Source organism: Streptomyces sp. NPDC058373 (genome assembly GCF_042723275.1).
In the GTDB taxonomy this organism is placed as follows: domain Bacteria; phylum Actinomycetota; class Actinomycetes; order Streptomycetales; family Streptomycetaceae; genus Streptomyces.
In genome coordinates this window covers 57,672-114,514 of sequence record NZ_JBHXJE010000005.1, presented here as the reverse complement: position 1 = coordinate 114,514, position 56,843 = coordinate 57,672, and the positions used below count along the sequence as shown (strand labels likewise).

Below are 56,843 nucleotides of genomic sequence, written 5' to 3'. Positions count from 1 at the left end.
CTGCCCGCACGGCCCCCGGACTGTGCGGACGACCCCCGAGGACGAAGAGGTGAGGCCAGTGGCCGCCCCCGACCCCCAGCCACCCCGCGCCGCGCCCCCCGCCACCCCCACCCGCGCCGAGCTGAAGTCCGCCGTCGAGCTGTACCTCGCCCTGCACCGCGTCCCCGAACTCTCCGGCGCCGAACACGCCACCGCCACCCTGCTCGCCGACCACCTCACCGCCCTCGGCCTCACCGTCCACCGCGACCTCGCCGGCACCCCCTCCTTCCTCGCCGAACTCCGCAACGGCCCCGGCCCCACCGTCCTGCTCCGCACCGAACTCGACGCCCTCCCCGTCACCGAGACCACCGGCCTGCCCTACGCCTCCACCGTCCCCGGCGCCATGCACGCCTGCGGCCACGACCTGCACGCGGCCGCCGCCACCGGCGCCGCCGCCCGCCTCACCGCCACCCGCGCCGAGTGGCGGGGCCGCCTGCTGGTCCTCGGCCAGTCCGCCGAGGAGACCCTGACCGGCGCCCGCGCGCTGGCTGACGACGGGCTGTACGACCGGTTCGGCCGCCCCGACGCCGTCCTCGCCCAGCACGCCGCACCCCTGCCCGCCGGGACCGTCGCGCACGCCGCGGGCGGACCCCTGATGGCCGGCAGCCGCACCCTCGACGCCGTCCTGCACGGCCGCGGCGGCCACGCCGCCACCCCGCACCTCGCCGCCGACCCGCTCCTGATGGCCGCCTCCGCCGTGGTGCGGCTGCACACCCTCACCGCCCGGGAGGCCGCGCCCGCCGAGGGGGCCGTGCTGACCGTCGGCACCCTGCACGCCGGGTCCCGCGCCAACGTCATCCCCGACCGGGCCACCCTCTCGGTGGGCCTGCGCGCCTTCTCCGACGCCGCCCTCGAGCGGCTCCACGAGGCCGTCCGACGCGTCCTGCGGGCCGAGAGCGAGGCCGCCGGCGCACCCCGGCCGCCCGAGCTGACCGTCACCGCCCGCTCGCCCGTCCTCACCCCCGACGCGGCCCTCACCGCCGCCCTGCGCACCGTCCACGCGGACCACCTCGGCGCCGGACGCGTCCTGCACGCCGTACCGTCCCCGGCCACCGAGGACCTCACCCACCTCACCCGCCTTGCCGACGGCTCCCGGATCCCCCTCGCCTACTGGATGCTCGGCACCACCCCGGCCGCCACCTGGCGGGCCGCCACCGCCGAGGGCCGCACCGTCCCCGCCAACCACGCCCCCGACTACGCCCCCGACCTCCGCCAGGCCCTGCCCACCGGCATCACCGCGCTCACCACCGCCGCCCGCCACCTGCTGGCCGACGGCCCGCACCCGGTGGGAGCGGTCCCGCCCAGCCCGGAGGCCCACCCGTGACCCGCCTCCCCGCCCACCTCGACGTCACCCTGCACCGCGACGACCCCGCCGCCCCGCCCGGCCAGATCACCGTCATCCGCCTGCTGGCCCTGCTCCCCGCCGACTGGTGCTGCCACCCCGACGCCGGCACCGACCTGCTCCGCCTGCGCGTCCGCCCCGCCCCCGCCGAGCCCGGCCCCGCCCTGACCCGCGCCCTCACCGACCCGGCGCTGACCGGGTGGGGCGTGCGGGAGGGCTGACCCGCGCCCCGGCCGCGTACCGCGTCAGACCCAGCCGCGCTCGCGCGCCAGCAGCGCCGCCTGGGCGCGGCTGGCCGCCCCCAGCAGGTGCAGCAGATCGGCGACGTGCCGGCGGTACGTACGGACCGAGACACCCAGTTCGCGGGCGCCCGCCTCGTCCTTGCCGACCGTGCACATGGCGAGCAGCACCCGGCGCTCCATGTCGCTCAGCGGACTTCCGCCGCCCCGGCCGGCCTCGGTGTCCAGCGGGGCGGCCTGGGCCCAGATCTTCTCGAAGAGGGCGATGATGTTGGCGACCAGGCCGCTCTTGTGGGCCAGCAGGGCGCCCCGGGCGGTGTCGCGCGGGTCGAGGGGGACCAGTACGGTCCGGCGGTCGTAGACGAGCAGCCGCTCGCCGGCCTCACCCTCGTCGGCGACCCGGATGTGCGCGCCGGAGGCGGCCAGCTCCCGCAGGTAGGAGGCGGTGGGCGGGTCGGCGAGGGCGGAGCGCTGCACGACGTTGCGGATGGCGACGCCCCGGGCCAGGCAGCGCAGGTCCAGCGGGCGGGAGCGGGCGATGTTCTCGGGGGAGAGCCGCGTGTAGGGCTCCACCGAGAGGATCTCGTCGCGGGCGAAGAAGGCCAGGTCCTCGATACGGCTGCGGATCGCCGACAGCCCCTCGATCTGCTCGATGCCCTGCGGGGCGGCGGTCCGCGCCCCCTGCTCGGCACGCAGCCCCTCCACCACGTGCCGCGCCCGGGTGACCCGCCGCAGATCCTGGTGCAGCTCGTGCAGCCGCCGGTCCGCCAGGTGCGAGACGGCCTGCTCGGGGTCGGCAGGGACCACCCGCCCGTCCGGCCCGGCGGGCAGCAGCAGCCCCAGTTCGCGGAGCCGGGCCAGCGCCCGGGCCGCCTCCTCGTGGGCGGTGCGCAGCAGCAGGTGCACATCGTCGGCGCAGGTCCCCGGATTGCGCAGGAAATGCCGGTAGAGCTCTTCTTCGGTCGCGGAGAGCCCGAAGACGGCCATCTCGTTGTCACCCACGCTCTGCCCCCGGCTGCGTCATGGGCCGACGGCACGTCCGGATTGTGTCCGGGCGCGTGCCGCGACGATCGAGTTTTTTTCGGCACAGCGTAAGGGCTGACGGCACAGGCGGGGACGGGGCCGGTGCGGATTGTGCGCGAAGAGTGAGCCAACCGTGCCCGGTTCCCCGTGAACCCCGGACGCCCGCCGTCCGTACCCCCGCCCCCGCCGGACACCCAGGGTGAGAAGACGCGACGCACCGTGCCGGACGCGTCGGGCCGCCGCACGTCGTACGCTGGACACCCCCGGCCCGTTGGACGTGTCGGGCGCTCGCGTGTTCCCCGGCGGCGTGACCACCCCGCCCCGGCGGGCGCCCCCGGCACCAGGGAGCGCAGGGCACGCGGTGGACGACGAGGACGACGAGGACGGAATCCCTTCATGAGCCTGCACGGACTGCTGGACGCGGTGATCGAGGATCCCGCGCTGTCACAAGCCCTGAAGGCGGCCGGAGACGGCCACCTCCTCACCGCCGACCTGGTAGGCCCGCCCGCCGCCCGCCCCTTCACCGTCGCCGCCCTCGCCCGCGAGACCGGCCGCACCGTCCTCGCCGTCACCGCCACCGGCCGCGAGGCCGAGGACCTGGCCGCCGCCCTGCGCACCCTGCTGCCGCCGGACGGCGTGGTGGAGTACCCGTCCTGGGAGACGCTGCCGCACGAGCGGCTCTCCCCGCGCTCCGACACCGTCGGCCGCCGCCTCGCCGTGCTGCGCCGCCTCGCCCACCCGGACGCCGACGACCCCGAGACCGGCCCGGTCTCCGTCGTCGTCGCCTCCGTCCGCTCCGTCCTCCAGCCGCAGGTCAAGGGGCTCGGCGACCTGGAGCCGGTGGCGCTGCGAGCCGGGCAGACCACCGACCTGGAAGAGGTGGTGCGCGCCCTGGCCGCCGCCGCGTACTCCCGGGTCGAGCTGGTCGAGAAGCGCGGCGAGTTCGCCGTGCGCGGCGGCATCCTCGACGTCTTCCCGCCGACCGAGGACTACCCGGTCCGCATCGAGTTCTGGGGCGACGAGGTCGAGGAGATCCGCTACTTCAAGGTCGCCGACCAGCGCTCCCTGGAGATCGCCGAGCACGGCCTGTGGGCCCCGCCCTGCCGCGAGCTGCTCCTGACCGACCAGGTCCGCGAGCGCGCCGCCGCCCTCGCCGAGGACCACCCCGAACTCGGCGAACTCCTCGGCAAGATCGCCGAAGGCGTCGCCGTCGAAGGCATGGAGTCCCTCGCCCCCGTCCTCGTCGACGAGATGGAACTCCTCCTCGACGTGCTGCCCGAGGGCTCCATGGCCCTGGTCTGCGACCCCGAGCGGGTCCGCACCCGCGCCGCCGACCTGGTCGCCACCAGCCTCGAATTCCTCCAGGCATCCTGGGCCGCCTCCGCCGAGGGCGGCCAGGCCCCCATCGACGTCGGCGCGGCCTCCCTGTGGGGCATCGCCGACGTCCGCGACCGCGCCCGCGAACTGGGCATGATGTGGTGGTCCGTCTCGCCGTTCGCCGCCGACGAGGAGACGTACGAGGGCGACACCTGGCAGCTGGGGATGCGCGCCCCCGAGATGTACCGGGGCGACACCGCCCGCGCCCTGGCCGACACCAAGCGGTGGCTCGGCGAGGGCTGGCGCACCGTCTTCGTCACCGAGGCGCACGGCCCGGCCGCCCGCACCGTCGAGGTGCTCGGCGCCGAGGGCGTCCCGGCCCGGCTCGACGGGGACCTCGCGGAGATCAGCCCCTCCGTCGTCCACGTCGCCTGCGGCTCCATCGACCACGGCTTCACCGACGAACGCCTCAAGCTCGCCGTCCTCACCGAGACCGACCTCTCCGGCCAGAAGGCGGCGGGCAAGGACGGGCAGCGGATGCCGACCCGGCGCCGCAAGACCATCGACCCGCTCACCCTCGAATCCGGCGACTACATCGTCCACGAGCAGCACGGCGTGGGCCGCTACATCGAGATGGTCCAGCGCACCGTGCAGGGCGCCACCCGCGAGTACCTCCTCGTCGAGTACGCCCCCGCCAAGCGCGGCCAGCCCGGCGACCGCCTCTACATCCCCACCGACCAGCTCGAACAGGTCACCAAGTACGTCGGCGGCGAGGCCCCCACCCTGCACCGGCTCGGCGGCGCCGACTGGACCAAGACCAAGGCGCGCGCCAAGAAGGCCGTCAAGGAGATCGCGGCCGACCTCATCAAGCTCTACTCGGCCCGGATGGCCGCCCCCGGCCACGCCTTCGGCCAGGACACCCCCTGGCAGCGCGAACTGGAGGACGCCTTCCCGTACATGGAGACGCCCGACCAGCTCTCCACCATCGCCGAGGTCAAGGACGACATGGAGAAGACGGTCCCGATGGACCGCCTGATCTGCGGCGACGTCGGCTACGGCAAGACCGAGATCGCCGTGCGCGCCGCCTTCAAGGCCGTCCAGGACGGCAAGCAGGTCGCCGTCCTCGTCCCCACCACGCTCCTGGTCCAGCAGCACTTCGGCACCTTCTCCGAGCGGTACGCGCAGTTCCCCGTCAACGTCCGCGCCCTCTCCCGCTTCCAGTCCGACGCGGAGGCCAAGGCCACCCTGGAGGGGCTGCGGGACGGCTCGGTCGACATCGTCATCGGCACCCACCGCCTCTTCTCCTCCGAGACCAAGTTCAAGGACCTGGGCCTGGTCGTCGTCGACGAGGAGCAGCGGTTCGGCGTCGAGCACAAGGAGCAGCTCAAGAAGCTCCGCGCCAACGTCGACGTGCTGACCATGTCCGCCACCCCCATCCCGCGCACCCTGGAGATGGCCGTCACCGGCATCCGCGAGATGTCGACCATCACCACCCCGCCCGAGGAGCGCCACCCGGTCCTCACCTTCGTCGGCCCCTACGACCCGAAGCAGATCGGCGCCGCCATCCGCCGCGAACTGCTCCGCGAGGGCCAGGTCTTCTACATCCACAACCGCGTCGAGTCCATCGACAAGGCCGCCGCCCGGCTCCGCGAGATCGTCCCCGAGGCGCGGATCGCCACCGCCCACGGCAAGATGTCCGAACAGGCCCTGGAACAGGTGGTCGTGGACTTCTGGGAGAAGAAGTTCGACGTCCTGGTCTCCACCACGATCGTGGAGTCCGGCATCGACATCTCCAACGCCAACACCCTCATCGTGGAACGCGGCGACAACTTCGGCCTCTCCCAGCTCCACCAGCTCCGCGGCCGCGTGGGCCGAGGCCGCGAACGCGGTTACGCCTACTTCCTCTACCCGCCCGAGAAGCCCCTGACCGAGACCGCCCACGAGCGCCTCGCCACCATCGCCCAGCACACCGAGATGGGCGCGGGCATGTACGTCGCCATGAAGGACCTGGAGATCCGCGGCGCGGGCAACCTCCTCGGCGGCGAGCAGTCCGGGCACATCGCCGGGGTCGGCTTCGACCTGTACGTCCGCATGGTCGGCGAGGCCGTCGCCGACTACCGCGCCGCTCTCGACGGCGGCGTCGAGGAGGAGCCGGCCCCCGAGGTCAAGATCGAGCTCCCGGTCGACGCCCACGTCCCGCACGACTACGCCCCCGGCGAGCGGCTCCGCCTCCAGGCGTACCGGGCCATCGCCTCGGCCACCACCGAGGACGACATCCGCGCCGTCCGCGAGGAACTCACCGACCGCTACGGCAAGCTCCCCGAGCCCGTGGAGAACCTGCTGCTGGTGGCAGGGCTGCGCATGCTCGCCCGCTCCTGCGGGGTCGGCGAGATCGTCCTCCAGGGCAACAACGTGCGCTTCGCCCCCGTGGAACTCCGCGAATCGCAGCAGCTACGGCTCAACCGGCTCTACCCGCGCACCGTCATCAAGGCGAGCGCCCACCAAGTGCTGGTGCCGCGGCCGACCAGCGGGAAGATCGGCGGGAAGCCTGTGGTGGGACGGGAACTCCTGTCCTGGGTGGGGGAGTTCCTGACCTCGATTCTGGGGTCGTAGGCAGTGGGCGCCGTCGATGGGGCGGGCGACGCCGGCCGGCAGTCCAGCACGTCCGCCCGGTACCTCGGGGCGGCCGGTGACGCCTGGGCGGCCGAGACCCGCGCCGAGGGCCGCCGCGGTACGCAGCGGATCGTCCGGGCGGGGGAGGAACCCGCCTCCGAACTCGTCGCCGAACGACTGTCGTTGCAGCCGGGCGAGCCCGTCATCGCCCGCCGCCGCATCATGTACACCGACGGCGACCCCTGCGAACTGACGGACACCTACTACCCCGCCTCCCTCGCCCGTGGCACAGGGCTCGCCGGCACCGCCAAGATCCGTGGGGGAGCGGTACGGCTCCTGGCGGAGCTGGGGCATGTCGGTGCATGGGTCGAGGAGGACGTCACGGCCCGCCTGCCCACCCCGGAGGAGGCGACCGCCCTCGCCCTCTCCGAGGAGGAGCCCCTGCTCCAACTCGTACGCCGAACCGAGGACGCCGACCACCGGCCCATCCAGCTCGACGTGATGGCCATGGCGCCGAGAAGGCAGCGGCTGCGGTACCGGTTCAGGGCCGGCGGCGTCGGCGGAGGATGACTCCCAGGGCGCCGCACCCGCCTGCCTCTATGATCCCCGCATGATTCGCGCAGTGGTGTTCGATGTCGGCGAGTGCCTGGTGGACGAGACCAGGGAGTACGGCACGTGGGCGGACTGGCTCGGCGTGCCCCGGCACACCTTCGCGTCGATGTTCGGCGCCGTCATCGCGCAGGGGCGGGACTACCGCGAGGTCTTCGAGGAGTTCCGGCCCGGCTTTGACCTGTACGCCGAGCGGGAGCGCCGGGCCGAGGCGGGACAGCCCGAGCACTTCGGCGAGGACGACCTCTACCCGGACGTCCGGGACGCCCTGCGCACCCTTCGCGCCGACGGCCTCTGGCTCGGCATCGCCGGCAATCAGACCGTCCGCGCCGGCCGCATCCTCCGCGAGCTCTTCTCCGAGGACGTCGACCTCATCGGCACCTCCGACGACTGGGGCGCGAGCAAGCCCGACCCGGAGTTCTTCCACCGCGTAGCCGAGGCCGTACCCGCCGAGCCCGGGGAGATCCTGTACGTGGGTGACCGCGTGGACAACGACTTGCGCCCCGGGGCGGCGGCGGGGATGCACACCGCCCTCGTGCACCGGGGGCCCTGGGCGACGATCCAGTGGCGGAGTGCGGAGGCGGAGGAGCTGCCTACCTTCCGGGTGGAGAGCTTGCTCGAACTTTCGCCGCGGATCTCCGGGTTCAACGTTCGAGAGCGCTGACGGTCGTCGCCCAGCCGTACAGCCGGTCGTCCAGGTCACCCACGCACTGCTCGTGCTGGTGCGGGGCCAGGGTGCGGCGGACCTCGCGTACCCGGTCCATGCCGACCGCGTACCACGTCCGTTCGAGTTGGTCGAGGGCGCGAATCGCGTACGCGCAGGCGGCCTCGGGTCGCTGTCGAGCGGCTTCGACGGCCGCGAGGTCGCCGAGGAGTACGGACCTCTGCTTCTCCTCCTCGGCGGGGAGTGCTTCCAGGGCCGCGAGGAGCGTGTCGTGCGCCTGAGGGAGGTGGCCGGCCTTGAGCTGGGTGTTGCCCTTGAACGCGGCCAGGCGCACGGCGCTGAACCAGTCCAGCCACTCCGGTGAGTCGTGCTCCCCGCCGCGTGCGAGGACATCCTCCCCGTGGCCGATGAGGTTCAGAGCGGTACGGACGTTTCCGGAGCGGGTCTCGCACTCGGCCTCGACCGCGTCGAGCCACGCGAGCAACTCGGCCGAAGCAGGCCCGCGTCGGGCGTACGTCCGCGCCGCGACCATGCGCTCGGCGGCCGCAGTCCGCTCACCCGCCCACCCCGGGACGAACGCGGTGTGCGCCAGCACGGCCGCGCCCATCAGCGGATCGTCGGCCTCGCCTGCTGCTTGCAGGGCGCGGAGCCAGGTGGCGGCGGCCCGGTCCGGTTCGCGCAGGTCGAAGAATTCCATGCGTCCGACGAGGAGATGCGTCTCCGCGAGGCCGGTGGCGACGAGCGCCCGGGTTCGGCCCGCAGTGTCCGTGAGCAGGGCGTGGCCCAGGCCGGCGTGGGCCACTGCGGCGGGATGGAGTGTGGCAGGGGCCACCGACCAGTACAGGCGGCGGTGCGCGCGGGTCGTCGCCAGGTAGTCGTCCGCCACGGACGCGGGCTGCCGCGCACCGGGGGTCTGTCGGGGAACGGCTGCGGTGGGGGCCGGACAGGTGAGACGCGGCACCGGCCTTTGCTGCACCGTTGACCCGGGAGGGGCGAACCCGAGCGCAGCGAGGTCCACGCCGAGAAGCCGGGTGAGAGCTTGCTGGACTTCCGCCTGGGGCCACGGCGGTGCCTCGGACTCCCACCGCCGTACCTGCCGGACGCCGACTCCCAAGGCGTCGGCGAGCGCCTGCTGAGACGGGTAACCGGCTGCGATGCGGGCGGCCCGCAGTCGGTGATTCCCGGAAGAGGACATGCTTCCTCCTTCGTGACTGGCGATCAGTTTCGCAGCAGGCCCTGTGAGACGCCAGCGCCCTCCTGTACGAGTGACGGAAAGTCCTCTAAGCGGACCTTAAGAGACCTGTGAAAGCCCTCGTGCACCGCGTGCGTGCGGGCGATTCTTGACTCTCCCGAGATTGCGAGGAGCCGCCATGACAGCCATCACCGGCTTGCCCGAGGTCGTCGTCGGCCGGGCCTGGGACACCGTCCGCGCACCTGGCGATCTCGGCACCACGGCGGTCGGCATCCTGGGCCGCAGGTGCGGTGTGGCCTTGGCCGACGAGACCGGGGTGCACTTCCTGATCCCCCTGGGGTCCGGCGCCAAATGGCGTGTAGGGAGTACGTCCGCCCTGCCCTCAGGGGCCTCCCTCGCTCTTCCGCCCGACCGGCCGGACGACGGCTCCGGCAGCAGGTGGATCGTGCGTCCGAGCGGTCGCCCCTGGCGGACGACCGCTCCATCCCTTCTCGCGGCAGCCATCGAGAATGCCCGCACGCCGCAGCCCGCCACCTTGTCCGACGCGCAACTGCGAGGCGCCTCGTGCGTCTGGTGCGGCACTACGTTGAACACCACGACGGCCGTGGATCTGGGCGTCCGCCCGGACCCGACCGCCGACTGCCGCGTCTACTGGTACCCCCGGTCTTGCCCATCCTGCGCCACTTCCCGGTCATGACCAGCCGCCTCTGCTCACCCTGCCGCATCAGTGAACATGGCTTCTGCCAGGGCAACTTCGATTGGTACGTGGGCGGCTACGCCGCCCCCGCGCTCACCACCCGCTGCGCTTGCCCACGCTGCCAGGCCGAGGTGCGGAGCCTGTGCACTCGCTGTCGTCGCCCGTGCACCCCCGAGACCGCCGCCCAGCACCGCACCTGCGAGCGGTCCCGTACCGCGTTACTGCCACCCCACCCCGAGGAGAACCGATGATCTGCGCCCGCTGCGACCAGCCGATCCTGCGTGGTGAGGAGTACGACCGCACCACCCCCGACGCAATGTCCAGCGCCCGGCCGGACGTGCTCCGTCACCGCGAATGCCCAGGTCGCAGGCGCAGCCGGCGGAAGTGACGCAACGGCGACCGCACGCCCCTGGAGGAGGGCGGGCTGATGCACCGGGAGGTGTACGCCCAGGTGCCGCCCCGCGTCGAGTACTCGCTGACCGGGCACGGCCGCACCCCCAACGAGGCACTCGGGTCGCTCGGCGCCCGGGGTGAGGAGCGGCTTCGCCGGGAGGGCTGCGAGCTGGTGGGGGAGGCGGACGCGGACGCGCCCGCGTAGGGGGAAGCAAACAGGCCGGCCCCGCACGCCCCCGCCCGACCCTCAGCGCGCCCCCACCCTGCCCGACTGCCCGTCAACCGGCACGGGCAGGATGCCCCTGGGATTGGGCACGGAATCGGGTTGGGTGGAGAGAAGGGTGCGCGGTGTGCGAGGCGTGACGGTGCGGCGGTACGGGATGGTCGGGGTCGCGGTCGGGGCCCTGCTCTGGGCCGCCGGGTGCGGGCTCGGGGAGCCGTCGACGGCGCCGGAGCCGGAGGAGGCGAAAGGCGGGGCCGCCGCCGGGACGGCGCTGGCGGCGCTGGAGGCGCTGACCGTCAAGGAGGAGGGGAGCAAGGACGGGTACGGGCGGGAGCGGTTCGGGTCGGCGTGGGCCGACGTGGACGGGAACTCGTGCGGCACCCGGGACGACATCCTGAAGCGGGATCTCGCCGAGGTGGAGTACAAGGGCGGCGACGACTGCGTGGTGGCCTCCGGGACGTTGAAGGACGACCCGTACTCGGGGGAGGACGTGGAGTTCAAGCGCGGTGCCAGCAAGGTGGACATCGATCACCTGGTCGCCCTCTCCGACGCCTGGAAGAAGGGCGCGTCCGACTGGGAGCCGGACAAGCGCATAGCCTTCGCCAACGACCCGCTCAACCTCCTCGCGGTCAACGCGAGCCCCAACCGCGCCAAAGGTGACAGCGACGCGGCCAAGTGGCTGCCGCCCAACAAGGAGTACCGGTGCGCGTACGTCGCCGGGCAGGTGGCGGTGAAGAAGAAGTACGAGGTGTGGGTCACCGCCGAGGAGCGCGACGTGATGCGTACGGTCCTGGAACGCTGCCCGGAGGAGAAGCTGCCGGAAGGGGACGCGCCGACGACGGCGCCGGAGCGGTTCAGCGTGAAGTAGCCGAGCGGCGCACGCCCTCCAGGGCGTGCGGCCCGGGCCGCTGTCGTGCGCGGCCGTCGCCGCCGGAAACCGGCCCGGCGCCCGGGTGGTCCTCACCGACCACGACGTGCTGACCGGTGCCGCGCCCACCGCCGCACTCGCCCCGGGCGACCCCGACCCGGCCCCCGAGGAGCTGCTCCGCGAGGGCGACGTGGTGGTGCCCGTCCTCGGCGCGGGCGGCCCTGCCGGCGGGCCGGGTGCGGCCACCGCCGCCCGGGTCGTGGACGCGGCCGGCGCGGGCGCCGCCCTCGGCCGGAACCTGACCCTGCTGCGGCCCGACCCCGAGGCCCTCGACCCCTGGTTCCTCGCCGGGTTCCTGCGCGGCACCGCCAACCACCGGCAGGTCGGCAGCTACGCGTCGGCCGCCACCCGGCTCGACGTCCGCCGGGTCCGGCTGCCGCGGCTGCCGCTGGCCGAACAGCGCGAGTTCGGGGCCCGGTTCGCCGCGGTGGCCGCCTTCGAGGAGAGCCTGCGGCTCGCCACCCGCCTCGGCGGCCAGCTCGTACAAGGGCTCCACGACGGCCTCACCGGCCCCTCGCTCCTCCCGGCCTGAACCGCGCACGTAACCCCTCGTCACCAGGTGGACAACGGTTCCGTACAAGGGGGTCCGGCCACTTGCGGCGGGTGTATACGCTCGGACCCGCACGCGCGACCGGCGCGGCCCCACGATCTTCAGGGAGCAGGCCATGCACAGCACCTACCCGGTGGCCCCGGGGCCCCAGGGTCCGTCCAGGGAGGCCCGCGTCTGGCTCCGGGTGCTGTTCACCACGCTGGCTGTGATGAGCTGCGGGTTCTTCGCCTTCGGCGCGTTGATACGGCTGGCCTGCGTCACCCGCAGGAAGCGGGACTGGGTGCTGGTCGGCACCTCCTTCGCCTTCGCGGTCCTCGCTATCGTGATCATGCCCGGCGAGGACGTCGAGGACAGCAGTACCGTCCTGGACGACCTGGCGGTGGGGGGCCTCCTGATCAACATGACCGCCGGGGTCTGGTACTTCCTCTGGGCCGACATCCGCCACGACCGGCGGCTCTACGGCGTCGGCCGCCCCGGCCCGCACCCCGGCATGCCGTACCCCGCCCCGTACCCGCCGCACGCCGCGACCCGCCCGGCTGACTCGGTGCCCCCGATGCACCCGAACCCCGGCCCGTACCCGCAGCCCCAGCACTACACCCCGCCGACCGCGCCCACCGGTGTCGCCGACGCCTGGGCCCGCCCGCAGCAGGGGGGCCCGGCGCCCGCCCCGGCCGGCCCGCGCCCCGCGCCCGGCACCCCGGCGCCCGGCGGCCCCGCCCGTATCGACCAGGTCCGGGCCGAGCTGGACGAACTCAGCGCCTACCTGCGCGACTCCGGCAGCCAGCAGGGTGACGGCCGGGGCAACGGCCCGCAGCAGGGCTCGCGTTGAGCGGCCGGGTCATCGCCGGGCGGTACGAACTCTCCACCCTGTTCGGCCAGGGCGGCATGGGCCAGGTGTGGACCGGCTACGACCAGCGGCTCGACCGGCGCGTCGCCGTCAAGCTGCTGCGGCCCGACCGCGTCGCCGGCGCCGAGGCCGAGGAGCTGCGGCGCCGGTTCGTGCGGGAGTGCCGGGTCACCGCCCAGGTCGACCACCCCGGCCTGGTCACCGTGCACGACGCGGGGACCGAGGGCGACGAGCTGTACCTCGTCATGCAGTTCGTGGACGGCTCCGACCTCGGCGACCACCTCGCCGAGCACGCCCCCTACCCGTGGGAGTGGGCGGTCTCGGTCGCCGCCCAGCTCTGCGCCGTCCTCTCCGCCGTGCACGCCGTGCCGATCGTCCACCGCGACCTCAAGCCGCGGAACATCATGATCCGCCAGGACGGCACCGTCACCGTCCTCGACCTCGGCGTCGCCTCGGTCATGGACAGCGACACCACCCGCCTCACCCACACCGGCTCACCCATCGGCAGCCCCGCCTACATGGCCCCCGAACAGGCCATGGGCGGCGCCGTCGGCCCGTACACCGACCTGTACGCGCTCGGCATCGTGCTCTACGAACTGCTCAGCGGGACCGTGCCGTTCGACGGGGCCACCGTCCTCGGCGTCCTCCACCGCCACCTGTACGAGGCGCCGCTGCCGCTCGGCCGGCTCCGCCCCGGCCTGCCCGACGGGCTGGAACCGCTCGTCATGCGGCTCCTCGCCAAGGAGCCCCAGGACCGGCCCGCCTCCGCCCAGGAGGTCTACCAGGCCCTCGCCCCGCTGCTGCCGCCCCGCGGCGTCCCGCGCGGCGCGCCCCTCGACCCCGCCCGGCCCTTCCTGCGCCCGCACGCCCCCTGGCCCGACCACCCGCTGGCCCCCGCGCCCCGGCCCGCCCAGCCCCCGGCCGCGCCCGGCGGGGGGAGCGCCGACGTCGCCGCCGCCGTGGACGACGTCAAGCGGCTGCTCGGCGAAGGCCGCATCACCCAGGCCGTCGACATCCTCGGCGCCATCCTGCCCACCGCCGCCCAGCAGCACGGTGAGCACTCCGCCGTCGTCCGCACCCTGCGCAAGCAGTACGCGGCCACCCTGCTGGACGACGGCCAGTACCGCCGCGCCCTGCCCGAACTGCGCCGCCTCGCCGACGAGTACGCCGCCGAAGCCGGCACCGCCGACCCGCGCTCCCTCCAGTTCCGCTACGAGGCGGCCCAGTGCCTGGAGCAGCTCGGCGAACCCGGCGCCGCCCTGGCCGAATACCGCGCCCTGCTCCCGTACTTCGAGAACCAGTACGTCAGCACCGACCGCGACCTGCCGCTGGAGGTCCGCCGCCGCATCGGCCACCTGCTGCTCGCCCTCGGCGACCGCCCGGCCGCCCAGGACACCCTGTTGCGCCTGCTCCACGACGCCGAACAGCGGTACGGCCCCGGCCACCCGCTGCCCGCCGAGGTCCGCCGCACCCTGCACTGGCTCGGCCTGGTCTGACCCGCCGCCGCCTCCGCACCCGGCGCGGGGGACCGGCAGGAACCGGACACGCGGGGAATCGTTGCTCCCGACAGTGGCCCAGATCACGCCGACTGCCTACGATCGATCTTCGCAAGGACGTCCGGACCGTCAGGTCGTGCATGTCGTCAGATCGTCAGGTCGTCAACGTTCCCGCACCGCTGAACGATCCAGCCGGGAGGCTCCCTTTGCACCGCCGCCGTCGCACCCCGCTCGCCCTCATGGCCGCCACGCTCCTCGCGGCCCCGCTGCTGACCGCCTGCGGCGGCGACGCACGCCCCGGCGCCGCCGCCGTCGTCGGCGGCGAGCGCATCACCGTCGCCCAGCTGGACGCCCAGGTGGGCCAGGCCCGCGACGCCCAGGTCGCCGTCTTCGGCGAGGAGGGGTACGCCGACGCCCTCGACCAGCAGTGCTCCGCCGCCCGCCAGGCCGAGCTCCAGCAGCGTGAGGAGGCCGCCGCCCAGGGCGAGAAGGTCGTCGAGGGCCGCGAGACCTGCGCCCCCGACCGCGCCACCCTCGCCGGGATGATCAGCGAGCGCGTCGTCACCGCCGCCGCCGACGAGGCCGGGATCACCCTCACCCGCAAGGACCTCCGCGAGCGCCGCGCCCAGCTCCAGGAGCAGACCGGCGGCACCGCCGAGCAGCTGGAGGAGGCGTACCTGCGGACGTACGGCATCCCCGCCGCGCGCATCGACGACCACCTCGGCTACCAGCTGCGCCTCGACGGGCTCCGCCAGAAGTACGCGCCGGGCGTCTCGCCCGAGCAGGCCGACGTGCGGGTGCGGCAGGAGCTGGTCAAGACCGCCGAGCGGCTCGGCGTCGACATCAGCCCGCGCTACGGCTCCTGGGACGGCAAGCAGCTCCTCATGGTCGCCGGCTCCGACCCGTGGCTCAGCTCCGACCCGCGCCGCCTGGACGAGGAGAAGGCGGACGCCCGCGCCCAGGCCCAGGGCGAGGGGATGCCCGCGCTCTGACGCGCCCCCGACCAGCGGGCGCGAGCCTCACGGGGCCGGTCGGCCGGGGTACCGGGTGCGTTACGTTCGAGGCGTGAACGCACCCAGCCCCGGCCGCCTCGTCCTGCTCACCACCAGCCACCGGGTCGCCCCCGGCCAGCTCTCCTGGCCCGCCTGGCAGGCCCTGCGCCAGGCCGACCAGGTGCTCTGCGCCGATCCGGCCCACCCCCAGCTCCCCTACCTGCGGGAGGCGGGCGTCGAGGTCGAGGTCACGGCCGCCCCGGACGCGGCCGACCTGGTCGACTTCCTCGCCGGCGGGCGCACCGCCGTCCTGGTCCAGTCCGGCGAGGGCGACCGGCGCCTCACCGACGCCCTCTCCCGCCTCGCCGGGTCCGGCCGCGTCGCCATGCCCGACCTGGAACTCCTCCCCGGCGCCTACGACCTCCCCGGTGCCCGCCTCATCGACCTCGTCCAGGTCATGGACCGTATCCGCGAGGAGTGCCCCTGGTCGGCCCGGCAGACCCACGAGGGGCTCGCCAAGTACGCCATGGAGGAGGTCTTCGAACTCATCGAGGCGATCGAGGAGGGCGACCGGGACGCCCTGCGCGAGGAGCTGGGGGACGTGCTGCTCCAAGTGGTCTTCCACGCCCGTATCGCCGAGGACGGAGCCCCGGCCGGCGAGGACGAGGAGGAGGACGGCGGGCCGTTCTCCGTCGACGACGTGGCCGCCACCCTCATCGACAAGCTGGTCCGCCGCCACCCGCACGTCTTCGGGGACGCCGTCGCCGAGACGCCCGAGGAGGTCCGCGCCCAGTGGCTGCGGGTGAAGGGGGAGGAGAAGGAGCGCACCTCGGTCACCGACGGCGTGCCCGTCGCCCAGCCCGCCCTGGCCCTCGCCGCCAAGCTCGCCTCCCGCGTCCGCGCCGCCCGCCTCGACGTCCCGCTCCCCGACGGCCCGGGCCCCGGCCCCGCCCTGCTCGCCCTCGCGGTCGAGGCCGAGCGCCAGGGGACCGACCCGGAGGCCGCCCTGCGGGAGAGCGCCCGGCGTTACCGCGAGGCCGTCCGGGCCGCCGAGGGGCACTGAGCGGGGCAGGCGCCCTCGCCCCGTACCCCTGCCGGAGGTGGCCCCCGCCCCCGGATACGGTCGGACCATGAGCGATATCCAGGCAGGCGGGCGGCCCGAACTCTTCGGCTGGGAGTTCGCCGCCGACCCGTACCCCGCCTACGCCTGGCTGCGTACCCACGAGCCGGTGCACAGGACCCGGCTGCCCAGCGGGGTGGAGGCGTGGCTGGTCACGCGGTACGCGGACGCCCGGCAGACGCTGGCCGACCCCAGGCTCAGCAAGAACCCGGTGCACCACGCCGACGACGCCCCGGGACGCAGCCGTACCGGCATCCCCGGCGAACGCAGCGCCGGGCTGATGACGCACCTGCTCAACATCGACCCGCCGGACCACACCCGGTTGCGCCGCCTGGTGTCGAAGGCGTTCACCCCGCGCCGCGTCGCCCAGTTCGCACCGCGCGTGCAGGAGCTGACCGACGGGCTCATCGACGGCTTCGCCGGGCGCGGTGAGGCCGACCTCATCCACGAGTTCGCCTTCCCGCTGCCCATCTACGCCATCTGCGACCTGCTCGGCGTCCCGCGTGAGGACCAGGACGACTTCCGCGACTGGGCCGGGATGATGATCCGGCACGGCGGCGGGCCGCGCGGCGGCGTCGCCCGCTCGGTGAAGAAGATGCGGAACTACCTCGCCGAACTGATCCACCGCAAACGCGCCGACCTCGGCGACGACCTCATCTCCGGCCTGATCCGCGCCAGCGACCACGGCGAGCACCTCACCGAGGAGGAGGCCGCCGCCATGTGCTTCGTGCTCCTCTTCGCCGGTTTCGAGACGACCGTGAACCTGATCGGCAACGGCACCTACGCCCTGCTCCGCAACCCCGCCGAACGCGCCCGCCTCCAGCAGGCCCTGGCCGACGGCGACGACGCGCTGCTCGACACCGGCGTCGAGGAACTCCTGCGGTACGACGGCCCGGTGGAGATGGCCACCTGGCGGTACGCCACCGAGCCGCTGCGGATCGGCGGGGCCGACATCGCCGCGGGGGACCCCGTCCTCGTCGTGCTGGCCGCCGCCGACCGGGACCCGGCCCGCTTCGAGGACCCGGACCGGCTCGACCTGACGCGCTCCGACAACCAGCACCTCGGCTACGGCCACGGCATCCACTACTGCATCGGCGCCCCGCTGGCCCGGCTGGAGGGGAAGGCGGCCCTCGCCACGCTGCTGACACGCCTTCCGGACCTGCGGCTCGGCACCGAACCCGACGACCTGCGGTGGCGCGGCGGACTCATCATGCGGGGACTGCGCACCCTGCCCGTCCAGTTCACCCCGGAGCCGGTGGAAGGCGACGGCACCGCACTTTCCGGACACACAGGCTGACGGGACGTCAACAATGTGATGTTGACGTGATCTCCGCTGCATCGACTTGTGACGAACGTTCGACAGCCGCTACCTTCAGCGCCAACCGGAAGCCCCGCCGTCACCGAGCGGGCGCGCCGGTCAGCAGTCGTCACGCGAAAGGCAACCGCATGCTCTCCGGGAACGGACGTCACCGACGCCCCCGACAGGCTCCGGCCTTCGTCGTCGCGGCCGGGGTGACCGGTTCGGCCATCGCCATCCCCCTGCTCGGCGCCGGAACGGCCAGCGCGGCCGACACCGCCACCTGGGACCGGCTCGCCGAATGCGAGAGCGGCGGTGCCTGGAGCACCAACGCCGGCAACGGCTACTACGGCGGCCTCCAGGTCACCCAGGAACTCTGGGAGCGCCACGGCGGCCTCAGCTACGCCCCCTCCGCCGACCTCGCCAGCCGCTCCCAGCAGATCGTGGTCGCCGAGCGCATCCTCGACGCCGAGGGCACCGCCGCCTGGGCCACCTGCGCCCCGGCCATCGGCCTGAAGCAGGGCGGCGCCTCCGCCGACGTGAACCCGGGCGTCCCCAGCGACAGCGGCACGCCCTCCGCCTCCCCGTCCACGCCGTCCGACAAGGACAAGGGCAAGGACGAGGACAAGGCTGACGCCGAGGAGAAGGACGGCAAGGGCGAGAAGAAGGGGAGCGGGGAGAAGGGCGAGAAGGGCGGAAAGGGGACCGGCGAGGGCAAGGCGGACAAGGGGGAGGAGAAGGAGAAGGGTGACGGAACGTCGCGTACCCCCTCCGCCGACCCGACCTCCATCCCCGACGGCTCCCCCTCCGCGACGCCCGAGGACCGCACCCCGGACGACCGGAGCGACCTCCCCGACAGCCCGTCGGACGCCCCGTCCGCCACCCCGGGCGAGCGCGAGGGATCCGGCAGCGGCGGACGCCACCGCGGCGGCACAGCCGTCGAGTCCGGCTCCGGCGAGAGCCGCGAGGGCTCCGGGCGGCACGCCTCGCGCGGTGACCGCGGCGACGCGCCCGACAGCTCCGGCGCGTACACCGTGCGGGACGGCGACAGTCTTTCGCTCATCGCCTCGCTCCACGAGGTGGACGGCGGATGGCCCGCGCTGTACGAGGCGAACAAGGACGCCGTCGGCGCCGACCCGGACTACATCCTGCCCGGTCAGGCGCTTGATCTCGGATCGGACCTGGCGGCCGAAAAGGACCGAATCGGGCGCTAGTTCGGGCGGTAATGTCCGGATCGGGGTAAGTGAGACATGGATCTCAGACCCCCTGATCGTCTTTGGAATCTGCCGCCGGCCGTGCTTACGGTCTAGGCCGCTCGCCATTGGCGGGCCCCAGCGGTCGTTACGCCGAATCCTGTCGACGGCCGCCCGGGACAGTCGTCGCGTAAGCGCCGTAGACAGGAGCGGGGGACCCAAGGTTTGCCGCCGCACCGGCCGTTCGCCCCTCCGGGGACGGACGCCGGGAGCGGCTCGGGGTGAAGCCGCGCGTTCCGCAAGGGACGCGCGGCCGGGCACTCATCCGGCCCGAACCCGACAGCTCACCTCGTAGGCGTCGGTGAGGAGATTCCCTTCATGCTGACCAACAAGGCCAAGCACCGCCGTCCCTCCAAGATCACCCGCATCCTGTCGCTGGCGGGTGTCGCCGGCGTCGCCGTCGCCGCGCCGCTCGTCGCGACCGGCTCCGCCTCCGCCGCCTCCGCCTCCGAGTGGGACGCCGTCGCCCAGTGCGAGTCCGGCGGCGACTGGTCCATCAACACCGGCAACGGCTACTACGGCGGACTGCAGTTCTCGTCCTCCACGTGGGCCTCCTTCGGTGGCACCGCCTACGCCTCCAGCGCCGACCAGGCCACCAAGGAGCAGCAGATAGCCGTGGCCGAGAAGGTCCTGGCCGGCCAGGGCAAGGGTGCCTGGCCCAACTGCGGCACCGGTCTGAGCAACGCCTCCTACGACGGCGGCGGCGCCGAGGCCCCGGCCGAGAAGCCGGCCGAGGAGGCCGCCCCGCAGCCCGCCCCCGAGCGTGCCGAGCCGCGCGCCGACCGCAGCGAGCAGCGCACCGCCCCGGCCGAGGAGACCGTCGAGACGCCCACCGGCGAGACGGTCGCCAAGGGCGACGGCGAGTACAAGGTCGCCAAGGGTGACACGCTGAGCCAGATCGCCAAGGACGAGAACGTCGAGGGTGGCTGGGAGAAGCTCTACGAGCTGAACAAGGACATCGTCGAGGACGCTGACCTGATCTTCCCGAACCAGCAGCTGCACCTCTCCTAATCGCGAGCTTCGCTCGTCGCCGGGGCGCTGGGCGTCGTCGTCGAGACGTCCGACGTGCTCAACCGCTTCGCGGCCTGCGCGCGACGGGCGTCTCGACAGCGGCGCGCCCCTTTGGCTCGCGAGGCCGAGGGTGGCCGGCGGGGGTCCCCCAGGGGGGAGCCCCGCCGGCGCCTCGGGGTGGCGTAGTCCCTGGTGGGCGGGCGAGGTGAAGTGCTTCGGTGCGGGTTCCCCACTGGCCCGCGTCGGTCGAGGGCTTCCCGGCCGGGGGCCGTCCCCCGGTCGCTCAGGCCCACCCGGGGGACGCGCCCCCCGGCTCCCCCTCCAGGGGGTGCAGGGGTAACGGCTTTCTGCCCCTCGCCCTCACAGACAGCCCCGTCCCGATGCGTGACTCCCCCCCAACGCATCGGGGCGGGGCTTCCCCGTTCCCACCCCGCCCCTGCGGGGCGTCCCCGGGGGCCGACATTCGAAGTGGGTCGGAACTTCGTGCGGCCCGGTTCACCGCAGTGGACCGTGGCTCACTCGCTACCGGTGAGTAGAAACCGGCGTTTGCGCCCCGTTCCTCCCCTTACGGACCTCTTTTCGTCCCACCGTCCGGGCGCGACGCCGGGAAGGGGGCGACCGCCGGTTAGGCTCTGGAGCGAACGGCCGACCGAAGGCCGACCCGCGTCACATCCCAGAAGGAGATGCTCGTGCCGTCCATCGACGTCGTCGTAGCCCGGGAAATCCTGGACTCCCGAGGCAACCCCACCGTCGAGGTCGAGGTCGGCCTCGACGACGGCAGCACCGGCCGCGCCGCGGTGCCGTCCGGCGCCTCCACCGGGGCCTTCGAGGCCATCGAACTGCGTGACGGTGACCCCAACCGTTACCAGGGCAAGGGTGTCGAGAAGGCCGTCCTCGCCGTCATCGAGCAGATCGGCCCGGAGCTCGTCGGCTACGACGCCACCGAGCAGCGCCTCATCGACCAGGCCATGTTCGACCTGGACGCGACCGACAACAAGGGCTCGCTCGGCGCCAACGCCATCCTCGGCGTCTCCCTCGCCGTCGCCCACGCCGCCTCCGAGGCCAGCGACCTGCCCCTCTTCCGCTACCTCGGCGGCCCCAACGCGCACCTGCTCCCGGTGCCGATGATGAACATCCTGAACGGCGGCTCGCACGCCGACTCCAACGTGGACATCCAGGAGTTCATGATCGCCCCGATCGGCGCGGAGTCCTTCTCCGAGGCCCTGCGCTGGGGCACCGAGGTCTACCACACGCTGAAGAAGGTCCTGAAGAACAAGGGCCTCTCCACCGGCCTCGGCGACGAGGGCGGCTTCGCCCCCAACCTCGACTCCAACCGCGCCGCCCTGGACCTGATCCTGGAGGCCATCAAGGAGGCCGGTTACGTCCCCGGCAAGGAGGTCGCGCTCGCCCTGGACGTCGCCGCCTCCGAGTTCTACAAGGACGGCAGCTACGAGTTCGAGGGCAAGTCCCGCTCGGCCGCCGAGATGACCGAGTACTACGCGGAGCTCGTCGCCTCGTACCCGCTGGTCTCCATCGAGGACCCGCTGTACGAGGACGACTGGGCCGGCTGGAACGTCATCACCGAGAAGCTCGGCGACAAGGTCCAGCTCGTCGGTGACGACCTGTTCGTCACCAACCCCGAGCGCCTCGCCCGCGGCATCGAGGAGAAGTCGGCCAACGCCCTGCTCGTCAAGGTCAACCAGATCGGCTCGCTCACCGAGACCCTGGACGCCGTCGAGCTGGCCCAGCGCAACGGCTTCAAGTGCATGATGAGCCACCGCTCCGGCGAGACCGAGGACGTCACCATCGCCGACCTCGCCGTCGCCACCAACTGCGGCCAGATCAAGACCGGCGCCCCGGCCCGCTCCGAGCGCGTCGCCAAGTACAACCAGCTCCTGCGCATCGAGGAGATCCTCGACGACGCCGCGGTCTACGCCGGCCGCAGCGCCTTCCCGCGCTTCAAGGGCTGACCCGGCCGGGCCGACGACGGCCCCCGGCCTCCCCGCGTCCCCGCCCCCGGTCCCGTACCGTGGGCGGGGACGCGGGCACGTGCAGGCGAGGATCAGCAGGGCGTGCGAGCGGCGGACACCTGACGGATGGGCAGCTCGGCCGCAGGGCCGTGACGAGGAAGACGGCCGGGCGGACCGCGCGGCGCAGGGGAGGCGGGTATGGCCGGGAAGAAGAGCGGCGCGGACCGCTTCTCCACCGCGACCAGGCTCAGGCTGCTCGGCGAGCAGACCGCCGCCCGCGTCTACCGCTCGCAGAACCGCCGCCAGGCCCGCCGCTCCCGCCTCACCGGCCGCGCCGCCCTCCTCGCCCTCGTCCTCTGCTCCCTGATCGTCGCCCTCGCCTACCCGATGCGGCAGTACGTCTCCCAGCGCGCCGAGATCGCCGACCTCCAGCGCGAACGGGAGGCGCACCGCGCCAAGGTCGAGCAGTTGCGCGACGAGAAGGCACGCTGGGAGGACGACGCCTACGCCGAGCAGCGCATCCGCGAGCGCCTGCACTACGTACGCCCCGGCGAGACCGGCTACACCATGATCGATCCGGACGCGGCCGAACCGAGCCGCACCGACCGCACGGCCGCCACCCGGCCCTGGTACACCAACCTCCTGGAAGGCGTCGACCGCGCCGACCAGGCCGCCGGGCCGGGCGGCACGCGCCCCGCCACCCAGTGAACGACCGAGAGACCTGACCCCGCCATGGACACGCCCCCACCGCCCACCCCGCGCACCGAGCCGACCGACGCCGACGTCGCCGCCTTCAAGCAGCAGTTGGGCCGCCCGCCGCGCGGCCTGCGCGCCATCGCGCACCGCTGCCCCTGCGGGCAGCCCGACGTCGTCGAGACGGCCCCCCGCCTGGAGGACGGCACGCCCTTCCCCACGCTGTACTACCTGACGTGCCCCCGCGCCGCCTCGGCCATCGGCACGCTGGAGGCCAACGGCGTGATGAAGGAGATGACCGAGCGTCTGGGGACCGACCCGGAGCTGGCCGACGCCTACCGGGCCGCCCACGAGGACTACGTCGAGCGCCGCGACGAGATCGAGGAGCTGAAGAACTTCCCCTCCGCCGGCGGCATGCCCGACCGGGTCAAGTGCCTGCACGTCCTGGTCGCCCACTCGCTGGCCGCCGGCCCCGGCGTCAACCCGCTCGGTGACGAGGCGCTGGCGATGCTCCCCGAGTGGTGGCGCAAGGGCTCCTGCGTGACGCTGCCGCAGACCGCCGAACCGGCCGCCACCACGGCCGTCGGCGAGGCCGAGGGGGAGGGCCGGTGACCGCCCGTCGCGTCGCCGCGATCGACTGCGGCACCAACTCCATCCGCCTGCTGGTCGCCGACGCCGACCCGGCCACCGGCGAACTGACCGACCTCGACCGCCGGATGCGCATCGTCCGCCTCGGCCAGGGCGTCGACCGCACCGGCCGCCTCGCCCCCGAGGCGCTGGAGCGCACCTTCGAGGCCTGCCGCGAGTACGCCGCCGCCATCGCCGAACTCGGCGCCACCGAGGTCCGTTTCGCCGCCACCTCGGCCACCCGCGACGCGGAGAACCGCGCGGAGTTCACCGAAGGCGTCCGCGCCATCCTCGGCGTCACCCCGGAAGTCGTCACCGGCGACGAGGAGGCCGCGCTCTCCTTCACCGGCGCCACCAAGGAGCTGACGGGCCGCGCCGACCTGGACACCCCGTACCTGGTGGTCGACATCGGCGGTGGCTCCACCGAGTGCGTCGTCGGTACGGACGGCGTACGCGCCGCCCGCTCGGTCGACATCGGCTGCGTCCGCCTGACCGAACGCCACCTGGCCCGCCCCGACGGCACGGTGACCGACCCGCCCGCCGCCGAACAGATCGAGGCGATCCGCCGGGACATCGGCGCCGCCCTCGACGAGACCGCGCGCACCGTCCCGCTGGCCGAGGCGCGCACCCTGGTCGGCCTCGCCGGCTCCGTCACGACCGTCGCCGGGCTCGCGCTGGGGCTCACGGAGTACGACTCGGCCGCCATCCACCACGCCCGCATCCCGTACGCGCAGGTCAAGGAGGTCACCGACGGCCTCCTCACCTCCACGCACGCCGAGCGGGCGGCCAACCCGGTCATCCACCCGGGCCGGGTCGACGTCATCGCGGCCGGAGCGCTGATCCTGCTCACCCTGATGGAGCGCACCGGCGCCGCCGAGGTGGTCGTCAGCGAGCACGACATCCTGGACGGGCTCGCCTGGAAGGCCGCGGGGGCGGTCGCGGGAGCGTAGGGCTGAGGGGCGGTCCGGCGGCGAGGCGTGAGCCCTCGCCCGGGCCGCCCCTTCCGTGTACCCCGGCGGTGCGGGCGGCCCTCAGCGCCGGTCGGCCGCGTGGACGGCCAGCACCAGCAGCTCGCCGCCGCGCGCCAGGCAGGCGACGCGCTGCCCCTCCAGCCGGAGCCGGAACAGGCCCGGGACGGAGCCGAGTTCCGCGGTGCCGGGACGGGGGCCGGGCGGTCCCTCGGCCAGGGCGGTCAGCGCGGCGAGGACCCGCATCGCGGCCGGGCGGCCGAGGGTGCGCAGGCGGCTGCGGGCGCCGGGGCTGAAGCGGAGGGCGTACGTCACGCGCGGCCGTCCGCCCGGCCGGAGAAGAGGTCAGCCACCAGCTCGGCCATCGACACGGTCGGCTCGTCACGGGCCAGCACCGCCTCGGCCTCCCGGGCGAGCATCAAGTCGGCCGCCTCCTCCAGGACTTCGAAGTCGGCGAAGGGGACGAGGGCGGCGACCGGGGCGCCGTTGCGGGTGACCACGGTCGGCGTCCCGGACTCGGCCCGGTTGATGTGCTCGGCGAGATGGGCCCGCGCCTCCCGCACCGAGATGCTGTTCTCGACGGCCTCGACAGCGGCCTGCGCGACATCACCCGCGCGCTCCTGGTGCTCCGACATGCGTGCGAGGGTACGTGGCTCGGTGGCCGCCTGCGGACGCCGGGAGGGCTGCCCCCGGAGGCGGGGGCGGCGCGGTCGAAGGTGAGCCGGAACCGCGGGAAGCGTGACCTCTTCGGATCGACCAGGCCGACCGTGGGGATCGCTGCTGCCTGTAGCTGAAGAGCGCGGACGCCCGGTGCGGGCTCCGGTGCCGGGCTGCCGACGTCGGCCGGTGCGGGAGGGCGCGGACATTGGTGCGCGCTCCCCCTCAACCCCGGTGTTCCGTCGCCCGTTTGAGCGCCCCGCCGGGTGCCCTGAGCGGCCCGGGACGGCCGTCCGGGGGGTCTCTCCGACATGCCGCCGGGAAACTTCGTGAAGTTCTTCACAAGAGAAAGTGCCCTGATGGGCGAAGTCGAGGGCCCTTCGGCCTCCATATGGGGCACTCCCGGCCCCCACCGTCCGTGCACGGGGTGTTTCCCCCGCGTTGCCTGGGGATGAAAGGCCGTCCGGCCTTCTGCCCCCGCAAGAGGCGAGCCAGCAGCTCACAGGGGGTGGGGAACGTCCGGAGAGGGTCGGTGGTTCCGCTGCGGGAGCATGACCTGGGTCACGCGAGCCGCGCAGTATAGCAGAGGGGGTGGGGAACCTTGTGAAGGGGCGCACGAACCACCCCCCGGGGGCGGGTGGATACTCGATGCCATGAGCACCACGGAGCGTCCCAGGATCCTCGTTGTAGGCGGTGGGTACGTTGGCTTGTACGCAGCACGACGCATTCTGAAGAAGATGCGCTACGGCGAGGCGACCGTCACGGTCGTCGACCCGCGCTCGTACATGACGTACCAGCCCTTCCTCCCCGAAGCCGCAGCCGGCAACATCTCGCCGCGCCACGTCGTCGTCCCGCTGCGACGTGTACTGCCGAAGGCCGAGGTGCTGACCGGCCGGGTCACCACCATCGACCAGGACCGCAAGGTCGCCACCGTCGCGCCGCTGGTCGGCGAGGCGTACGAGCTGCCTTTCGACTACCTCGTCATCGCGATGGGCGCGGTCTCCCGTACCTTCCCGATCCCCGGCCTCGCCGAGCAGGGCATCGGCATGAAGGGCATCGAGGAGGCCATCGGCCTGCGCAACCACGTCCTCGAGCAGCTCGACAAGGCTGACTCCACGACCGACGAGGAGGTCCGCCGAAAGGCGTTGACCTTCGTCTTCGTCGGCGGTGGCTTCGCCGGTGCCGAGACGATCGGTGAGGTCGAGGACCTCGCCCGGGACGCCGCCAAGTACTACAACAACGTCACCCGCGAGGACATGCGGTTCATCCTCGTGGACGCGGCCGACAAGATCCTTCCCGAGGTCGGCCCGAAGCTCGGCGAGTACGGCAAGAAGCACCTGGAGAGCCGGGGTGTCGAGGTCTACCTCTCGACCTCCATGGACTCCTGCGTCGACGGCCGCGTGGTGCTCAAGAACGGACTGGAGGTCGACGCCTCCACCATCGTGTGGACCGCCGGTGTGAAGCCGAACCCGGTGCTCACCCGCTTCGGTCTGCCGCTCGGCCCGCGCGGCCACGTCGACACCGCCGCCGACCTCCAGGTGCAGGGCACGGACTACATCTGGGCGGCCGGCGACAACGCGCAGGTGCCGGACGTCATCGGCCGCAAGAACGGCAACCCGAACGCCTGGTGCCCGCCCAACGCGCAGCACGCGCTGCGGCAGGCCAAGGTCCTCGGCGACAACGTGATCTCCGGCATGCGGGGCTTCCCGCAGAAGGAGTACAGCCACGCCAACAAGGGTGCGGTCGCCGGTCTGGGCCTGCACAAGGGCGTCGCGATGATCGTCATGGGCAAGATGAAGATCAAGCTCAAGGGCCGTCTCGCCTGGTACATGCACCGCGCGTACCACGGCATGGCGATGCCGACGTTCAACCGCAAGATCCGCGTCTTCGCCGACTGGACCCTCGGCATGTTCCTCAAGCGCGAGGTGGTCTCCCTCGGCGCGATGGAGACGCCGCGCGAGGAGTTCTACGAGGCGGCCAAGCCCGCTCCGGCCCCCGCCGCCAAGGCGGAGGAGTCCGAGGCGGCCAAGGCCAAGGCCAAGGCGTCCTGACCGCGCGCTGAAACCTCCCCTGGGGGCGCTCGCCATCCGTGGTGCGAGCGCCCCTTCGGCATGCCCGGGGCCGGCCCGTGCCCGGCGCGGACTCGCGCCCGCATGGATGGCCTCTACATGTATTTTGCGGATTCCTTACCCGGAACCGGGACTGCGAGCGCCCCCCATCGGTGTTCACATGTGTACGTACAGCAGCGGCCGTGTCCGCACGCACGGCCGATCACCGACACAGGAGCTCCGGCACACCGAACCCGGAAGGTGACGCGTCATGCACGGTGCCGCCCAGCGGCTGGCCACACACGCCGAACAGATACTGGGAGCCCCTCTCCCGGTCCGTCTGCGCGCCTGGGACGGCACCGAACACGGTCCGCCCGGAACACCCGTGATCGTCGTGCGCAACCGCCGCGCCCTGCGCCGCATCCTCTACAAGCCCGGCGAACTGGGCCTGGTGCGCGCCTGGGTAGCCGGTGACCTCGCCGTCGAGGGCGACCTCTACGAGGCGCTCGAACTCCTCGCCGGAGTGGTCTGGGAGAGCTCGCGTCCCCCACTCGGCCCCCTCGCCGCCGCCCGGGATCCGCAGGTACGCGCCGCCGCCCTCGGCCTCGCCCGCCTCGCCGGGCCGCTGCCCCCGCCACCGCCCCCGCCGGAGGAGGCGCCCCTCCGGCGCCGCCTCGGCAGCCGCCACAGCAAGGGCCGCGACCGCCAGGCCATCAGCCACCACTACGACGTGGGCAACGACTTCTACGAGCGGGTCCTCGGCCCCTCCATGGTCTACTCCTGCGCCTACTGGCAGGACGGCGCGAGCCTGGAGTCCGCCCAGCGCGACAAGCTCGACCTGATCTGCCGCAAGCTCGGCCTCGGCCCCGGCATGCGGCTGCTCGACGTCGGCTGCGGCTGGGGCTCGATGGCGCTGCACGCCGCCCGCGAGTACGGCGTCCAGGTCGTCGGCGTCACCCTCTCCCGCGAACAGGCCGCCTACGCCCGAAGGCGCGCCGCCGAACAGGGCCTCGCCGACCGCGTCGAGATCCGCGTCCAGGACTACCGCGACGTCCGCGACGGGCCCTACGACGCGATCTCCTCCATCGGCATGGCCGAACACGTCGGTACCGTGCGGTACCTGGAGTACGCCGAGGACCTGTACGCCCTGCTCAAGCCCGGTGGCCGGCTCCTCAACCACCAGATCGCACGCCGCCCCCAGGACGACGAGTCGGCCTACCACGTGGACGCCTTCATCGACGCCTACGTCTTCCCCGACGGCGAGCTGGCCCCCGTCGGCTCCACCGTCACCCAGCTGGAGCGCGCCGGCTTCGAGGTCCGCGACCTGGAGGCGCTGCGCGAGCACTACGCGCTGACGCTGCGCGCCTGGGTGCGGAACCTCCAGACCCACTGGGAGGAGTGCGTCCGCCTGGCCGGAGCCGGGCGGGCCCGGGTGTGGCTGCTCTACATGGCAGCCTCCGCGCTCTCCTTCGAACGCAACCGGATCGGCGTCAACCAGGTCCTCGCCGTCCGCACCCCCGCCGAGGGCCGCCCCGGACTGCCGCTGCGCACCCGGAAGTGGACCGCCCTCTCCGCCCGCGGCGACACCGGCCGGGGCGGCACGTCACCCGACCGGCCCGACGGCGCCTCGCGGGACGGACGGCAGGACGAGGCCCGCCGCCGCGACGAACCGTACGGCCGGGCCACGGGCCCCGGGGACGACGGGGCGACCCCGGCACCCCGGTCACCCGAGTCGGTCTGAGCCGGCCCCCACCAGCCCTTCGCACACGGCGCCGGGCCCCACCCCCCGTGGTCAGGGGTGGGGCCCGGCGCCTTCGCGTACCGGCCGCCCGCCCGGAGACGGGCGGCCGTGTCCGCCGCTACTCGGTCTTGATCGCCGTCAGCATGTTCAGCCGGGCGGCGCTGCGGGCGGGCCAGAGGGCCGCCAGCACACCGACCAGTCCGGCCAGCCCCAGGAAGACCGCGATCCGGTCCCACGGCAGCACCAGCTCGTACCCGGGGACGGACTCGGCGACCGTCTCGCCGATCGCCCAGCCCAGGAAGACCCCGAGGCCGACGCCGAGCACCGCGCCGAAGAGCGAGATCACCACGGCCTCCAGCCGGATCATCCGCTTCACCCGGCGCCGGTCCAGGCCGATCGCCCGCAGCATGCCGATCTCCTGCTGCCGCTCGAAGACGGACATCGCCAGGGTGTTGACCACGCCCAGCACCGCGATGATCAGGGCCATCGCCAGCAGGCCGTACATGATGTAGAGCATCGTGTTGATCATGCCGCCGAAGGCGTTGCGGATGTCCTGCTGGTCCATCACGTCGATCGCCGGGTTGTTGCCGAGCGCGTCCACCAGGGCCTGGCGGGATGCCTCACTGGCGCCGCCGTCGGCGTTGACCCAGATCTCCAGGATCATCGGGGCCGCCTCGTGCGCGTCGACCAGGGCGCGGTCGACCAGGACGCTGTCGAGGAACTCGTTGCCCTCGAAGGTCGCGCCGACCTTCAGCTTGTCCTTCTTCTCGTCGTCGAAGGTGACCGGCAGCGTGTCGCCGACCTTCCAGCCCTGCTTCTCGGCGATGGCGGTGTCGACCGCCACGGCACCGTCGTCCAGCGCGCCGAGCGAACCGTCGACCACGTCGATGCGGAAGACCTTCTCCACCGCGCCCGGCGTGATCGAGGAGGCGCCCACGTACTCGCCGTCCATCTCCATACCGGCCGCCTGCTTGGGCGAGACCGCGCTCACGCCGTCGGCCTTCTCCAGCGCCTCCAGCGCCGAGGTGTCCAGCGGGCCGCCGGAGGCCATCGCCACCATGTAGTCGGCCTTGATGTGGTCGGTGGTCATCCGGTCGATGGCCTGGCCGATCGTCAGCCCCAGCACCGACAGGCCGGTGACCAGGGTCAGGCCGATGGCCAGCGCGGAGGCCGTGGTGCCGGTGCGGCGCGGGTTGCGTACCGCGTTCTGCGCGGCCAGCTTGCCGGAGACGCCGAAGAGCTTGGTCAGCAGCGGCCGCACCGTCGCGATCACCGGCCGGGACAGCAGAGGGATCAGCACCATCACCCCGAGCAGCGCGAAGAACGCGCCGGCGGCGATCATGTACCGCCCGTCCTCGCCGCCCTTCGAGGCGCCACCGACGATCGCCACCGCGCCCGCCGCCGTGATGATCGAACCGATGGTGTTCCGCACCACCAGGGATTTGACCGTCGCCACCGCGTGCACGCTGTTCATCGCGGCCACCGGCGGGATCTTGGCCGCCCGGCGGGCCGGGAGCCAGGCCGCCAGCACCGTGATCACGATGCCCACGCCGAACGCGGCTCCCACCGCCACCGGCGAGACCACCAGGGGACCGGCGGGCATCTGCGCGCCGAAGGCGTCCATCGCCGAGCGCAGCGCCACCGCGAGCCCGAGCCCGAGGCCGAAGCCGACCACCGAGGCGACCAGACCCACCAGCGCCGCCTCGGCCAGCACCGAGCGCTTCACCTGGCGGCGGGAGGCGCCGACGGCGCGCATCAGCGCCAGCTCACGGGTGCGCTGGGCGATCAGCATGGTGAAGGTGTTGGCGATCAGGAAGACACCGACGAAGAGGGCGATCCCGGCGAAGGCGAGCAGCATGGTGTTGAGGCCGGTCAGCCCCGCCTCGATGTCCTTGGCCTGCTCCTCGGCGAGGGCCTGTCCGGTCTGCGCCGTGGCGTCCTCGGGGAGCAGCGCCTCGACCTTCTTCAGCAGCGCGGCGTCCGAGGCGCCGGCGTCCGCGGTGACCGCGACGTCCTGGAAGTAGCCCGGGCGCAGGTACTGCTCCTGGGCGGTGCGCTGGTCGAAGAGGACCAGGCTGCCGCCGGCGTTGACCGCGCCGTCCTCGGTGGTGAAGACGCCGGAGAGGGTCAGCTCCTGGACGGGCCCGTTGGTGGCGACGCGGACCTTGTCGCCTACCTGGTACTCACCCTTGTCGGCCGTGGTCCGGTCGAGCGCGACCTGGCCGGCCTTCGGGCCCGTGCCGTCGGTGAAGGTGTACTGCGGGTCCTTGCCGTCCGTGCCCGGGGCGAAGTTGGCGCCGGTGTTGGACCAGCCGCTGCCGATCAGCTTGCCGTCCGGGTCGGCGACGCCCGCGAAGCCGGAGACCCGGCCGTGGGCCGCGGCCACGCCGTCGATCCCCTGGATCTTCTCCAGCGTCGCGGCGTCGATGCCGGTCTTCTCCTGGTCGCGCTGGTCCGCGTAGGTCTGCACGGAGACGGCGACGTCGTCGAAGCTCTTGGCGGACTGGTTGCGCAGGGCGTTGCCGAGGGTGTCGGTGAAGACCAGGGTGCCGGAGACGAAGGCCACGCCGAGCATCACGGCGAGCACGGTCATCAGCAGCCTGGCCTTGTGCGCAAGGACATTGCGCAGGGCGGTACGGAACATGAGGAGTCCTGGGAAGGAAGGGGCGGGCCCGGCGGGCCGCGCGGGACGGAGGGAGCCTGCGAGTGGTTCCGGTTAGCTGGTGCGGCCCTTCGCGTCGAACTCCTTCATGCGGTCCAGCACCCCGTCGGCCGTCGGCTGGTGCATCTCGTCGACGATGCGGCCGTCGGCCAGGAAGACCACCCGGTCCGCGTACGAGGCGGCCACCGCGTCGTGCGTCACCATCACGACCGTCTGCCCCAGCGTGCGCACGGAGTTGCGCAGGAAGCCCAGCACCTCGGCGCCGGAGCGGGAGTCCAGGTTGCCGGTGGGCTCGTCGCCGAAGATGATCTCCGGCTGCGAGGCGAGGGCCCGGGCCACCGCGACGCGCTGCTGCTGGCCGCCGGAGAGCTGGGCCGGACGGTGCTTCAGGCGGTCGCGGAGGCCGACCATGTCGATGACCTGGTCCAGCCACGCCTGGTCGGGCTTGCGCCCGGCGATGTCCATCGGAAGGGTGATGTTCTCCAGGGCGGTGAGCGTCGGCAGCAGGTTGAACGCCTGGAAGATGAAGCCGATCTTGTCCCGCCGCAACTGCGTGAGCTGCTTGTCCTTCAGCGACCCCAGCTCCGTGGCGCCGATCCGGACCGAGCCGCCGTCGAAGGAATCCAGCCCCGCCACGCAGTGCATCAGCGTGGACTTGCCGGAGCCGGACGGGCCCATGATCGCGGTCAGCTCGCCCTGCCGGAAGTCGATGGAGACCTGGTCCAGCGCGACCACCCGGGTCTCACCCGTGCCGTACACCTTGCTGAGTTCGGTGGCGCGGGCGGCCACCTCGGTGGACCTGGAGGCCAGAGGGGTGGTGGTCACGGGAAAGCTCCTGTCGGTGGGGCGGCGGACGCGGGGGCTCCGGCCGTCTGCCCGGCGGGCAGGCACGGCAAGCCACCCCTGTCCGGCGGCCGGGGTGAGTCGTCTGTACGGTCTGCGTCCATCCTTCCCGCCCGGACCGCGCGGGCCATCACTCCCCAGTTCCCTTTCGCGTGCCACTCCATGGGGTGACCGGGACCCCTCCCGTCATACCTGGGTATGAGGGGCCGCCCGTACCCGACCCTGACCACCACCCCTGAGCCGGGCGCCCCGCGGGGCGCCGGGAGGCGTGCCCCCGCGAGACCCTGATCACGCTTTCCGGTGGTGTTCGTGGCCCTTCCCGTACCCCGGTACCGGTGCCCGTCGGTTGGGCCCAGCGACGCCCGTCGGCCCAACCCGCCACGGAGGCAATGATCTTCGCCGGTCCCTGGGTTGCATTCCGGTCATTCTCGGCGAGACCGCTCTGCGGCCGGGTTCGGGGAGCGTCAGCCGTAGGGCGGTGTGGGGGGAGTGCGCGATGTTCTGATGCACCCTCAGGCGCCAATAAAATAAGACAACATCGGCTTGAGGGCCCGCTGTCCGAGTGACTTGTCCGGATAGGCTCACACCGCGTATGCGGCCCCCCAGCTTGCCCGGATGGTGGAATGCAGACACGGCGAGCTTAAACCTCGCTGCCCTTCACGGGCGTACCGGTTCGAGTCCGGTTCCGGGCACTTCCGCTACACCGCGTTGAGCTGGGCGGATGGCGTAGATACCCACCCTGTCACACGGCGCGTGCGCGCACGGTCCGCGCACGCCCCTTGTGCTCCCGCGCCATGGCATACGTGAAGGCGCGCAAGAACCGCTGCGGGGACATCACCGGCTGCACGGTGCGGTGGCGCGAGGGCGCCAGCCGGACGGGGGCCTCACTGTCCTCGGCGGGCTGGTCGCGGTGGTCTGGCGCGTGTGCGCGGGGCCCTGCGGCTGGCCGGCCGGGTCGAGGACTTCATGGACGACTGGGCCGGCCAGGAGGAGCGCCCCCGGGGTACCGGCGAGGCCCGGGACATGGAGCGGGTGGGGGCGATCGTGGCGCGGCTCCCGGATGCGAGCGGTGTGTCGACCGACTGCGAGCCAAGGCCGCCGCTACCACGCCGCGCGGGACGAGGCGCGGGCGACGTAGACGGCCCCGAGAACTCCCGCTTCCTCTCGCCGACGAGGAAGCGGGCCGCAAGGTCCGTACGGCGGACGACGACAGGAGGGCGCCACCATGACCCTCACGTTCGACAACTCAGTGACCACCCGCACCAGAGACCCGCGCGAACTCCTCAACGCCGTGCAGCCCGCTGTCCGCCACCTCACCGTCAACGTGCTCGACAGCGGGAATGACGCTCTGGGACCGGGAGATCGCCCTCCTGCTCCGAGACCACACGATGGTGCGCGACGGCGGACTTCCTGCGCAGTAACGGCTTCCAGGTCGATGATGAGCTCTGGGCGATCGACGGTGCCGAGTGTTCGCCGTTCGACAACAAGGTCCCCGACAGCCACTGACCGCCCGTGTCCTGCCGCCGCCCTCGCGCTGAGGGCGGCGGCCCACGTCCCCCTCTTCCCCGTCGACCGACAGAGAGCCGCCCTCACCGTGCCTGTGCCTCACGACATCATCGCCGAGACCGAGTTGTGGAACGCCTACGCCGAGAGCGCCTTCAAGGAGGACGCCGAACCGGTCTTCCACTGGACTCAGTACGCCGGCCACGGGCCGGGGCCCGAGCTCCTCGGCGCCCCTGCGTCGGTCCTGGAGATCGGTTGCGGCACCGGCCGTGCCCTCGCCCATCTCGCCGCGTCGGGCGTCGACGCGCACGGGCTCGACCTCTCGCCCGTCATGGTCGAGAAGACCTCCGAGCGCTGGGCCGAGACCGGCGCGACGTTCCGCCAGGGCGAAGTCCTGGAGTACCTGTCCCACCACGAGGGCACGTACGACGCCGTGTTCAGCGTCTTCGGGGCCGTCTGGTTCACCGACCCGGGGCGGCTCTTCCCGCTCGTCCGGGCCCGGCTGAATCCGGGCGGACGCTTCGTCTTCTCCCACCCCCCGGCGGTCCCCGGGGCCTACGGGCCGCAGGGGATGTACAAAGGCGGGTTCGCCGGCCCGGCGATGTTCACCTACCGCTACAGTTTCCGGCCGGCGGTCTGGGAGCGGCTGCTCCTCGCAGCGGGCTTCGCCACCGCGTCCGCGACCGTGCTCGACGCGCCGACGCCGGGCCACATCGGGACCCTGCTGGTTCAGGCTCGGGCGTGAAGTCAGGGGGCGTAGATCAGCCGACTCCCGGACCGGAGCGGCGCGGGTGGTGCTGGCCTTGGCCTCCGCCTGGTGGGCGGGCGCTGTGCGCACTCGGTGCGCACGCGTGCGCACGGACGGGGGTCAGTCCGGGCTGATGCGGGCTGATGCGGGCTGAGGCGGGGAGATGCGGGCCGGTCCTCGCAGGTCGCGAGATCGCCGCAGGCCAGGCGGCGGGGCGGGGCTCCGCCACGCGGAACAGCGGCTTTGCCCGCTCTTGGGGAGGACGATAGTAAAACCTGGAAGAGATGTAGTACTCCTGCTACATTTCATCGCAGAGGCAAGACGGAGAAGAAAGACGGGACGGACGGGGGGGAACGATGGCGTTCGAGAGTGGGCGCGGGTCGGGCGGCGGGGAAGCCGTCGTCGACGTGCGGGATCTGTGGATGCGGTACGGGGAGAAGGACGTACTGCGCGGGGTCTCCTTCGAGATCCGGCGGGGCGAGGTGCTGGGGCTGCTCGGGCCCAACGGCGCCGGGAAGACGACGACCATCGAGATCATGGAGGGGTTCCGTCAGCCCTCCTCCGGGCACGTGCGCGTGCTCGGCGTGGACCCGCTGCACGGGGGTGACGCCTGGCGCTCGCGGGTCGGCGTGGTGCTCCAGTCCTGGCGCGACCACAGCCGCTGGCGGGTCGGCGCCCTGCTGGAGCAGTTCGCCTCGTACTACCGGCCGTACGCCGGGCGCGACGGGCACCCGGGGCCGTACGAGGTCCCCGAGCTGCTGGCGCGGGTCGGGCTCAGCGACAAGGCCGGGGTGCGGGTCGGCTCGCTCTCCGGCGGTCAGCGGCGGCGGCTGGACGTCGCGGTCGGCATCGTCGGGCGTCCGAGCCTGCTCTTCCTGGACGAGCCGACCACCGGCTTCGACCCGAAGGCGCGCAGCGACTTCCACGACCTGGTGCACGCCCTCTCCGACCTGGAGGACACCACGGTCCTGCTCACCACCCACGACCTCGCCGAAGCGGAGAAGCTCGCCGACCGCATCCTCATCCTCGACGGCGGGAAGATCGTCGCCGACGGCAGCGCGGAGCAACTGGCCCGGCAGGTCGCGGGCGAGGACGAGGTCCGCTGGACACGGAACGGGGTCCGCGAGGTGCACCTGACGCCGGACGGCACGCGGTTCACCCGCGAGCTGTTCGCGCGGCACGGCGAGGAGGTCACCGAGCTGGAGGTGCGCCGGGCCAGCCTGGAGGACACCTACCTGCGGATGGTCGCGCAGAGCGAGGCGGGCCAGGAGCAGCGGGGCCCGCTCCTGGACGAGGAAGGGTCCGGACGGGCGCCGGGCGCCGCGGCGGCGAAGGAACGGACGGGGGAGCCGGCATGAGCGAGGCAGTGAGCCAGCAGGACGGGCGGGAGGCGGGAGCCGCCCGGTTCGCCTGGGGCAAGGGGTACGGGCCAGGGGTCCGCCGAGGGACCACCGAGTTCGTGAACTCCCTGCGCACCCCGACCGACCTGACGTACTACGTCGTCGGCTCGGCCGTCTTCCTCTTCATCATCCTCCGCAACCGGAACAGCATCGACGAGACGACCGGGATCAGCTCGGGCGCGCTCATGCTGCCCGGCGTGCTCGCCTTCACGATGATCTTCGCCGCGCTCTTCGGGCTGGCCACCGCCGTCGCCACCGAGCGCGAGGACGGCACCCTGCTGCGCGCCAAGTCGCTGCCGCACGGCACCACCGGCTACGTCGTCGGGCAGAGCACCCGGGCCGCGCTGGAGGTCTGCTTCTCCCTCACCCTGCTGCTGGTGCCCGGCCTCATCCTGCTCGACGACGGCTGGTCCGGCGGCCTGTGGGGCGTGCCGCACGCGGCCTCGCTGCTGCTGCTCGGGGTCCTCGCCTCCACCCCGCTCGGCTTCGCCATCGGCTCGCTGGTCAAGAACCCGCGCACGCTGGGCGGCTGGGGGTTCCTGGCGATGGGCGGCCTGGTCGGGATCTCCGGTACCTTCGTCCCGCTGTCGCTGCTGCCCGGCTGGCTGGCCGGAGTGGCGCAGGTCTTCCCGCTCTACTGGCTGGGGCACGGCCTGCGGTCGGCGATGCTGCCGGACGCCGCCGCGGCGGGAGAGATCAACGGAAGCTGGCAGGTGTGGGAGAGCTACGCGGTCCTCGGGGCCTGGGCCCTGGTCGGACTCCTCCTGGCGCCGGTGCTGCTGCGCCGGATGGCCCGCAGGGAGTCGGGCGCCGCGGTGTCCGCCCGCCGGGAGACAGCGCTCCAGCGGGTCTGAGGTGAGCCGCAGGTGACACCCCGTACGGAGGGGACCGGGTCCGGCGCGGGCGCCGCGCCGGACCCGGTCCACAACCGCATCGCGATGCTCCGCGTCGAACGCCACGTCACGCGCCGCCAGCTCGCCGACGCCCTCGGCGTCCATTACCAGACCATCGGCTACCTGGAGCGGGGCGAGTACAGCCCCAGCCTCCACCTCGCGCTGCGCATCGCCGCCTACTTCGACGTGCCGGTGGAGTTCATCTTCTCCCTGACGCCGTTCGCCCCGCTGAAGCCGGAGGCGTGACGCGGGCTGCCCCGCCCGGCGCATTCCCGGACGCCGTGAGGTGAACGTCACCCGGCTGCCGCCCGGCCGGGTCCGCCCCCGCGCGCAACCGTCGCCCACGGTCCGCGCGTCCTCCGTGCGTACCCTTCCCCGCCTGCGGCGACATGCCTCGGACGGGGGTGCGGCGAGTTGCCCGGGAGCGCCCGCTTCGGGGGTTTGACCCCGGGGGATTTCGGTCAAGAGCGAGGAAAGATCCTTCCCAAGCAGTAGGGTCATTCTTTTGCCCACCCATTACTCTTGGGCCAAGGCCACGCAGGGTGGCCACGGAGGAGTGAGATGAGGAGCAGCAACCCGGTCTTCTCGCGACGGGGGTTCAGCCGCGACAACGGCCACGCGCAGTTCAACGCGGCGCCGCAGGCCGGGGGCCCCGCCGTTGGAACGCAGCAGGGCAACCCGTACGCGGGTGGCAACCCCTACGCGGGTCAGAACCCGTACGCCCAGGGCGACCAGCAGACGTACGCCAACCCGTACGCGCAGGACCAGTACGGCGTCCAGGCGCCCACCACCGACCGTATGACGATGGACGACGTCGTCATGCGCACGGCGACGACCCTCGGCACGCTGATCGTCACGGCCGCCCTCGCCTGGTGGTTCCTGCCGATCGACCCGGCCAACATGGGCAAGTCGTACGGCATCGCCATCGGCGCCGGTCTCGTCGCGATGGTGCTGGCGCTCGTCCAGTCGTTCAAGCGCAAGGCCTCGCCCGCGCTGATCCTGGCGTACGCGGCCCTTGAGGGTGTCTTCCTCGGCGTCGTGAGCAACGTCGTCGACAACTACATCGCCAACGGCGCGGCCATGCAGGCCGTGATCGGCACCATGGCGGTCTTCACCGCGGTCCTCGTCGCCTACAAGGCCGGCTGGATCCGCGTCAACCGCCGCTTCTACGGCTTCGTGATGGCCGCCGCGATGGGCTTCGTGCTCCTCATGGCGGTGAACCTGCTCTTCGCCGTCTTCGGCGGCGGTGACGGCCTCGGCTTCCGCAGCGGCGGCCTCGGCATCATCTTCGGCATCATCGGCGTCCTGCTCGGTGCCTGCTTCCTCGCCCTCGACTTCAAGCAGGTCGAGGACGGCATCGCCTACGGTGCTCCGCGCGAGGAGTCCTGGCTGGCCGCCTTCGGCCTGACCCTGACCCTGGTCTGGATCTACCTGGAGTTCCTGCGTCTCATCGCCATCCTCCAGGGTGACGACTGACGGCAGGACGGCAGTCGCCGCACACCACGAAGCGCCCCGCGGAGCTCTCCGCGGGGCGCTTCGCCGTTCCCGCCCAGGGCATAGGGTCGGTGGTGTGCTTGATACGACCCCGCTGACCAGCGCCGTGGACCAGTTCGCCGACCGCCTGCGGGCCGCCCCGCAGAGCAAGCTCCAGCGCGGCGCCGCCGCCGAGGCCCTGGAACTGGCCCGGGAGCTCTCCGCCCGGGCCCAGCGCCTGGAGGAGCCCGCCGGTGAGGTGCGGGTGATGCCCGACGCCGGGATGTTCGCCGTCGCCGACCAGGTCACCGTCGCCGCCCACGACCTCGCCCTCGTCCTGCCCGGCCAGGAGGCGCTGGAGGCGGCCGTGGCGCGCGTCGCCGAGGCCCGGGAGCGGGCCGGGATCTGACCGGGCGTACGCGGCCCCCGGTGGCCCCGCGCCGGACACGCGAAGTCCGCGCCCCGGAGACGGGACGCGGACTGGGGGAGAGGGCCCGTCAGGGACGGGCCGCGGGGCTCAGACGGAGGCTATGACGCGGTCGGCCAGCAGGTAGACGTTGTCCTCGCCGCAGGAGAAGGTCAGCGCGTACGCGCCCGAGACCCCGGAGCCGCCCAGCAGCACCGGCGTCTCACCGGCCCGCAGCGACCCGGCCAGCAGCTCGGCCGTCTCCCGGTGGCCCGGGGTCATGCAGAGGGTGGTGCCGTCGGCGAAGACGTAGACGTCGAGGGTGCCCAGCGGGCCGGGCCGCACGTCGGCCAGCGCCGTGCGGGCCTCCGCCAGCTCCTCCAGCACCGCCACCGTCGTCTCGTGGTCGTCCCCGGTCACCTCGCGCTCCACCGGTGTGGGGCGGACCGGGACGAAGTCCGGGTGCGAGGGGTGGCGGCGGCGGGCGGCGGCCAGCTCGGGGGAGTCCTCCTCCGGCTCGGCGGCCGGGACCGGCGGCGCGGCCTCGGCGGCGTCCAGCGCGTCCAGCCCGGCCAGGTCCGCCTGGCGCGGGATGAACAGGTCGTCGACCAGGCCGTGCAGGCCGCCCAGGAGCGAGGGCGCGTCCGAGGCGTCCCGCGCCTCCTGCGCCGCCCAGAACGCGCGGGCCTCGGCCAGCTCGCGCTCGCGCTCCTCGGCGAGTGCCTCGGCGACGGCCTCGCGAATGCCGTCCGCGTCGGCCCGCGCGGCCGGGACGGTGGCGCGGCCGGTGTGGATGGCGCGGAGCTCGGCGCGGAGCGCCGCGATCTGCCGGCGCAGCCCGTGCACGGCGTGCAGGGCGACAGCCCCCACGGCCACCACGGCGGCGGCGAGGGCGATCAGCAGGGCAAGGGTCATGGCGCTCACTGACGTACTCCCGGTTCGAGTCGGTCCCCGACTTCCTACATCAGCTTGAAGGGCGAACCATCCGGCTGTCAGTGCATTACGTCACGAAAGGGACAGGTCTTTGGGTGGGGCGATCCTCCTCAACCCATATTGACCTGCGGAAACGCCATACCCCCGGGATATAGGTCACATCCTGGGGGAGATTGGATCACAGAATGGAGGAGGGGCGGGAGGGGTGGAGGTGATGCTTCCACTGTGCCCCCCTCACCACCTGCGAAGGGTGGCCCGGCGTACGCGCGGGGCCACCCTCCGTGGGTCTTCCGGGTGCTTCGCCGGTGGTCAGCTCAGGCGCTCGATGACCATGGCCATGCCCTGGCCGCCGCCCACGCACATCGTCTCCAGACCGAACTGCTTGTCGTGGAACTGGAGGCTGTTGATGAGGGTGGTGGTGATGCGGGCACCGGTCATGCCGAAGGGGTGGCCGACGGCGATGGCGCCGCCGTTGACGTTGACCTTCTCCAGCGGCAGGCCGAGGTCGCGGTAGGAGGGGATGACCTGGGCGGCGAACGCCTCGTTGATCTCGGCGAGGTCGATGTCGTCGATGGTCAGGCCCGCCCGGCGGAGCGCCTGGTTGCTCGCCTCGACCGGGCCGTAGCCCATGATCTCGGGGGAGAGGCCGGAGACGCCGGTGGAGACGATCCGGGCCAGCGGGGTCAGGCCCAGCTCGCGCGCCTTGGTGTCGGACATGATCACCAGGGCGGCGGCGCCGTCGTTGAGCGCGCAGCAGTTGCCCGCGGTGACCCGGCCGTCGGGGCGGAAGACGGGCTTCAGGCCCTGCACGCCCTCCAGGGTGACGCCGGCGCGCGGGCCGTCGTCCTGGCTCACCACGGTGCCGTCCGGGGTGGTGACCGGGGTGATCTCGCGCTCCCAGAAGCCCTTCTTGATGGCTTCCTCGGCGAGGTTCTGCGAGCGGACGCCGAACTCGTCCATCTCCTCGCGGGTGACGCCCTTCAGCCGGGCCAGGTTCTCGGCGGTCTGGCCCATCGCGATGTACGCGTCGGGCAGCTTGCCGTCCTCGCGCGGGTCGTGCCAGGAGTCCGCGCCCTGCTCGGCGACGGCGGCCGTACGGGCCTCCGCCTCGGCGAAGACCGGGTTGCGGGTGTCGGGGAGGGAGTCGGAGTTGCCCTTGGCGAAACGGGAGACCGTCTCGACACCGGCCGAGATGAAGACGTCGCCCTCGCCGGCCTTGATGGCGTGCAGGGCCATGCGGCTCGTCTGGAGGGACGAGGAACAGTAGCGGGTCACCGTGCAGCCGGGCAGGTGGTCCATGCCCATCTGGACGGCGATGATCCGGCCCAGGTTGTTGCCCTGCTCGCCGCCGGGGAGGCCGCAGCCGAGCATCAGGTCGTCGATGTCACGAGGGTTCAGCTCAGGGACCTTGGCCAGGGCCGCCTCGATGATGTGGGCGGTCAGGTCGTCCGGGCGTACGTCCTTCAGGGAGCCCTTGAAGGCGCGGCCGATGGGGGAGCGGGCGGCAGAGACGATCACGGCTTCGGGCATCGGGCGGCTCCTCAGTACGGGGGCAAGGCTTCCCTGCGGAAGCTACCCGTACGTAACGCGCCGGGTCACCCACCCTGCGCTGTGACACGGGCCGCACTTTCTAAGCGCTTGCTCATGGCCGCTGGGCCGAGTCAGGGGGTGCCTCAGGCGCCGGTTGGGCTGTATCGGCTGGGGTCCGGCTTTCCTGTGCCGGCCACCGCTGGCCTCAAGCGCCGGCCGGGCTGGATTTAGCCTGGCCGGCGCTTGAGGCCAGGGCAGGGGGTCAGCTCGGTTGGCCCGGGTGGGCGCCGGCCTCGGGGACGGTTTCGGGGGAGGACTCGTGGGCGATGCGACGGCGGCGTCGGCGCTTGAGGAGGGCGAGGGGACCGCGCGGCCCCCCGGCCGCGGTGACCTCGGTGCCGCCCTCGGAGGCGGCGCGGGCGGCGGCGCGGGCCACGGGCAGGAAGCCCTCGTCGCGGGCGGGCTCCGGGCGCTCGCTCTCGGGCCAGAGTCCCAGCGAGGCGCAGAGGGTGGGGAGCACCGCCATCGCCGCTGTCGCGTACCCCTCCGCCGAGGGGTGGTAGTTGTCTGGACCGAACAGTTCGCGCGGGTTCTGTGCGAACTCGGGCCCGAGCAGGTCGCCGAGGGAGACGGTTCGCCCGCCCTGTTCCACCGTCCCGATGGTCTGGGCGGCCGCCAGCTGCCGCGAGGCCCGCCGGGCGAGCCAGCGCAGCGGCTGGTAGACGGGCTCGATGGTGCCGAGGTCGGGGCAGGTCCCGACGACCACCTCGGCCCCGGCCGTGCGCAGCCGCCGTACCGCCGAGGCGAGCAGCCGTACCGACTCGGTGGCGGCCATGCGGTGGGTGACGTCGTTGGCGCCGACCATCAGCACGCAGACGTCGGGCACCCACCCGCCGTCGGCCAGCGCCAGCGACACCTGCCGGTCGAGGTCGTCGGAGCGGGCCCCGGGCACCGCCACGTTCCGCAGCTCCACCGGCCGCTCCGCGACGGCGGCGAGCCCGCTGGCGAGCAGCGCGGCCGGGGTCTGCCGGGACCGGTGCACCCCCTGCCCTGCCGCGGTCGAGTCGCCCAGCATCAGGAACCGCAGCGGCTCCAGCGGCGGCTCCCCGTCGGGCCGGATGCCGAAGGCCCTCCCGTACACCCCGTCGGCGCGCGGCGGCGCGGCCCCGTTCCCCTGGCTTCCCACGGAGCGCTTGGCCAGCTGCGCCTCGGCCAGCAGCACCCCGACGCCGGCCACGCCGAGCAGTCCGATGCCGCCGCCGCCGTACGCCGCGCCCGCCGCGATCCGCCGTGCCACCCTCGCCCTCGACATCACCGGCAGCCACCTCCTCGTAGCCGTACACCCACACTGTGCCCCGCCGGGACCGTGCGCCAATCCCCGGCGGCCACGCCGGGGGGCCCGGGCGGCTTACGCTGTGCGCACCCATACAGCCCTGCGTTACGCAGTTCATCGACGCCCGGAGACAACGGTGCACATCCACGACTCGATGGTCGATCTGGTCGGCAACACCCCGCTGGTCAGGCTCAACAACGTGACCGAGGGAATCCAGGCGACGGTCCTGGCCAAGGTCGAGTACTTCAACCCCGGCGGTTCCGTGAAGGACCGCATCGCCCTGCGCATGATCGAGGACGCCGAGGAGCGCGGACTGCTCCGTCCCGGCTCCACGATCGTCGAGCCGACCAGCGGAAACACTGGGGTCGGCCTGGCCATCGTGGCGCAGCAGAAGGGGTACAAGTGCATCTTCGTCTGCCCCGACAAGGTCTCGCTGGACAAGATCAACGTTCTGCGGGCGTACGGCGCCGAGGTGGTGGTCTGCCCGACCGCCGTCGACCCGGAGCACCCGGACTCGTACTACAACGTCTCCGACCGGCTGGTCCGGGAGACGCCGGGCGCGTGGAAGCCCGACCAGTACTCCAACCCGAACAACCCGCTCTCCCACTACCACTCGACCGGCCCTGAGCTGTGGGAGCAGACGGACGGGAAGATCACCCACTTCGTGGCGGGCATCGGCACCGGCGGCACCATCTCCGGCACCGGCCGCTACCTGAAGGAGGTCAGCGACGGCGCCGTGCGGGTGGTCGGCGCGGACCCCGAGGGCTCGGTCTACTCCGGCGGCTCCGGCCGTCCGTACCTGGTCGAGGGTGTCGGTGAGGACTTCTGGCCGACCGCCTACGACCGGGACATCACCGACCGGATCGTCGCGGTCTCCGACAAGGACTCCTTCCAGATGACCCGCCGCCTCGCCAAGGAGGAGGGCCTGCTGGTCGGCGGCTCCTGCGGCATGGCGGTCGTCGCCGCGCTGGAGGTGGCCCGCGAGCTCGGCCCCGACGACGTGGTCGTCGTCCTGCTGCCGGACAGCGGCCGCGGCTACCTCTCGAAGATCTTCAGCGACGAGTGGATGAACGACTACGGTTTCCTCGACCAGGGCGGCGACGAGCCCCGCGTCGGCGACGTGCTGCGCGACAAGGAGGGAGCCATGCCCTCCCTCGTCCACATGCACCCCGAGGAGACCGTCGGCGAGGCCATCGATGTGCTGCGCGAGTACGGCGTCTCGCAGATGCCGATCGTCAAGCCGGGCGCGGGCCACCCCGACGTGATGGCCGCCGAGGTCGTCGGCTCGGTCGTCGAGCGCGAACTGCTCGACGCCCTCTTCGCCAGCCGCGCCGCCCTGGACGACTCGCTGGAGAAGCACATGTCGCGCCCGCTGCCGCAGGTCGGCTCCGGCGAGCCGGTCGCCGACCTGATGGCCGTCCTCGGCAAGGCGGACGCCGCGATCGTGCTGGTCGAGGGGAAGCCCACCGGCGTCGTCAGCCGCCAGGACCTGCTCTCCTTCCTCGCCCGCTCGGCCGGCGCCGCCGTCAAGTGACCCCCGGCGCGGACCGCTCCCCGGGGTGCCCGGGAGCGGTCCGCGCTCGCCTTCGCACAAGTGGTACGAGCCCGACACGTCGGCGCAGCACCCGGTTAACACGCGTCCGGCACATTGGTGGATGTCGGCAGGGACGGAACACGACCACCGGGACCACCCGGGGGCGATGGACCACCTCGCCGGCACGCGAACGGCGTCACGGACCTCCGGAGCGGCTCCCGGACCTCCGACGACGCCCGTGGACGCGGCGCCCGGCCCTGACCCGGCGCCCGTCCCTCGCGGGGACCGCCGTCGTCCCGCCCTCCTGGGCTCCGCCCGGGGGGTGCGGCGGTCCCCGCGCACCCTCTCTCCAGGCGTCGCCCGACTTTTGTCAGTGGGCTGCTCCATCATGCCTGGCATGTCTCAACTCCTCGCATTCACAGGCAGCTTCGGGATTCCCGTCAGTGATTCCCTCCCGTCGGGCGCCGGGGAGGGCGTGGCCATGGGCGTACGCACTCCCGTCGACGGGCAGGAATCCCCGCTCGACCCGGGGTGGGACGTTGCGGACATCCCCTAGGGCGGCAGACGCCCCCTGGGGGCAAACCGAGCCCGGCCGGCGATTGAGGCCGTCTTGAAGCGGAACGGGAAGCCGTGACTCAGCCACCTTCGGCCTGGTCGCCGCCGAGATGCCCGGCTCCGCCCGGGCCCCGCACGCTGTATAGAGTCATGCACAGCGCATGAGCGGTGAATGGCGGCGAGTTCCGAGGGGACGCGACAGATGACCCACAGCCCGGCCGGGAGGCTCCAGGGGCTCTTCGAGGGCCGTCGGCTGACGCCCACGCAGCGCAGGATCGCGCACTGCATGGTGCGCCACGCCGACGAGGTGCCCTTCCTGTCCAGCGTCGAGCTGGCCGAGCTGGCCGGGGTCAGCCAGCCCTCCGTGACCCGGTTCGCGGTCGCCCTCGGCTTCGACGGCTACCCGGCGCTCCGGCGCGACCTGCGTGATCGCGCCCCCGCCTCCGCGGCCGCGCCCGCCGAGGCCAACGGCTACCAGCAGGCCGTCGAGGGGGAGATCGCCAACCTGCGGCGGCTCGCCGAGTTCCTCGCCGACCCGGCGCCGCTGGAGCGGGCCGGGCGGTTGCTGGCCGGCTCACGGCCGCTGCCGGTGCTGGGGCTGCGGGCGGCCGCCTCCCAGGCGTACGGCTTCGCGTACTTCGCCGCCAAGGTCCATCCGGACGTGCGGTTGCTGGAGGAGGGCGGCACCATGCTGGTCGACCGGATCGACGCCGCACGGCTCGCCGGGGCCTCAGCGCTGCTCTGCTTCGCGCTGCCCCGCCACCCGCGCGAGGTGGTGGAGGCGCTGGCGTACGCCCGCGAGCGCGGGCTGAACGTGGTGACGGTGGCCGACTCGGCGTTCGCACCGGTCGCGGCCCACTCCGACGTGCTCATCCCGGGCGCGGTGGGGACCGGTCTCGCCTTCGACACCGCCTGCGCGCCGATGCTGCTCGGCCGGGTGCTGCTGGAGGCGATGTGCGACGCGCTGCCCGACGCGCAGGCCAAGCTGGAGCGGTTCGACGCGCGCGCGGCCGAGCGGGGGCTCTTCGCCGAGTAGCTCCGGCGCACCGCCCGGCGGCGGGCGGCGTGCCCGTTTCTCACCCGCGTCTCACGAAAGGCCGGTAACCTCCGGCTCCACATCCGCCCCCGACGGCCGGGGGACGACGCGACCGGGAGGAGCGGGAGTTGAGACGCGGAGCGCGGGGACTGGTACGGGTGGCGGTGGTCCAACGGGCCGGATCGGCACCCCTGTGGTGGCTCGGGGCGATCGCCGCGGGCGTCGGGCTGATCCCGGACGGGCTGACCGGGCGCCGCATCGGTGTCCTCGTCGGAGCCCTGCTCTTCCTGCTGGCGGCCGTGCTCGTCCCGCTGGTGCGCGGTGGCCGGGCCGCCGCGCTGGCACAGGACGCGGAACGCGCCGCCCGCGCCGACATCCTCCAGGCCCGCTCCGTGACGGTACGCAACTGGCGGCGCGGCCACGCCTGGTGGCTGGCGCTCGCCTTCGCCGCCGCCCTCGGCAGCGCCTTCGTCCTCCCCGCGGCGGGCGGGATGCTGCTCGCCGGATGGGGCACGGGGCTGTGGCTGCGGGCCCGCAGGACCGGGCGGGTCGAGGAGGCCGGCGACGCGCTGCTGTGGACCGCCGCCGACGCGCTCGGCCGGGGCGCGGGCGGCCCGCTGGGCGCGAAGGCGACCCGGTTGTGGACGACCGGGCTGCGGGCCGGGGACGCGGCGCCCGGGGGCGGCAAGCGGCGCTGAGCGCCGGCCGCGCCGGGCGGCGCGTACGACGGGTCGGGCGGGGCGTGCCACGGGGGTGCCGGCCTCCAAGGTGCGCCCCGCCCGCGTCCGTACCCGGTCGCGGCTCAGACCTCCAGCTCGGCCTCGATGCGGCGGAGCTGGTGGCGGGCCATCGCGAGGTTGGCGCGGGCCGCGTCCAGCACCAGGTACAGGAACAGGCCGTTGCCGCCGCGGGACTTGAGCAGCCGGATCAGGTGGTACTGGCCGCTGAGGGTGATCAGGATGTCCTCGATCTCCTCCTTCAGCCCCAGGTGCTCCATGGTGCGGAGCTTGGCGCGGACCACGTCGGTGTTGCCCGCCGCCGCGACCTCCAGGTTGAAGTCCTTGCCGCCGCCGAGGGTGCCCAGCGCCATGCCGCTCGTGTAGTCGACGAGGGCGACGCCGGTGGCGCCCTCGATGCCGCTCATCGCTTCCTTCAGGGCCGTTTCGGTGTTCGCCATGGGTGCAGTCCTCTTCTTCTTCGGTTGCTTCCGCGGTACGCCGCCGGCCGGGGCGGCCGGGGACTTCGGTCGGGTTCCGGGGGGTGTCATACGGGACGCCGGGGCAGGGCGCCCGGTGGGGTGCCGGGGGCCGGGCCCGCGACCTGCGGCGGCGCCGCCGGGCGGGCCGGGAGACCGGCGCGGGCGGGCTCGGTACGGGGCTGCGGGGCGGCCGCGCGTTCCAGGGCCGCGTCGACCAGGGCGCCGATCCGGGCTCCGGCGCGGCGGCCCTCCAGATGCAGGCGGCCCACGTTGATGCGGTCCTCGGCGAGCAGGGTCAGCACCGCCGAGGAGCCCGCCGCGTACGTCGCCACGTACCCCTTCTCGCCGCGTACGAGGAGTTCGCGGAAGGAGCCGCGGGCGGTGGCGTCGGTCAGGCGGACCGCGACGCCGAGGGCGGCGGCGGTCAGGGCGGCGAGGCTCTCGGCCTCGACCCCGGCGGTGTCCTGGGCGAGGACCAGGCCGTCGGCCGAGGCCGCCAGGGCCCCCGAGAGCAGCGGGACGCGGGCCCGCAGCCGCTGGAGTTCGTCGAGGACTTCCGCCTCGGCAGCCATCAGTTGTCTCCTCTCGGCACGCTGTCGGCGCGCGCGTATCACAGGACCTCCAGGGCGTCTCGGAGCCGGCGCAGCAGGGCGATGTCCGGGTCGGCCGTCACCTCGGGGAGGACGGGGGACCCGGGGTGCGGGCCGGGCGAGGCGTCGTCGGGGCGGCCGTACGTCCGCAGGGCGTCGATCGCGCCCGCCGCGGCCAGCCGCCGTACGTCCACCAGGGTGTGGAAGGCCGAGCGGCCCAGCCCTAGGGCGATCGCGGCGGCCGTGCGGGTGCCGTCGACCGCCTCCAGCACGGCACGGCGGCGCGGGGTCAGCGGGAGGTCGGACGCCTCGGTGAGGCGGACCAGGGGGGCGGTGTCCACCGTGGCGTCCGGCCAGATGCGGTCCAGCAGTTCGCGGCGGCGCAGCGTCTCGCGCTCCACCGAGCGGGCCGGGACCGGGCGCACGGGGCCGATCCAGTGCGAGACGCCGTAGCGGAAGCGGGCCGGGGCGCTGGTCGGGGCCAGGGCGAAGAACGCCGCGTCGTACAGGGCGCCGAGGTGGCACAGCTCCAGCGCGCCGCCCGGCACCCGGCCGCTGTCCACCAGGTACGCGGCGACCCGCTGCCGCGCCCCGGCCGCCGCCACCGCCTCCCACCAGCCGGCCTTCGGCAGCGTGCCGCCGGCCGTCAGCAGGACGTCGATGCCCGGGGTCGCCGGGGACTCCGCGTGCACCACCTGGCCGTCCGCCAGGTAGAGCGTGCCGCGGTCGCGCATCAGCGCGCCGGTGGCCCGCTCGTCGGCGAGGCGCTGGAGCATCGGGGAGACCGAGGGTAAGGGGGCGGCGGGGGAGGCGGGGGGTCTCATGCCAGGACCAGCCGCTCCGCCAGTTCGCCGAGGCGGATCCTGGCGAGGGCCAGGTTTCCGTCGGAGCGGTCCAGCCAGAGGTGGACGAAGACGCTGCTGTCGAAGTCCGTCTCGACGAAGCGGAGGATGTGGTAGCCGGCTCGGGAGGTGACGATGACGTCCTCCAGGCCGGGGACCGTCTCGCCCTCCGGCCGGGTGGGCTCGCGCGCCGACTCCAGGGCGAACGCGGGCTGTTCGGCGGCCATGCGGGCGACCTCGGCGGTCTCCGCTGCGGTCGCCTCGTGGTCGTCGTTGGGGGACTCGCCGATGGTGCCCAGGGCGAGCCCGCTCGTCCAGTCGACGACGGCTGCGCCGCGGGCTCCGGGGAGTTTCATGATGCCGAGCAGGCACTCGTCGATTCCGGGCATGCGGGGGTTCCTCCCGGACGTGGGGTGCGGCTGGGGGTGTGAGCACGAGGCTACGCATGGTGGTGGGGGCTCGGGGAAGTTCTGGCATTTTCCAGGGGTACTTGCGTTCGGGGCGTTAAGGTTCGCCAACCTGCCCGCCTCCGCGGCGGGGTGCGATGGCCTCAGGCGCCGGCCGGGCTCTCTTTGGCCTCAGCGCCGGCCGCTCCGTCCACGCCGACTTCGGCGCGCGAGCCCCCCGCGTTTCGGGCCACCGGCTCCGCGCCCCGTACTCCGGCGGCGGGGCCCTGCTCGACCTGGGCACCTACCCGGTCTCGCTGGCCCATCTCGTCCTGGGCCGGCCCGACCAGGTGACCGCCTGGTCCCACCTGGGACCGGAGGGGGTGGACGAGACGACCGGCATGGTCCTCGGGTACGCCGACGGCGCCATGGCCGTGCTGTCGTGCTCCCTTGAGGCGGACAGCGCCCGCGCGGCCGTCGTCCACGGAACCCGGGGGCGCATCGAGACCCCGGGCGACTTCTATCGCCCGCTCCGGCTGGTGCTGCACCGGAGCGGCCATGCGCCCGAGGTGGTCCAGGCCCAGGCGGAGGCCGGCAACGGGTACGTCCCCCAGGCGAGAGAGGTGACGCGCTGCCTGCGCGAGGGAGCCACCCAGTCGGCGCTGGTGCCGCTCTGGCGGAGCCTGGGAGGTCATGGGGACGCTGGACACGGTGCGGGACATCGTCGGACTGCGGTATCCGCAGGAGGTGGAGTAAGGAGGCCTCCGGCATGGAGGCTCGGCGGCCTCCCGGTTCCGGGAGCCCCCCTGCCCCTGAGGGCCGTCGACGCGCGCCCGGCCTGCCTCAGGGCCGGCCGGGCTTCTCGTCCTTCACCCCTTCACCCCTTCGCGCCCCACGCCCGCCGCATCGCCAGCTTGTTGAGCGCCCAGAGGGCGGTGCCCAGGAGGACGAGGACGCCGGCGCGGACGTAGACGTCGGCGGGGCGGTCGGCGAGGGGGCTGGCGAGGACGAGGGCGGTGACGGCGCCGAGGACGGGGAGGGCGGTGGGCACCCGGAAGTGCGCGTGCTCCACACGGTCCTTGCGGAGGACGAGCACGGCGACGTTGACGACGGCGAAGACGCAGAGGAGGAGGAAGGACGTGGTGTCGCCGAGCCCCTCGATCTCGCCGGTGAGGACCAGCCCGAGGGCGAGGAGGGTGACGAAGACGATGCCGACCACCGGCGTCCGGCGCCTCGGCAGGACCCGCCCCATGACGCGCGGCAGGATGCGTTCGTTGGCCATGCCGTAGCAGAGCCGCGAGGCCATCATCATGTTGATCAGCGCCGAGTTGGTGACGGCGAACAGCGCGATCAGGGCGAAGAGCTGGGACGGGAACTGCACCCCGCCCGCCTTGACCACCTCCAGCAGCGGTCCGTCCGACCCGGCGAGCGTCCCCGTGTCGACCAGGAGCGAGGAGACCAGCGCCACCAGGATGTAGAGGACCCCGGTCACCGCGACGCCGATGAAGATGGCCCGGGGGAAGGTGCGGGCCGGATCCTTGGTCTCCTCGGCCATGTTGACCGAGTCCTCGAAGCCGACGAAGGCGAAGAAGCCGAGGGCCGTGGCACCCAGCACCCCGGTCATCAGCGCGAACCCGGTCCCGCTCGACTCGAACTCGACCAGCCGGGACGGCTCACCCCCGCCGGTCGTCACCGCGTACGCCCCGATCCCCAGGATCACGGCGAGGCCGCTGAGTTCGACCAGGGTGAGGACGACGTTCACCTTCACCGACTCGGCGACGCCCCGCAGGTTGACCGCGGCGAGGATGAGGACGAAGGCGACGGCGATGAGGGTGGGCGGCAGCGCGCCCGCGGTCAGCTCGCTCATGTAGTCGCCGCTGAAGGCGAGCGCGGCGGCGCTGGCGGAGGAGAGTCCCGAGCACATCACCATGAAGGCGACGATGAAGGTGAGGAAGGGGACCTTGAACGCCTTCTGGGTGTAGAGCGCCGCCCCGGCCGCCTTCGGGTACTTGCCGACCAGTTCGACGTAGGAGGCGGCCGTCAGCAGCGCCACCACGAATCCGATGGCGAACGGCACCCACAGCGCGCCGCCGACCTTCCCGGCGACCTTGCCGGTGGTGGCGTAGATGCCGGTGCCGAGGATGTCGCCGATCACGAAGAGGATCAGCAGCTTGGGGCCGATGGCCCGCTTGAGGGCCGGCTCCCCGGCGGGGGAACCGGACGTCTCCTCGGGCGGGTTGCCGGGCGCCCCGGCGGGTCGGGTGGCGCTCATGGGTCCTCCCAGGTGAGTGATGGAGGCTTCCTTACCCGGACCGGACCCGCACAAGCACCGAAGATCCCGGCCGCGGAAGGGCGCTTCAGGACAGGCCGGTGAGACCGTCCAGGTGGGCCGCGCCGCCCTCGGCGACGATCTCGGCCACGGTCTGCCCCGGCCGCACCGTCGCGAAGCGCACCGCCGCCTCCTTACCCGAGGTGCCGGGCGCCTCCGTCCACCCGTACACCGCGGGCCGGGGCAGGCTGTTGTACGCGTAGTGGTGGGCGAAGTAGTACGCCCCGGTGTCCAGGGCCGCCGCCCAGTCCCCGGGGTGCAGGCGCGGCATGCGCTGCCCGGTGGCGAGCAGGTCGCCGGCGAAGCAGGCGGGGCCCGCCACGTCCTGGACGACGGTGTCGCCGGTGCGGGGGCGGCCCTCGGCGTCGTAGGCGGCGATGCGCAGCGGCCAGGAGTCGGGGTTGTAGACGGTGCGGGTGGCGACCTGGACCCCGGCGTGGGTGACGGCGATGGGGCGCGTCCCCGCGGACTTGGTGTACTCGACGCGGGCGAGGGTCGTGCCGTGCTTGGCCAGCAGCGAGCGGCCGAACTCGGTGACCAGGGCGTAGCGGCCGTCGAAGAGGCCGGGCACGGTCTTCCTCAGCAGCGCGGCGTACGCGGCGTGGCTCGGGTCGTCCGCGTCGGAGCCGAAGTTGACGGGCAGGCCGCCGCCGATGTCCAGGGTGTCGATCTGTTTGCGCCCGGCGGCCTCGTTGATCTCCTCGGCCAGCTCGTACAGCGCGCCGAGCCCCTCGGCGAGGAGTTCCAGCGGCATGCCCTGCGAGCCGGAGTGGGCGTGCAGCCGGGTCAGCCAGGGGCGGGCGGCGTAGGCGTCCAGGACCCAGTCGCGTGCGCCCGGATCGCGCAGGGCCACGCCGAACTTGGAGGTGGGGGTGGCGGTGGAGAGGGCGCCGATGGTGCCGCCGCCGACCTGCGGGTTGACGCGTACGCCGACCGGGGAGGAGGGCGTGGTGCCGTCCAGGATGGCGTCGAGGCGCTCCAGTTCCTGCGGGTTGTCGGCGTTGAGGGCGACGCCCAGGCGCAGCGCCTCGCGGATCTCGGCCGGGGTCTTGGCGGGGGAGTCCAGGACGATCCGCTCGGGCGGAATGCCCGCGGCGGTGGCGAGGGCCAGTTCGCCGGGGGAGGCGACCTCGGCGCCGATGCCCGCCTCGGCCAGCAGCCGCAGCACCGGGACGAGCGGCGTGGCCTTGACGGCGAAGGCGTGCAGCACCGGTGTGCCGGGAGCGGTGACGGCGTCGAAGGCGTCGTGCAGGGCGGCCGCCGAGGCGCGGATGCCGGTGACGTCGAGGAGTCCGGCGAGCGGCTGGTCCGGGCCGACCAGGCCCTGGGCGACCGCGGCGCGGATTGCGCGGTCGCGGCGGGCGGCGCGGGACCGCGGCTCGTTGGCGCCGGTGGCGCCGGGGCGCTCGGTGAGGTGGCTGAGGTCGCTCTGGTGATCACCCATGAGGGTCAGGCAACCATCGCGACGCGCCCGAGGCCAGGGCGCCGGGGCTGACGCACCCGGACTGACTAGCTATATTCAGCGGAACGGCTCGTGAATGAACAGGGTGCGGGCCGGCCCCCTCCGGAGGAGACCCCTGGTGTCCCACCCCCGCCCCGCGAGCCCGACGGGCACCGCCCGCCAGGCCCCCGACTTCCTCACCATGTGGCGCGAGCTCGCCCCTCTCGGCCGCCACCGCGCGAGCGGCGGCTACCGGCGCTACGCCTGGGGTGGCGCCGACCGCGAGTGCCGCGCCTGGTTCCGCGACCAGGCCGAGCTGCGCGGCCTCGCCCACGAGGTCGACCGCAACGGCAACCAGTGGGCCTGGTACGGCGTCTCCGGGTGGGCCGAGGCCGGCCCCGGCCAGGCCGTCGTCACCGGCTCGCACCTCGACTCCGTACCCGACGGCGGCGCCTTCGACGGCCCCCTCGGCGTCGTCTCCGCCTTCGCCGCCCTCGACCGGCTCCTCGACCGGGGCGCCGTCCCCACCCGCCCCATCGCCCTGGTCAACTTCGGCGACGAGGAGGGCGCCCGCTTCGGCCTCGCCTGCGTCGGCTCCCGCCTCGCCACCGGCCGCCTCACCCCCGCCGACGCCCGGCAGCTCCGCGACGGCGACGGCATCACCCTGCCCGCCGCCATGGAGGCCGCCGGATACGACCCGGACACCCTCGGCCCCGACCCCGAACGCCTCTCCCGCATCGGCGCCTTCGTCGAACTCCACGTCGAGCAGGGCCGCTCCCTCGACCTCACCGGCGACCCCGTCGGCATCGCCGGCTCCATCTGGCCGCACGGCCGCTGGCGGTACGACTTCCACGGCGAGGCCAACCACGCCGGGACCACCCGCCTCACCGACCGCCGCGACCCGATGCTGACCTACGCCGGGACCGTCCTGGAGGCCCGCCGCGAGGCCGAACTCGCCGGGGCCGTCGCCACCTTCGGCAAGGTCGCCGTCGAGCCCAACGGCGTCAACGCCATCCCCTCCCTGGTCCGCGGCTGGCTCGACTCCCGCGCCCCCGACCAGGCGAGCCTGGACGCCGTCACCGCCGCCGTCGAGGCCGCCGCCCGCACCCGCGCCGAGCGCGACGGGATCGAACTCAGCGTCATACGCGAGTCGTTCACCCCCGTCGTCGAGTTCCACCAGGCCCTCGGCGCCGAACTCGGCCGCATCCTCGACGCGCCCGGCATGCCGCCCGTCCCCGTCCTCGGCACCGGCGCCGGACACGACGCGGGCATCCTCGCCGACTCCGTACCCGCCGCCATGCTCTTCGTCCGCAACCCCACCGGCGTCTCCCACTCCCCGGCCGAACACGCCGCCGAGGACGACTGCCTCGCCGGGGTCCAGGCCCTCACCGACGTCCTGGAGGGGCTCGCGTGCGTGTGAACACCTACTGGCTGGAGCACGCCTGGCTCGGCGAGCGCGTCGAACACGGCGTCGTCGTGGACCTCGTACCGCCGGACGCGCCCGGCCCCGTCCCCGTGGACGAGGAGCTGGGCGACACCGCCGACGCCCCGGTCCCGCCCGGGCACATCCTCGCCGTCCGCACCGGCGTGGAGACGCCCCCGGCCGGCGCCGTCCGGCTGCCCGGCCTCACCGTGCCCGGCCTCGCCAACGCCCACTCGCACGCCTTCCACCGCGCGCTGCGCGCCACCGTCCAGGTCGGCAGCGGCACCTTCTGGACCTGGCGCGAGACCATGTACCGCTTCGCAGCCGCCCTCACCCCGGACAGCTACTACGCGCTGGCCCGCGCCGTCTACGCGGAGATGGCGCTCGCCGGGATCACGGCCGTCGGCGAGTTCCACTACCTCCACCACCAGCCCGACGGCCGCCCCTACGACCACCCCAACGCCATGGGCGAGGCGCTGATCGCGGCCGCCGCCGACGCGGGCATCCGCATCACCCTGCTGGACACCGCCTACCTCTCCTCGGGCTTCGGCGCCGCCCCCGACCGCCACCAGCGGCGGTTCAGCGACACCACCGCCGACGCCTGGGCCGCCCGCGCCGACCAGCTGCGCGGCGACAGCCACACCCTGATCGGCGCCGCCGTCCACTCCGTACGCGCCGTCCCCGCCGACCAGCTCGCCACCGTCGCCGACTTCGCCCGGCACCGCGGCGCGCCCCTGCACGTCCACCTCTCCGAGCAACAGGCCGAGAACGAGGCCTGCCTCGCCGCCACCGGACGCACCCCCACCCAGCTCCTCGCCGACCACGGCGTCCTCGGCCCGCGCACCACCGGCGTCCACAACACCCACCTCACCGACGAGGACATCACCCTCATCGGCACCAGCGCGACCGGCACCTGCATGTGCCCCACCACCGAACGCGACCTCGCCGACGGCATCGGCCCCGCCCCCCGCCTCCAGCGCGCCGGCAGCCCGCTCAGCCTCGGCAGCGACAGCCACGCCGTCATCGACCTCTTCGAGGAGGCCCGCGCCCTCGAACTGGACGAGCGGCTACGCACCCGCACACGGGGCCACTGGACCGCCGCCGCCCTGCTGCGCGCCGCCACCGCCGACGGTCATGCCGCCCTCGGCCGCCCCGAGGCGGGCACCCTGGCCCCCGGCGCCCCCGCCGACCTCACCACGATCGCCCTCGACACCGTGCGGACGGCCGGGGCGGCCCCGCTGCTCGGCGCCGAGACCGCCGTCTTCGCGGCGAGCGCCGCCGACGTGCGGCACGTACTGGTGGGCGGGCGGGTGATCGTCCGCGACGGGCAGCACGTACGGCTCCCCGAGACCGGGCGGGCCCTCGCCGAGGCGGTGGCCGCCGTCCGGGACGGGGGCCGGGCGGCGGCGCGGTGAGCCGTACGCCGTGGCGGACCCCCTAACCGCCAGCAAGTTGTCAGCAAGTCCCCTTGTCGGAATGGTGATGGTGATGGAGAGCGAGCGCGGCAACGCGAAGACCGGGTCGACGGCGGTGGTGGGGATCGCCTCGCTGGTGACCAACGACCCGGAGCAGGGCGACGGTTCGCCGCTCGGGGTGATCCGGGACGCCGCCGTCGTCTTCGAGGGCGAGCGCGTCGTGTGGACGGGGGAGAGCGGCCGGGTCCCCGCCACCGACCACGTCGCCGACGCCGGCGGGCGGGCGGCCGTCCCCGGCTTCGTCGACTCCCACTCCCACCTCGTCTTCGCGGGGGACCGTACCGAGGAGTTCGCCGCCCGGATGTCGGGGCGCCCGTACAGCGCGGGCGGCATCCGCACCACCGTCGCCGCCACCCGGGCCGCCGACGACGAGACGCTCTCCGCCAACGTCGCCCGCTACCTCGCCGAGGCGCTGAGGCAGGGCACCACCACCTTCGAGACCAAGTCCGGCTACGGCCTCACCGTCGAGGACGAGGCCCGTTGCCTGCGCGTCGCCGTCGCCCACACCGACGAGGTCACCTACCTCGGCGCCCACATCGTCGCCCCCGAGTACGCCGACGACCCCGCCGCCTACGTCGACCTCGTCACCGGCCCCATGCTGGACGCCTGCGCCCCCTACGCCCGCTGGGTCGACGTCTTCTGCGAACGCGGCGCCTTCGACGGCGAGGCGGCCCGCGCCGTCCTCACCGCCGGACGCGCCAAAGGTCTCACCCCGCGCGTCCACGCCAACCAGCTCGGCCACGGCCCCGGCGTCCAGCTCGCCGTCGAACTCGACGCGGCCAGCGCCGATCACTGCACCCACCTCACCGACGCCGACGTGGACGCCCTCGCCTCCGGCTCCACCGTCGCCACCCTGCTGCCCGGCGCCGAGTTCTCCACCCGCGCCCCCTGGCCCGACGCCCGCCGCCTGCTCGACGCCGGCGCCACCGTGGCGCTCTCCACCGACTGCAACCCCGGCTCCTCCTTCACCTCCTCCGTCCCCTTCTGTGTCGCCCTCGCCGTCCGCGACATGGGGATGACGCCCGACGAGGCCCTCTGGTCGGCCACCGCGGGAGGGGCCGCCGCCCTGCGCCGCGACGACGTGGGCCGCCTGGCGCCCGGCGCCCGCGCCGACCTGGTGCTGCTGGACGCGACCAGCCACGTCCACCTCGCCTACCGGCCCGGAGTGCCGCTGGTGGCCGCCGTGTGGCGGGCGGGGGAGCCGGTGGTCCCGCTGGGCTGAGGGGGCTGACCGCGCGGTGAGACGCGGCAGGGCCCGCTCCCCGTGAGGGGAAGCGGGCCCTGCCGAAGCCTGTGCGGGCGACGCGGCCGTGCGGGGGCCGGTCGCACCGGTCACTCCACCACCGTCAGCCCCTTGCGCAGCCGGTTCAGCGTGCGGGTCAGCAGACGGGAGACGTGCATCTGGGAGATGCCCAGCTCCTCGCCGATCTCCGACTGCGTCATGTTGGCGGTGAAACGCAGCGAGAGGATGCGGCGGTCACGCGCGGGAAGCTCCGCGATGAGCGGCTTGAGGGACTCGATGTACTCGATGCCCTCGATGCCGTTGTCCTCGTAGCCGATGCGGTCGGCCAGCGCGCCCTCGGAGTCGTCCTCCTCGGGCTGGGCGTCCAGCGAGCTGGCGCTGTACGCGTTGGACGCCGCCATCCCCTCGACGACCTCCTCCTGGCTCAGGCCCAGGCGGTCGGCGAGCTCGCGCACGGTCGGCGCGCGGTCCAGCTTCTGCGCCAGCTCGTCCCCGGCCTTCGCCAGGTCCAGGCGCAG

General features: G+C 73.4%; 48 protein-coding genes, 1 tRNA gene, 3 pseudogenes and 1 riboswitch (1 of these 53 only partly in view). Of the genes and pseudogenes, 36 read left to right on the top strand and 16 right to left on the bottom strand.

Annotated features, from left to right (window positions below):
• Positions 1-49: 49 nt before the first annotated feature.
• Positions 50-1,363 carry an amidohydrolase gene (locus ACFWMZ_RS05505; protein ID WP_383199641.1) on the top strand — a complete coding sequence of 438 codons (1,314 nt, stop codon included), beginning with the start codon at positions 50-52 and terminating at the stop codon, positions 1,361-1,363.
• Complete coding sequence (locus tag ACFWMZ_RS05500; RefSeq protein ID WP_383175897.1) at positions 1,360-1,602, top strand: hypothetical protein; 243 nt, start codon at positions 1,360-1,362, stop codon at positions 1,600-1,602. The genes ACFWMZ_RS05505 and ACFWMZ_RS05500 overlap by 4 nt, the downstream gene beginning before the upstream one ends.
• Positions 1,603-1,626: 24 nt before the next feature.
• Here ACFWMZ_RS05500 and ACFWMZ_RS05495 read toward each other — a convergent pair whose 3' ends face one another.
• Positions 1,627-2,622 (bottom strand): helix-turn-helix transcriptional regulator, encoded by a 996-nt coding sequence (locus ACFWMZ_RS05495; RefSeq protein ID WP_383199639.1) that lies wholly within the window; start codon positions 2,620-2,622, stop codon positions 1,627-1,629.
• Positions 2,623-3,039: 417 nt separating this feature from the next.
• Here ACFWMZ_RS05495 and mfd point away from each other — a divergent pair, with 417 nt between their 5' ends.
• From mfd to ACFWMZ_RS05480, 3 genes are read left to right on the top strand one after another with little or no spacing between them, the layout of a single operon-like run.
• The gene (gene mfd / locus ACFWMZ_RS05490) at positions 3,040-6,573 is read left to right on the top strand and encodes a transcription-repair coupling factor (RefSeq protein WP_383199637.1); all 3,534 of its coding nucleotides are present in this window, start codon (positions 3,040-3,042) and stop codon (positions 6,571-6,573) included.
• A 3-nt stretch (positions 6,574-6,576) separates the two neighbouring features.
• Positions 6,577-7,143, top strand: coding sequence for a GntR family transcriptional regulator (locus ACFWMZ_RS05485; protein ID WP_383175906.1), 567 nt, complete (start codon positions 6,577-6,579; stop codon positions 7,141-7,143).
• Between the two features lie 40 nt (positions 7,144-7,183).
• Positions 7,184-7,846: an HAD family hydrolase gene (locus ACFWMZ_RS05480; protein WP_383175909.1), complete on the top strand. Its 663-nt coding sequence runs from the start codon at positions 7,184-7,186 to the stop codon at positions 7,844-7,846.
• On the opposite strand, the gene ACFWMZ_RS05475 is transcribed toward ACFWMZ_RS05480, so the two are convergent.
• The gene (locus ACFWMZ_RS05475) at positions 7,827-9,041 is read right to left on the bottom strand and encodes a helix-turn-helix domain-containing protein (RefSeq protein WP_383175911.1); all 1,215 of its coding nucleotides are present in this window, start codon (positions 9,039-9,041) and stop codon (positions 7,827-7,829) included. The two genes, ACFWMZ_RS05480 and ACFWMZ_RS05475, sit on opposite strands and share 20 nt — an antisense overlap.
• A 1,103-nt stretch (positions 9,042-10,144) precedes the next feature.
• Between ACFWMZ_RS05475 and ACFWMZ_RS05470 the strand changes: the two are divergent.
• The 14 genes and pseudogenes from ACFWMZ_RS05470 to ACFWMZ_RS05405 all read left to right on the top strand — a co-directional run.
• Positions 10,145-10,333: pseudogene (locus tag ACFWMZ_RS05470) on the top strand (winged helix-turn-helix transcriptional regulator); the annotation flags it as partial.
• A 175-nt stretch (positions 10,334-10,508) separates the two neighbouring features.
• Positions 10,509-11,219: an HNH endonuclease family protein gene (locus tag ACFWMZ_RS05465; protein ID WP_383199693.1), complete on the top strand. Its 711-nt coding sequence runs from the start codon at positions 10,509-10,511 to the stop codon at positions 11,217-11,219.
• 28 nt (positions 11,220-11,247) lie between these two features.
• Positions 11,248-11,811 (top strand): annotated as a pseudogene (locus ACFWMZ_RS05460) (SAM-dependent methyltransferase); the annotation flags it as partial.
• Between the two features lie 133 nt (positions 11,812-11,944).
• Positions 11,945-12,658 (top strand): hypothetical protein, encoded by a 714-nt coding sequence (locus ACFWMZ_RS05455; protein WP_383199635.1) that lies wholly within the window; start codon positions 11,945-11,947, stop codon positions 12,656-12,658.
• The gene (locus tag ACFWMZ_RS05450; RefSeq protein ID WP_383199633.1) at positions 12,655-14,172 is read left to right on the top strand and encodes a protein kinase; all 1,518 of its coding nucleotides are present in this window, start codon (positions 12,655-12,657) and stop codon (positions 14,170-14,172) included. Before ACFWMZ_RS05455 ends, ACFWMZ_RS05450 begins: the two co-directional genes overlap by 4 nt.
• 206 nt (positions 14,173-14,378) lie before the next feature.
• Positions 14,379-15,164, top strand: coding sequence for a hypothetical protein (locus tag ACFWMZ_RS05445; protein WP_383199631.1), 786 nt, complete (start codon positions 14,379-14,381; stop codon positions 15,162-15,164).
• 73 nt (positions 15,165-15,237) lie between these two features.
• A complete protein-coding gene (locus ACFWMZ_RS05440; protein ID WP_383199629.1) occupies positions 15,238-16,227 on the top strand; it encodes a nucleoside triphosphate pyrophosphohydrolase in 990 nt (329 codons plus the stop codon).
• A 67-nt stretch (positions 16,228-16,294) separates the two neighbouring features.
• Complete coding sequence (locus ACFWMZ_RS05435; RefSeq protein ID WP_383175926.1) at positions 16,295-17,581, top strand: cytochrome P450; 1,287 nt, start codon at positions 16,295-16,297, stop codon at positions 17,579-17,581.
• 149 nt (positions 17,582-17,730) lie between these two features.
• The gene (locus ACFWMZ_RS05430; protein ID WP_383175929.1) at positions 17,731-18,795 is read left to right on the top strand and encodes a transglycosylase family protein; all 1,065 of its coding nucleotides are present in this window, start codon (positions 17,731-17,733) and stop codon (positions 18,793-18,795) included.
• A 164-nt stretch (positions 18,796-18,959) separates the two neighbouring features.
• A riboswitch (cyclic di-AMP (ydaO/yuaA leader) is annotated at positions 18,960-19,147 on the top strand.
• Between the two features lie 5 nt (positions 19,148-19,152).
• On the top strand, positions 19,153-19,845 hold the full coding sequence (locus tag ACFWMZ_RS05425; RefSeq protein WP_383199627.1) for a transglycosylase family protein: 693 nt from the start codon (positions 19,153-19,155) through the stop codon (positions 19,843-19,845).
• Between the two features lie 689 nt (positions 19,846-20,534).
• A complete protein-coding gene (gene eno / locus ACFWMZ_RS05420; RefSeq protein ID WP_383175934.1) occupies positions 20,535-21,815 on the top strand; it encodes a phosphopyruvate hydratase in 1,281 nt (426 codons plus the stop codon).
• A gap of 198 nt (positions 21,816-22,013) precedes the next feature.
• Positions 22,014-22,523: a septum formation initiator family protein gene (locus ACFWMZ_RS05415; protein WP_383175936.1), complete on the top strand. Its 510-nt coding sequence runs from the start codon at positions 22,014-22,016 to the stop codon at positions 22,521-22,523.
• A gap of 24 nt (positions 22,524-22,547) precedes the next feature.
• A complete protein-coding gene (locus ACFWMZ_RS05410) occupies positions 22,548-23,120 on the top strand; it encodes a DUF501 domain-containing protein (RefSeq protein ID WP_383175939.1) in 573 nt (190 codons plus the stop codon).
• Positions 23,117-24,085: an exopolyphosphatase gene (locus ACFWMZ_RS05405; RefSeq protein ID WP_383199625.1), complete on the top strand. Its 969-nt coding sequence runs from the start codon at positions 23,117-23,119 to the stop codon at positions 24,083-24,085. Before ACFWMZ_RS05410 ends, ACFWMZ_RS05405 begins: the two co-directional genes overlap by 4 nt.
• Before the next feature lie 81 nt (positions 24,086-24,166).
• On the opposite strand, the gene ACFWMZ_RS05400 is transcribed toward ACFWMZ_RS05405, so the two are convergent.
• Together ACFWMZ_RS05400 and ACFWMZ_RS05395 are read right to left on the bottom strand one after the other, a co-directional pair.
• Positions 24,167-24,418, bottom strand: a complete 252-nt coding sequence (locus tag ACFWMZ_RS05400; RefSeq protein WP_383175945.1) for a type II toxin-antitoxin system RelE/ParE family toxin — start codon at positions 24,416-24,418, stop codon at positions 24,167-24,169.
• A complete protein-coding gene (locus ACFWMZ_RS05395) occupies positions 24,415-24,738 on the bottom strand; it encodes a type II toxin-antitoxin system Phd/YefM family antitoxin (protein ID WP_383175948.1) in 324 nt (107 codons plus the stop codon). The genes ACFWMZ_RS05400 and ACFWMZ_RS05395 overlap by 4 nt, the downstream gene beginning before the upstream one ends.
• Positions 24,739-25,413: 675 nt before the next feature.
• On the opposite strand from ACFWMZ_RS05395, the gene ACFWMZ_RS05390 reads away from it, so the two are divergent.
• Entirely contained in the window at positions 25,414-26,811 is a 1,398-nt protein-coding gene (locus tag ACFWMZ_RS05390) for an NAD(P)/FAD-dependent oxidoreductase (RefSeq protein WP_383175951.1), read from the top strand.
• A 268-nt stretch (positions 26,812-27,079) separates the two neighbouring features.
• Positions 27,080-28,549, top strand: coding sequence for a class I SAM-dependent methyltransferase (locus ACFWMZ_RS05385; protein WP_383175954.1), 1,470 nt, complete (start codon positions 27,080-27,082; stop codon positions 28,547-28,549).
• A 118-nt stretch (positions 28,550-28,667) separates the two neighbouring features.
• Here the strand turns inward: ACFWMZ_RS05385 and ACFWMZ_RS05380 are convergent, their stop codons facing one another.
• Both ACFWMZ_RS05380 and ACFWMZ_RS05375 read right to left on the bottom strand, forming a co-directional pair.
• Positions 28,668-31,193: an ABC transporter permease gene (locus ACFWMZ_RS05380; RefSeq protein ID WP_383199623.1), complete on the bottom strand. Its 2,526-nt coding sequence runs from the start codon at positions 31,191-31,193 to the stop codon at positions 28,668-28,670.
• 72 nt (positions 31,194-31,265) lie between these two features.
• The gene (locus ACFWMZ_RS05375; RefSeq protein ID WP_383175960.1) at positions 31,266-32,036 is read right to left on the bottom strand and encodes an ABC transporter ATP-binding protein; all 771 of its coding nucleotides are present in this window, start codon (positions 32,034-32,036) and stop codon (positions 31,266-31,268) included.
• A 627-nt stretch (positions 32,037-32,663) separates the two neighbouring features.
• On the opposite strand from ACFWMZ_RS05375, the gene ACFWMZ_RS05370 reads away from it, so the two are divergent.
• The 8 genes and pseudogenes from ACFWMZ_RS05370 (at position 32,664) to ACFWMZ_RS05335 (ending at position 38,480) form a co-directional block, all read left to right on the top strand.
• Positions 32,664-32,746: transfer RNA gene (locus tag ACFWMZ_RS05370), tRNA-Leu, on the top strand.
• A 533-nt stretch (positions 32,747-33,279) separates the two neighbouring features.
• A pseudogene (locus ACFWMZ_RS05365) lies at positions 33,280-33,560 on the top strand (hypothetical protein).
• An 88-nt stretch (positions 33,561-33,648) separates the two neighbouring features.
• On the top strand, positions 33,649-34,302 hold the full coding sequence (locus ACFWMZ_RS05360) for a class I SAM-dependent methyltransferase (protein ID WP_383183540.1): 654 nt from the start codon (positions 33,649-33,651) through the stop codon (positions 34,300-34,302).
• 359 nt (positions 34,303-34,661) lie between these two features.
• Entirely contained in the window at positions 34,662-35,663 is a 1,002-nt protein-coding gene (locus tag ACFWMZ_RS05355) for an ABC transporter ATP-binding protein (RefSeq protein ID WP_383199621.1), read from the top strand.
• Positions 35,660-36,559 carry an ABC transporter permease gene (locus tag ACFWMZ_RS05350; RefSeq protein ID WP_383183544.1) on the top strand — a complete coding sequence of 300 codons (900 nt, stop codon included), beginning with the start codon at positions 35,660-35,662 and terminating at the stop codon, positions 36,557-36,559. The genes ACFWMZ_RS05355 and ACFWMZ_RS05350 overlap by 4 nt, the downstream gene beginning before the upstream one ends.
• A 12-nt stretch (positions 36,560-36,571) precedes the next feature.
• A complete protein-coding gene (locus ACFWMZ_RS05345) occupies positions 36,572-36,844 on the top strand; it encodes a helix-turn-helix transcriptional regulator (protein WP_383199619.1) in 273 nt (90 codons plus the stop codon).
• Positions 36,845-37,159: 315 nt separating this feature from the next.
• Entirely contained in the window at positions 37,160-38,074 is a 915-nt protein-coding gene (locus tag ACFWMZ_RS05340) for a Bax inhibitor-1/YccA family protein (RefSeq protein ID WP_383199617.1), read from the top strand.
• A gap of 94 nt (positions 38,075-38,168) precedes the next feature.
• Positions 38,169-38,480 (top strand): hypothetical protein, encoded by a 312-nt coding sequence (locus ACFWMZ_RS05335; protein WP_383183548.1) that lies wholly within the window; start codon positions 38,169-38,171, stop codon positions 38,478-38,480.
• 108 nt (positions 38,481-38,588) lie between these two features.
• On the opposite strand, the gene ACFWMZ_RS05330 is transcribed toward ACFWMZ_RS05335, so the two are convergent.
• The 3 genes from ACFWMZ_RS05330 to ACFWMZ_RS05320 form a co-directional block, all read right to left on the bottom strand.
• On the bottom strand, positions 38,589-39,392 hold the full coding sequence (locus ACFWMZ_RS05330; protein ID WP_383199691.1) for a hypothetical protein: 804 nt from the start codon (positions 39,390-39,392) through the stop codon (positions 38,589-38,591).
• A gap of 327 nt (positions 39,393-39,719) precedes the next feature.
• Positions 39,720-40,940 (bottom strand): acetyl-CoA C-acetyltransferase, encoded by a 1,221-nt coding sequence (locus tag ACFWMZ_RS05325; protein ID WP_383199615.1) that lies wholly within the window; start codon positions 40,938-40,940, stop codon positions 39,720-39,722.
• 262 nt (positions 40,941-41,202) lie between these two features.
• Entirely contained in the window at positions 41,203-42,237 is a 1,035-nt protein-coding gene (locus ACFWMZ_RS05320) for an SGNH/GDSL hydrolase family protein (protein ID WP_383183582.1), read from the bottom strand.
• A gap of 172 nt (positions 42,238-42,409) precedes the next feature.
• Between ACFWMZ_RS05320 and ACFWMZ_RS05315 the strand changes: the two genes are divergently transcribed.
• The 3 genes from ACFWMZ_RS05315 (at position 42,410) to ACFWMZ_RS05305 (ending at position 46,096) form a co-directional block, all read left to right on the top strand.
• On the top strand, positions 42,410-43,807 hold the full coding sequence (locus ACFWMZ_RS05315) for a cystathionine beta-synthase (protein ID WP_383199613.1): 1,398 nt from the start codon (positions 42,410-42,412) through the stop codon (positions 43,805-43,807).
• A gap of 757 nt (positions 43,808-44,564) precedes the next feature.
• The gene (locus ACFWMZ_RS05310; protein WP_383183554.1) at positions 44,565-45,398 is read left to right on the top strand and encodes a MurR/RpiR family transcriptional regulator; all 834 of its coding nucleotides are present in this window, start codon (positions 44,565-44,567) and stop codon (positions 45,396-45,398) included.
• A gap of 158 nt (positions 45,399-45,556) precedes the next feature.
• On the top strand, positions 45,557-46,096 hold the full coding sequence (locus tag ACFWMZ_RS05305) for a hypothetical protein (protein ID WP_383199689.1): 540 nt from the start codon (positions 45,557-45,559) through the stop codon (positions 46,094-46,096).
• A gap of 104 nt (positions 46,097-46,200) precedes the next feature.
• On the opposite strand, the gene ACFWMZ_RS05300 is transcribed toward ACFWMZ_RS05305, so the two are convergent.
• From ACFWMZ_RS05300 to ACFWMZ_RS05285, 4 genes are all read right to left on the bottom strand, one after another.
• A complete protein-coding gene (locus ACFWMZ_RS05300) occupies positions 46,201-46,575 on the bottom strand; it encodes a hypothetical protein (RefSeq protein WP_383183556.1) in 375 nt (124 codons plus the stop codon).
• Positions 46,576-46,661: 86 nt separating this feature from the next.
• The gene (locus ACFWMZ_RS05295) at positions 46,662-47,168 is read right to left on the bottom strand and encodes a roadblock/LC7 domain-containing protein (protein WP_383183558.1); all 507 of its coding nucleotides are present in this window, start codon (positions 47,166-47,168) and stop codon (positions 46,662-46,664) included.
• A gap of 38 nt (positions 47,169-47,206) precedes the next feature.
• The gene (locus tag ACFWMZ_RS05290) at positions 47,207-48,010 is read right to left on the bottom strand and encodes a transcriptional regulator (protein ID WP_383199611.1); all 804 of its coding nucleotides are present in this window, start codon (positions 48,008-48,010) and stop codon (positions 47,207-47,209) included.
• Complete coding sequence (locus ACFWMZ_RS05285; RefSeq protein ID WP_383183562.1) at positions 48,007-48,417, bottom strand: hypothetical protein; 411 nt, start codon at positions 48,415-48,417, stop codon at positions 48,007-48,009. The genes ACFWMZ_RS05290 and ACFWMZ_RS05285 overlap by 4 nt, the downstream gene beginning before the upstream one ends.
• 155 nt (positions 48,418-48,572) lie before the next feature.
• On the opposite strand from ACFWMZ_RS05285, the gene ACFWMZ_RS05280 reads away from it, so the two are divergent.
• Positions 48,573-49,385, top strand: coding sequence for a Gfo/Idh/MocA family oxidoreductase (locus ACFWMZ_RS05280; protein ID WP_383199609.1), 813 nt, complete (start codon positions 48,573-48,575; stop codon positions 49,383-49,385).
• Here the strand turns inward: ACFWMZ_RS05280 and ACFWMZ_RS05275 are convergent.
• A complete protein-coding gene (locus ACFWMZ_RS05275; RefSeq protein WP_383199607.1) occupies positions 49,292-50,686 on the bottom strand; it encodes an APC family permease in 1,395 nt (464 codons plus the stop codon). The genes ACFWMZ_RS05280 and ACFWMZ_RS05275 overlap by 94 nt on opposite strands.
• 85 nt (positions 50,687-50,771) lie before the next feature.
• A complete protein-coding gene (locus ACFWMZ_RS05270; protein ID WP_383199605.1) occupies positions 50,772-52,187 on the bottom strand; it encodes a diaminopimelate decarboxylase in 1,416 nt (471 codons plus the stop codon).
• A 136-nt stretch (positions 52,188-52,323) separates the two neighbouring features.
• On the opposite strand from ACFWMZ_RS05270, the gene ACFWMZ_RS05265 reads away from it, so the two are divergent.
• The 3 genes from ACFWMZ_RS05265 to hutI all read left to right on the top strand — a co-directional run bounded on the left by ACFWMZ_RS05265 (position 52,324) and on the right by hutI (position 56,304).
• Positions 52,324-53,604, top strand: a complete 1,281-nt coding sequence (locus ACFWMZ_RS05265) for an allantoate amidohydrolase (protein ID WP_383199603.1) — start codon at positions 52,324-52,326, stop codon at positions 53,602-53,604.
• Positions 53,601-55,022 carry a formimidoylglutamate deiminase gene (locus ACFWMZ_RS05260; protein ID WP_383183586.1) on the top strand — a complete coding sequence of 474 codons (1,422 nt, stop codon included), beginning with the start codon at positions 53,601-53,603 and terminating at the stop codon, positions 55,020-55,022. Before ACFWMZ_RS05265 ends, ACFWMZ_RS05260 begins: the two co-directional genes overlap by 4 nt.
• A gap of 67 nt (positions 55,023-55,089) precedes the next feature.
• Complete coding sequence (hutI, locus tag ACFWMZ_RS05255) at positions 55,090-56,304, top strand: imidazolonepropionase (protein WP_383199687.1); 1,215 nt, start codon at positions 55,090-55,092, stop codon at positions 56,302-56,304.
• Between the two features lie 110 nt (positions 56,305-56,414).
• On the opposite strand, the gene ACFWMZ_RS05250 is transcribed toward hutI, so the two are convergent.
• On the bottom strand, positions 56,415-56,843 hold the 3' end of the coding sequence (locus ACFWMZ_RS05250; protein WP_383183572.1) for an RNA polymerase sigma factor SigF. It continues 558 nt past the right edge of the window; only the last 429 of its 987 coding nucleotides appear in the window; the start codon falls outside the window, past its right edge — the gene reads right to left on this strand; it ends in the stop codon at positions 56,415-56,417.

Excerpts from the sequence above, each read along its gene's own strand:
- ACFWMZ_RS05275 (WP_383199607.1), bottom strand. The coding sequence starts at position 50,686 with ATGAGCGCCACCCGACCCGCCGGGGCGCCCGGCAACCCGCCCGAGGAG.
- ACFWMZ_RS05325 (WP_383199615.1), bottom strand. The coding sequence starts at position 40,940 with ATGCCCGAAGCCGTGATCGTCTCTGCCGCCCGCTCCCCCATCGGCCGC.
- ACFWMZ_RS05285 (WP_383183562.1), bottom strand. The coding sequence starts at position 48,417 with ATGCCCGGAATCGACGAGTGCCTGCTCGGCATCATGAAACTCCCCGGA.
- ACFWMZ_RS05475 (WP_383175911.1), bottom strand. The coding sequence starts at position 9,041 with ATGTCCTCTTCCGGGAATCACCGACTGCGGGCCGCCCGCATCGCAGCC.
- ACFWMZ_RS05390 (WP_383175951.1), top strand. The coding sequence starts at position 25,414 with ATGAGCACCACGGAGCGTCCCAGGATCCTCGTTGTAGGCGGTGGGTAC.
- ACFWMZ_RS05350 (WP_383183544.1), top strand. The coding sequence starts at position 35,660 with ATGAGCGAGGCAGTGAGCCAGCAGGACGGGCGGGAGGCGGGAGCCGCC.
- ACFWMZ_RS05330 (WP_383199691.1), bottom strand. The coding sequence starts at position 39,392 with ATGACCCTTGCCCTGCTGATCGCCCTCGCCGCCGCCGTGGTGGCCGTG.
- ACFWMZ_RS05290 (WP_383199611.1), bottom strand. The coding sequence starts at position 48,010 with ATGAGACCCCCCGCCTCCCCCGCCGCCCCCTTACCCTCGGTCTCCCCG.
- ACFWMZ_RS05340 (WP_383199617.1), top strand. The coding sequence starts at position 37,160 with ATGAGGAGCAGCAACCCGGTCTTCTCGCGACGGGGGTTCAGCCGCGAC.
- ACFWMZ_RS05425 (WP_383199627.1), top strand. The coding sequence starts at position 19,153 with ATGCTGACCAACAAGGCCAAGCACCGCCGTCCCTCCAAGATCACCCGC.
- ACFWMZ_RS05385 (WP_383175954.1), top strand. The coding sequence starts at position 27,080 with ATGCACGGTGCCGCCCAGCGGCTGGCCACACACGCCGAACAGATACTG.
- ACFWMZ_RS05430 (WP_383175929.1), top strand. The coding sequence starts at position 17,731 with ATGCTCTCCGGGAACGGACGTCACCGACGCCCCCGACAGGCTCCGGCC.
- ACFWMZ_RS05480 (WP_383175909.1), top strand. The coding sequence starts at position 7,184 with ATGATTCGCGCAGTGGTGTTCGATGTCGGCGAGTGCCTGGTGGACGAG.
- ACFWMZ_RS05280 (WP_383199609.1), top strand. The coding sequence starts at position 48,573 with ATGGCCTCAGGCGCCGGCCGGGCTCTCTTTGGCCTCAGCGCCGGCCGC.
- hutI (WP_383199687.1), top strand. The coding sequence starts at position 55,090 with ATGGTGATGGAGAGCGAGCGCGGCAACGCGAAGACCGGGTCGACGGCG.
- ACFWMZ_RS05435 (WP_383175926.1), top strand. The coding sequence starts at position 16,295 with ATGAGCGATATCCAGGCAGGCGGGCGGCCCGAACTCTTCGGCTGGGAG.
- ACFWMZ_RS05270 (WP_383199605.1), bottom strand. The coding sequence starts at position 52,187 with ATGGGTGATCACCAGAGCGACCTCAGCCACCTCACCGAGCGCCCCGGC.
- ACFWMZ_RS05455 (WP_383199635.1), top strand. The coding sequence starts at position 11,945 with ATGCACAGCACCTACCCGGTGGCCCCGGGGCCCCAGGGTCCGTCCAGG.
- ACFWMZ_RS05310 (WP_383183554.1), top strand. The coding sequence starts at position 44,565 with ATGACCCACAGCCCGGCCGGGAGGCTCCAGGGGCTCTTCGAGGGCCGT.
- ACFWMZ_RS05380 (WP_383199623.1), bottom strand. The coding sequence starts at position 31,193 with ATGTTCCGTACCGCCCTGCGCAATGTCCTTGCGCACAAGGCCAGGCTG.
- ACFWMZ_RS05300 (WP_383183556.1), bottom strand. The coding sequence starts at position 46,575 with ATGGCGAACACCGAAACGGCCCTGAAGGAAGCGATGAGCGGCATCGAG.
- ACFWMZ_RS05410 (WP_383175939.1), top strand. The coding sequence starts at position 22,548 with ATGGACACGCCCCCACCGCCCACCCCGCGCACCGAGCCGACCGACGCC.
- ACFWMZ_RS05355 (WP_383199621.1), top strand. The coding sequence starts at position 34,662 with ATGGCGTTCGAGAGTGGGCGCGGGTCGGGCGGCGGGGAAGCCGTCGTC.
- ACFWMZ_RS05295 (WP_383183558.1), bottom strand. The coding sequence starts at position 47,168 with ATGGCTGCCGAGGCGGAAGTCCTCGACGAACTCCAGCGGCTGCGGGCC.
- ACFWMZ_RS05415 (WP_383175936.1), top strand. The coding sequence starts at position 22,014 with ATGGCCGGGAAGAAGAGCGGCGCGGACCGCTTCTCCACCGCGACCAGG.
- mfd (WP_383199637.1), top strand. The coding sequence starts at position 3,040 with ATGAGCCTGCACGGACTGCTGGACGCGGTGATCGAGGATCCCGCGCTG.
- ACFWMZ_RS05465 (WP_383199693.1), top strand. The coding sequence starts at position 10,509 with ATGGTCGGGGTCGCGGTCGGGGCCCTGCTCTGGGCCGCCGGGTGCGGG.
- ACFWMZ_RS05395 (WP_383175948.1), bottom strand. The coding sequence starts at position 24,738 with ATGTCGGAGCACCAGGAGCGCGCGGGTGATGTCGCGCAGGCCGCTGTC.